This window comes from Bifidobacterium sp. UMB1197, assembly GCF_030217745.1.
Classification (GTDB): domain Bacteria; phylum Actinomycetota; class Actinomycetes; order Actinomycetales; family Bifidobacteriaceae; genus Bifidobacterium; species Bifidobacterium vaginale_B.
In genome coordinates, this window is record NZ_JASOOL010000003.1 from 1 (window position 1) to 55,961 (window position 55,961).

The following is a 55,961-nucleotide window of genomic DNA, read 5'->3' on the forward strand; positions in this document are numbered from 1 at the left end:
CAAATCACGTACAAAAAGCGGAAATAGTCGACGCATTTTGTACCATATTTGGCCTAAATCACGTACAAAGTCGGGAAAGATTGCGCAATCGCCATTAGCGCAATATACACAAAGCATGACACAATAGTGTGTAGTGTGTTTTTTGAAGGGAGCAGGTTCCGTGAGTGTTCAACAAACCTTGCAGCGCTGGATGATTACGGTAGGTGGAGTGGAGCAGGCACGCGTTGGCGCGGGTGAGTCTGTAGAAATTGGCAGGAAGCCTATACGCCCTTTGCGCGAAGACGGTTTTATGCGCGTAGACGTTGTAGACAATAAGCGCTCCATGTCTAAGAGGCATGCGCTTTTGATTGTGGACGCAAACGGCGCGGCTACAATTCGCGATTTAAACTCTACAAACGGAACTTACTTGGTTAACGAAAGCGGCGATTTGCTGCGACTAGACCCAGGCGTTGATTTCCACATGCCAGACAGCATTGTTCGCATGCAATTTGGCGACGTTCCAGTTGATTTTGTGCGCATTGAAGAAAAGGCGCCGCAGGGGGGCGATGCGGGTGCGCAGCCAGTGCGCGATTTGTTCTCTTATGCGCCAGACAATGCGATTAAGGAGCCAGATGCGGCGGATTTGTCGGTAGATGACATTCTTGACATTCGCGCAGGGGAGCCAACAGGCGTGTTCCATGCGCAGTCGGTTTCGCGGCCTGATTTGGTTTGGGATAGACAGAAGCGGCTTAATGATGCGGCGGCTGCGGATGATCTTGGCAGTACTTCGGCGGCGGATTCTGGTGCTGTTGCTGGTGCTGTTGCTGATGCTGCTGTTGCTGATGATGCTGCTGCTGGTGTTGCGGATGCTGCAACTGTTGCAGAAAGCGTTGCGGAGCAAATTAAGCCTGTTATTGCGGGTCAGGTTGTTTTGCCTGTTGTTCGAGATGAGTTTGAATCGCCTGTGGAACCGCGTAATTTGTTTGACGATGCTGCGAATAATGACGCTGTGAATGATGCGTCTGATAATAATGCGGCTAACGATGTATCTTATAACGATGCTGCAAATAGCGATGCTGCAAATAACTTGGATGCAAACAGCAACGCTGAAGCATCGCAGTTAGACACGCAGCTAGATGCCAAGTTAGACTCTCAAGAAGCGGCTCAAGATGCTGCCCAGATTGAGGTTGATAAAGCTTTGGAAGCGGCTCAAGAGGCGCAAAATCAGGTTAATCAGGCGCTGGAGGCAGTTCAGTCTGTTAATAACGCAAGCGATGCCAGCTCCATAATCGCCGATGATTCTGCACAATTTACACCAGCTTTTGAGCCAGGATCCGTGTTTGAAAAAGTTTCTAATGGCGAATTTAGCGCGCGCAAAGAAGTGGTTTCTGCTGGAGGATTTACATCGGAAGAAGCGCAGAAAACCGCCGATTTTGCCGAGCAATTTGAGATGGCAAAGTACCAGGAGTTGCTGCCATTCTTGGCAATGAACACAAATTTGTACGACGATTTGTACGCGTGGCTTTCGGCGCAGGGGAACGCAGACGTGGATCAAGCGTTGGCGCAAAATAGCGGATACAGCGCGTATCGCAATGCAATCGGCTTGTAAACAAGGGAGTTGAGTAGTATGAGCGATAATAAGAACGACTTTATGCAAAGTACGCAAAGCGCACAAAATCTTTCAGACCAGCTAAGTGCTGAGCCAATTGCTGAGCCAGCCCAATCAAACCAGCCAGCCCAGGCTGAATCGCGCCAATCTGCCGAAACTTTGCGCGCCGAAAAACTCGAGCGCATGAACAAATGGTATGAAAATTACAAGTCGCAGCTTGCTCCTTCGCCGTTGGAAGACATTACAAAGCTTTGTGCGCAACTGGAGTTGACTCACGCACATCCTTCGGGAATCGCCCAGCTTTTTGCCAGTGGAAAGGCTACTCTTCAAGCGCTTTTCCGCGATTCGGGAATGCTACGCGCGGCAGGTAGAAGGCTAGACAGAGTTTTTGAAGACAGAGACAACAAAGCGCACGAAAATGGCGTTTCGGAGCTTTCGCTTGTTGTTGGAGTTGCGTCTTGGAGCGGAAATCATGTGCCAGTTTTAACATACCCGGTACGCGTTTTGCGAGAAGCTGGAAAAGACGAGACGGCTGCAACGATTTACTTTTCGGGAAACGTTCGCCTAAACCACGCTCTTGTTATTAGATTGCAAGAAAGAGGCATAAACCTTAGCGAAGACGCGCTTTTTGATGGTGCAAACTACCAGAGCGGCACACCAGAAACATCCGCAGTTTTCGATGTGATTTGTGCTGCGGCTCAAAGAGTCTTCCCAGATTTTGACATTGAGCGAGATATTGTGCTCGGTTGCTTTACAGATTCGGGATCTAGATTCTTGGCAGAAAGCGGCCAGATTCTGCACGCGCTTAAGCTGGGGAATGTTGGAAATACAATGATTGACGCGATTGCGGGAAATAGCACTGCCGTTGAGGTGCTTGCTGCAAAAACCGCTCCCGACTACTCGCCGCTAGACGTTGACCCACACCATGAATACGAAGTTGGCGATGTTAATAACGCTGTGCGATATGCTGCAGGAATGGCGGCAAATGGCGCTTCTTTGGCTATAGATGCAGACGCTGGGTGTGACTCCGCGCTAATTGCGGCTGCAATTTCTTCGCGCTGCGTTCTTGCAGGAAAATCCGTTTTGTACGTTCCAAACGTTATGGAGCAGCAGCGCCGATTCCGTCACGCGCTCAGTGCAAACGAGATTTCTTCGCTTTCGCTAGACGTTTCGGATTCGCATCTTGCAAAGCATGTTGATTCGCAGCTTATAGCGGCCGTTGGCTCTCGCCAAAGCGTTGCTTCTAGCCGTTTTGAGCAGGTTTGCGACGAGCTTGTTGGCGTTAAAACGCGATTAAACCGCTACTTGGGTGATTTACATGGAGTAAACGAGCGCTGGGGTGTTTCTGCATACCAGACAATGCAAAATCTTGCAGGAATCGCCATGCTCCCTACGCATCCATGCACGCACGTGCGTCTTAGTGTAGACGCTGCGCGCTCGCTTTCTGGCCATTTAGACGAGTGGGCGCAAAAGCTGCACGAGGCAGATTCTCTTGGCGAATTTACCACCAATGCTGAAGATACGCCGTGGTTTGGCGCCTCGTTGTTTAGCGAAAACGAGGCCGTAGCTGTGTATCAGCGTATTGTAGACGTTCTTACAAAGCTTTTGCCAGCTGCTCGCGAACAGGTTAAGTCAACCGTGCAAAAATGCGGTTTCCCTATTCCTTCTACGGCGCGCGAATGGGGCAGGCAGGTTACGGTTTTAAAGAATCTTCGCCGCGTTTTAGACGTTTTCCAGCCAGACATTTTTGAGCGCGATCTTAGCGCAATGATTGAGGCAAGCAAACCGAAGGCCATTAGAAAGCGCGAAGGCTCGCCAATGGGCTTTTGGGAGCGCAGGCATCACATTAAAGAAGCGCGTAGTCTTTTGCGTGTTGGCGCAAAGGTAGACGACCTTCACGAAGCGTTAAAGATTGTTGCTGCGCAAGCGTCTCAATGGCGTACTTTCGTGCCTCATGGCGGTTGGCCAGTATTGCCTCCTAAACTAGACGAAATCGTTAGCACGCAGGAGCTTTTAGACCGTAATCTTGTAGCTCTTAACGCAGTTCTTTCCACAACGCGACTTGGTGCAGACCTTGAAAACATTGAGTTTGCTAAGCTGGACGAACGCTTGCAAGCCTTGCATGATAGTCGCGAATCCTTAGATACGCTTCCAGGAAGGTGCATTATTGAGCGTGATTTGCGTGGCATGGGCTTAGAAGACCTTGTTTGCGATTTGCGTAGGCGTAAAGTTACGGGTCAGGCCTTAGATGGCGAGCTTCATCTTGCTTGGTGGACTACCGTTTTTGAAGATATTGTTAATTCTTCCGAGATTATATCTAACCAAGACGGTTCTGCGTTGCAAGATGCTTCCGATCGTTTTGTTCAGGTAGACACAGAGCACGTGCGTTCCGTAGGGCCAATGGTTCAACAAGAAGCACTTAAAAAGCTTTGCGATTTGCTTTTTGCGCGTTCTCAAGAAGCAAACCAGCTTCACACTGCGCTTGCAAGCAATGGGTCGGGTGTTACTTTTGCTAAGTTGATGAACTCCTACCCAGATTTGCTGCTTGCTGCTAAGCCGATTCTGGTTGCAATGCCGTCTACCTTAACTATGATGACTGAGTTTAAGCCGATTGTAGACGTTGTAATTGTTGATTCGGCGGAGCATATTAACAACATTGAGCTGCTTAGCGTTCTTGCGCGCGCACGCCAAGTTGTTGTTATTGCGCACAAGCAAACGGTTAGCTCACAAAGCGTGGGCGACCTTATTAGCGTTTTGCCTACTGTTTGCGTTAAGTCGCGAGCAACCAGGCGGTCCACGTATCTTGCTGAATTCCTTGAAAATCACGGCTACGGCTTGCTTAGGCACGATGTTCCTGTAGAAAGAATGCAAGGCAGAGTTAAGCTCCATCAGGTGGAAGCCGCTGGGGTTCCTGTTATGGCAACGGGGCTTATTGAAAGCAGCCAGCGCGAGATTGACGAGGTTGTGTCTTTGATTAAGCAGCGCGCTAAAACATTTAGCGTTGTTCCTTCTAGCTACGTTCTTGCCGTTGTGACTCTTACAAGCGTGTTTAGAAACAGGCTTGGCGCGGAGCTTAAGGCTTTGGCTGTTAAAGACGAAAACATGGGTAGGTTCCTTAGACATGTTCGACTTGTAAGCGTAAACGAGGCCGTTGGAGCTGCTGCAACGGATGTTATTCTTTCGCTGTGCTACGCAAAGACTTCGCACGGCAGGCTTTTGCAGCAGTTTGGCGTTTTGGAAGAAGAAGGCGGAAAGTTTATGCTTCTTGATTCCTTGGCCTTGGCTCGCAGAAACTTGGATATTGTTTGCGCGTTTAAGTCTAGCGATATGGAAGATGATCGTTTGCATCAAGACGGGCCTAAGCTGCTTAAGGATTTGCTCACTTGGGCGGAGAATTTGGAGGATAATCCAGTGGATCCAGCAGATGCTGAGAATGCTGAAAATGCGGCAAATGCTGAAAATGCAGCAGTTGCTGGCGATTCCGCCGATTCCGCCGATTCTGCTGACGCGGGCGAAGCTAAACAATCGCAAGCGGCTGGCGATTTTTCCGCAAACGGCTTTAACAACGTTTTGTTTGCCGACTTGGCAGAGCGAATTCGCGCTCGCGGCCTTAAAGTGGCGGTAAATTACGGTTTTAACCCAGATCATAGTATTCCTCTTGTTGTTGGTTTACCAGATAAGCCGTTTGCTTTGGCTGTTCTAACCGACGACGTGCGTTTTATGAGCATTGAGTCCACTCGCGAACGAAATCGCATGTTTGCTCAAGATTTGGAGTATCTTGGTTGGTCGGTTATGAACGTTTGGAGTGTTGGAGCGTTTGTTAATCCCGAAAAAGAAGTTGAGCGCATTGTTTCTAGAATCGGCGAACTTTACGGGAGTGGCGAGCAGCAGTGAGCGGTTACAACGCTAATCGCAGATGTTCTAGGGGTCATTTTCGCGTGGTTCGTAAAGGCTCGGAGCTTTTTGACGCAGATGGCGTAAAACAAGAGCCAGGCGATGCTCAGACGATTGAACAGCGTGCAAAAGACGACGATAATCGCATTCTTGGCGAGCTTCCTCCACATTGGGCGGTTTTTAGCGAACGCGGAAGATAAGCAGGTATTGCTCACTAATTTTGCACAGCTATAACCGCAAGGTTTGGAATAATCGCCTGCGTGTTTATGATTTTCAACGCGTTTTGCGCTGGCATTGCAAGTAGTGTGTTTTGCGCCGAACTATTTACCTTAACAACAATCACGTTGTGAATAACCTCAACGTTTTTGTTGTTAAAATCCAGGTTATTTGGCTGCCCTGCATCGCTAGACGTTTCTAGCTGTGCTGCGGGGTTTGCGGAGTGACTGGCCGCGTTTGAATCGTTTGGAACTTTGCTAAACGCTATAGAAATAACGTCTCCCGAAGCAAGGCTTGTGCTACTGCTTGCAAGATTAACCGAAATGGTTGTAAAACCAGGAGGAATCTTTGTTTGCTTTGTGACTTGATTGCTAAAAATTGGCGTTCCGTATTTAATGTTGCATGCGGCAACATACGCGTTTTTAGCGGAATTGTTTACAGAATCGTAGTTAAGAACATTGTTAAAAACGCTGCTTTTAGGCACGCTAACATAATGCAGGTCACTTTGCTTAATAACGCTGCCTTTTGCTATGTTTCTAATGGCCACAGGCACACTTTGAGTAGCCGTAAACGCTGAAACCATGTGTATTGAAAACAGCGTTGCAACGCTTATAAAAAATATTGAAAGCAGGTTTAAGGTTTGCGCCTTTTGCCTGCGTTTTAAAAGCTCTACTGGCTCCTTGTTGCTGCCTTTGGAGCCAACTGTTTTTAGTAAAAATGATGTTTGCATATAAGCATCATTCATTAAGCAGAACTTTTGCGCAAGCTTTTTTATGCAATGTGGTTAAAGGCTAGTGAAAATGCGGATTTTGCGCACATATAAACATTCTTGATTAGTCTTAATTGCCATTTATGCACATAAGCACATAAATGGCGTCTTAAAACTTCGACTTATTCACATACACACATAAGTAACGTCATACTTTTTTACTTATGAACATATGCACAGATTTTAATTTTCTATTTGAACTCTATTTATCGGTGCGATAGAATCCACTACCCTTAAAGTTGATTGGTGGTGCGCTAAAAACCTTACGAACTTCTTGTTTTCCGCACTTTGGGCACACGGTAATTGGCTCATCTTCAAACGATTGATGCTGTGAAAAATCATATCCGCATTGCTTGCAACGGTAATGATAAGTAGGCAACGGTTCCTCCAATCTATAATTCCATCACATATCCTAGCTCATAATATCGCCGCATTAAAGCAGCTAAGTGTAAAGCCCGTATGCGCTTTTGTTTGTAAAATTCTGCGAAACAATTGCAAAAAATCCGACACGCCGACTTATTTTTTGGCCTTTACATCCTTAAGGCATTTTATATTTGTACGTATGGGTTATGAATCGGTGAGCGCGCTAATAGTATTAATCATCATCGTAGCCTTAATGTTTGGTTGGTTACCTAAGCGCACCGTTAACAGCATGAAGTCAATGTTGGAACATAGCGAAGATAGGTATTCACCTTCGTTGCACATTGTGGATTATCGCAGTGAATCACTGTTCCACGCGTGCAGCGGCACGATGGTGAAAGGGGTTGGCATGCAGCCGTCGAAGATGCAAGCGAATGCAAAGCCTAATAATGGCAAGGCCAGAAGTAATGGCGCAAAAGCAAATAACCGTAAGGGTGCCGCGCAGTCTAATGGCACTTTTAATGGCATTTTTACTCCTGAGCATGTTGCTCGTATTCGTGCGCTTCGCCGTGCAGCAATCCGCCGTCGCCGTATTTTAGTTCTTTCGCTGGCGGTTTTAACTCTTGTTGTGTTTGCGGCAGGTCTTGTGGGGATTTATAGTGCATGGTTTGCCGTTATTCCTTTTGCTGCGCTTTGCACGGTTCTTTACTTTGGATCCATGGCTGCTAAGCATGCTCGCCTTTGGGAAGCCAAGGTTGCAGTGTACAGAAAGCATTCTTCTGCGTTTAAAGATTCTGTTGTAGAGCCAATTTTTGACGCAACAGTAAACTCCGTTGTTGAAAGTGCCGAAAACGCCGAAGATGTTTGCGCAAATCCAGGCAGTAATCCAGACAATACTGAGACGTCTGTTATGCAGCAGCGCGATATAAGCATGGCTTTGTCTGAAGCAAATAGAAAAGATGTAGCCAATATTGCTGCCAGTGGCAATTCTAATCAAGATCTTATCTCGTTCTCGTTTGGCTCTGATTACCGCGATTCCAACGCAAATAGCAAGAATGCAGACCCACAAAGCTTAGAAATAAAGTCCACTAAGCAAGTTGCTAAGGCGATTCCTGCAAACGATTCGAGCAAAGTTGCTGAAGTCTCTGACGTGTCTAAAGTCTCTGAAGTTTCTAAAGTTGTTGTAGAGCCTCCAGTTAGCACCAAAGATTCGCTTGGTAAGGCCGATTTAAGGGACGTTTTGGCTCGTCGCGCAGCTTAAAGTTTGTAAAAATTTTCTAAAATTTTAGCACTCTAGTTGGTAGAGTGCTAAAAACGCGCTATTATAAGGTTCAGTGCTCGATAGTTTTGACGTGATCGTCAGCCTCGTCAACATTATTCGCGCAAAGGTTACATTTCTCTAGAAAGAGGTACCGAAGTGTCGATTAAGCTCACACCTTTGGAAGATAAGATTATTGTTAAGCAAGCTCAGGCAGAAACCCAAACCGCTTCTGGCTTGTACATTCCAGATAACGCTAAAGAAAAGCCACAGCAGGGCGAGGTTTTGGCTGTAGGCCCAGGCCGCCGAGACGATAAGGGCGAGCGTATTCCTATGGATGTTAAGCCTGGAGACAAGATTCTTTACTCCAAGTATGGTGGCACAGAAGTTCATTACGAAGGCGAGGATTACTTGATTGTTTCGTCTCGTGACGTTCTTGCAATCCTTGGCTGATTCTGATTAATCGTTAGGTTAATCGCTAGGTCAATCGCCTGATTAATCAAATCTATTTAGATTACTTAGATTTATTTAACGCTGAAAATGACGGCTTGCCGCTGTTTTCAGCGTTTTTGTTTAAGATGCGACTATTATAAAATCATGAGTTATAAACACCGCAGTATTCTAGATACTTTGCCAAATTACAAGCAGGGCAAACCAGCGCCCGCGCTAGACGGCGTTCGTGCATACAAAATCTCCAGCAACGAAAATCCATTCGAGCCGCTAGAAAGCGTAAAAAACACCATTTCTAGCCGCGCACTTGGGGTTATTAATCGTTACCCAAATATGCGCGGAACTGAGGTTGTGCAAGAGCTGGCTAAGAAGTTTAGCGTTACTCCAGACGAAGTTGTTCTTGGATGTGGCTCTACAGAGGTTATTACCCAGCTTGTAAACCTTGTTGCAGGTCCTGGAGACGAGGTTATATACCCGTGGAGAAGCTTTGAAGCGTACCCAATTATTGTTACGGGTGCTGGCGCTACAAGCGTTAAAATCCCTAATCGAGCAGACGGTTCGCACGATGTGGACGCAATGATTGCTGCGATTAATGAGCGCACGCGTCTTGTTATTTTAAACAATCCAAACAATCCAACGTCTGCAGCGCTTTCAAACGAAGAAGCTAGAAGAGTGTTGGATGCTGTTCCTAGCGACGTTTTGGTGCTTATTGACGAAGCCTATGTGCAGTTTAACAACGCAAAGGGTACGGCGGATGGCATTGAGCTTTACCGAGAATATCCAAACGTTGTTGTTGCACAAACCTTCTCTAAGGCCTACGGATTGGCTGGTTTGCGCATTGGCTACGCTATTGCAAATGCGCAAGTCGTAGAGGGTATGCGAAAAGTGGCTGTTCCATTTGGCGTAAGTCAAATCGCGCAAGTGGCGGCTCTTGCTTCTTTGGAGCCTCAAGCGATTGTAGAAATGCACAACCGTGTAGACGCTCTTGTTGAGGAGCGTAATCGCGTTGTAAGCGGTTTGCGCGCGCAGGGGTGGAATATTGCTGATCCATACGCAAACTTCTTCTGGATGCCATTTGGCGAAGATACCGAGAGCGCAAATCAGCGTTTTGTTGAGGCTGGTCTTTCTGTTCGCGCGTTTGCTGGCGAAGGAATTCGCATTACGATTGCGGAGACTGAGGCAAATGACCGCGTGCTTAAAGTGTGCGAGGCGTTAAAGAAAGACGGATTTTCGTTTAAATAGAAGATAAATAGAAGATAAATCGTTGATAAATCGTTGATAAATCGTTGTATTTTTGGCCGCATTTAGATGCGATTTTTACCTTCGGCGTGTCTTAAGCTTGCATTAGTCGCGCGTTCGTGGCAAAATAACAAAGTTGCCGTTTGGAGATATTCTTCTCCGCGCGGAAACGTTGGCGGGTTACCAGAGCGGCCAAATGGGACTGACTGTAAATCAGTTGCTTCGTGCTTCAGTGGTTCAAATCCACTACCCGCCACGCCTCGATAGCTCAGTGGTAGAGCACTTCCTTGGTAAGGAAGAGGTCGTGAGTCCAATTCTCACTCGAGGCTCTCTGGCGGGGTAGCTCAGCTGGCTAGAGCGTACGACTCATAATCGTAAGGTCAAGAGTTCGAGTCTCTTCCTCGCTACAATGGCCAGCAGGAGTTGGTCAACATACAATATTCTAGAGGTGAACAAAATGGCAAGTAAGAGCGCAGACATCCGTCCAGGCATTACGCTTGCATGCACGGAGTGCAAGGAGCGTAATTACATCACGACGAAGAATCGTCGTAATACGCCTGATCGCCTTGAGTTGAGCAAGTTCTGCCCACGCTGCGGCAAGCACACTCTCCATCGCGAGACTCGCTAAAAGCGTGAACTTTGGCGAAGTTTTGAGCTTTATTACCCCGCGTTTTGCGGGGTTTTTTGTTATTTAGTGCTGTTAGGATTAGCAGTATGAGTATGCAATCATCCTTATTGGAATCTGATAATCCAACTTTTGCAGATATTACAACAATTGGCGTTGGTGGTTCTATTGCGCGTTTTGTAGAGCCAAGCAGCAGAGTTGCTGTTATTGAGGCTGTAGAAGACGCTGATTGCGCTGGATTGCCGCTTTGCGTTGTTGGCGGCGGGTCTAACATGCTTGTGGGAGATGAGCCGTTTAACGGCGTTGTTGTACGCGATGCTCGGCGCGAGATTTGTGTTTTAGACGAGGCGGCTCCTGGCGAAGACGGTGTTGATAAAAACAGTGGAGATTTTTTAGTGCACGTTAGTGCGGAAGCTGGCTGCAATTGGGATGATTTTGTGTGCCACACCATTAATCTTGGTTTGCAAGGCGTAGAAGCGCTATCTGGCATTCCTGGAACGGTTGGTGCATCCGTGGTGCAAAACATTGGCGCATACGGTGCGGAAGTGGCGCAAAGCGTTGAATCTGTAGAGGTTTGGGATCGTAAAGATAAAACAACTTTTTATATGAATCTTGCAGATCTTAAATTTGGCTACCGCACGTCTGTTCTTAAACAAAGCATGTATAAAGCGCCTGGTGTTGCTGCGGATTGCTTCTTTCCAACGCCTCGCTATGTTGTTTTATCTGTCACTTTTTGCTTAAAGCATTCAAAAACAGGTGTTGTGGCTCATTCGCAGCTTGCTCACGCGCTTGGCGTGCAAGTTGGAGATAGCATGGAAACATCTAAGATTCGTCGCGAAGTTTTGCGCGTTAGAGCGTCTAAAGGCATGCTTGAAGATGCCATGCGCTACGCAAATAAGTGGATGTGCTACGCAAAAAGCGAAAACGGTGTTGAGTCTTCGATTAGGCTTCAAAACGAAGATTATGTTGCTGGAGATTTGCAAGAAGGCGATTCTAAGTATGCTGATCGCCATAGTTGCGGAAGTTTCTTTATGAATCCGATTTTGACTAAATCTCAGGCAGATTTGCTGCCAGAAGATGCTCCGCGATTTGACGCCACTTTGCCAGATGGCTCTAAAGGAGTTAAGACTTCTGCGGCTTGGCTTATTGACCATGCTGGATTCCACAAGGGATTTAGCCTTACGCAAGGTGATGGAGAAAAAAGTAAAGCTGGATTGTCTTCTTTGCACACTTTAGCGCTGACTAATCGTAGTTATGCAAAGTGCGCGGATATTGTTGATTTGGCGCGCAAAATCATAGATGGAGTTTACGATTCCTTTGGCGTAAAACTTATTCCAGAACCTGTTTTAATTGGCGTTAGTGTAAACCGTTAAGACAACTGTTAACAAAAATTTAGCATAATTTAACATAATAAATTGCGATTTGTGTTGTGATTTTCCGCTGCACACAGTACTATGCTCTTTTAATATCGTAAAAATTATTGTTTGATAGCACTTAATGTGTGTTGAACCGTATTTTTTGCGATTTATAACATATATACCCTTATATGGATTGTTTAGACGTACTTTTAGAGAAGGTTGGATTATGCAAATATGGAGAAAAAAGTCTGTTGAACAGACTATTGCAGAAACAATGGATGGTGATCGCCATCTTAAGCGCACGCTAAATGCTTGGGATCTTGCGGTTATGGGTGTAGCAGTTGCTGTTGGCGCTGGAATCTTCTCCGTTGGTGCTCAGGCTGCTGCATTCCATGCGGGACCAGCGGTTATTATTAGCTTTATTATTGCTGGAATCGTTTGTGGAACGGCTGCAATGTGCTATGCGGAGTTCGCTTCTATGATTCCTGTTGCAGGATCTGCATACACCTTTACGTACACAACAGTCGGCGAGCTTATTGCTTGGATTATTGGCTGGGATATGATTCTGGAAATGCTTATGGCAGGATCTGTTATAGCCAAATATTGGGGCGTTTATCTTAACGATTTAATGCACTTGTTTGGACTTAACGTATCTACTTCGGTAAATCTTGGCGGTTTTACTTTTGATCTTGCTCCAGTAGCTATTGTTGCGTTCTTTACGATTATGCTTGTTGTTGGAACAAAGCTTTCTGCACGTTTTGACGGTGCTTTAACAATCTTGAAGATTGGCATTGTTCTGTTCGTTGTTGTTGTTGGATTCTTCTACATTAAGGCTTCTAACTTCACTCCATTCGTTCCACCTGCAACAGATGTTGCTAGCGTTAAGGGAATCCACGTTTCTGGCACGATGAGCCAGCCGCTTTGGCAGTGGCTTACTGGTATGCAGCCAGCTGTTTACGGCGTTACGGGTATTCTTTCTGGCGCGGCTCTTGTGTTCTTTGCGTTTATTGGATTCGACGTTGTTGCAACTACAGCAGAAGAAACTAAAGACCCACACAAGAACATTCCTAAGGGTATTGGTCTTGGTCTTTTGATTGTGACCGTTCTTTACATTCTTGTGGCTGTTGTTACAACTGGTATGGTTTCTTACAAGGATTTGGCTAAGCAAGAGGCTCCTTCGCTTTCTACTAGCTTTGAGCTTGTAGGAGCAACTTGGGCTGCAAAGATTATTTCCCTTGGTATTGTAATCGGCTTAACAACTGTTGTTATGGTTCTTCTTTTGGGTCTTACACGTATTGTGTTTGCTGTTAGCCGCGATGGCTTGCTTCCACGCAGCTTCTCTAAGGTTAGCAAGCGAGGAATTCCTGCACGTATTCAGATTGTTTCTGGCATTGTTGTAGCAATAATCGCTTCTACATTAGATATTGGAATCCTTTCCGATATGGTGAATATTGGTACGCTTTCGGCGTTCTTGCTTGTTTCTGCAGGCGTTCCGATTATGCGTATGCGTAGGCCTGATTTGCATCGATCCTTTATGGTTCCATGGAATCCAATTTTGCCTATTTTCGCAGCGCTTTCTACGTTCTGGCTTATGCTAAACCTTTCTGTGCTTACATGGATTCGCTTTGCAATCTGGCTTGCAATTGGCTTTACCGTGTACTTTGGCTATTCCTACCGAAATTCCTTGCTTGGAAGGCAGTTGCATAAAGCTAAGAAGCTTGGTGTTCCAGTAGAAACCTTGTTTGCACAAGATGCTGCTGCAGCTGAAAAGGTTGCGGAAGGTGAGTCCGAAGACCAAGCGCGCGCTGAAGCAGCTCAAGAAGTAGCTCAAGAGACGGCTGCTGAGTCTGCTCAGTAGGCTGTTTGGTAGCTGCTCATTGGGCTTTTGCCCTACGTGCTATTAATTTAATATGTTGAGTCGGTATGCGGTTACGTATGCCGACTCAATGCGTTTTGCGCTCGTGGTGTGAACTATAATAGAAAAGTTAGTTGATTTTTGAGTGTGAAAGGGGGCGTTTGTTATGCCTTACGTTATTGCAGAACCATGCGTTGACGTTAAAGATAAAGCGTGTGTTGACGAGTGCCCTGTTGATTGTATTTACGAAGGCGATCGCACGCTTTACATAAATCCTAACGAATGCGTTGATTGCGGTGCGTGCGAGCCTGCATGCCCTGTAGAGGCCATTTTCTACGAAGACGACGTTCCAGAAGAGTGGGAATGGTATAAAGACGCTGCTGTAGAGTACTTTAACAAGCTTGGAGATTTAGGCGGAGCGCAAGAAGCTGGCCCATCTGGTTGGGATGAAGACCGCGTAGCAGCTCTTCCTAAAAAAGATGCTTAAATACCCATCTGAGCGGCATTGCTTCCATACTTTTTTCTTACTGCGTCTAATACGTGCTCTGCGTGACTTATTCTTGCAGACGTATTTTTTATGGCGTTTTGCGTAATTTCTGTTGAATTTTTACGCATAGCGTTTATAGTGTCTTCTCTTTCGCTTTCTTCTAAAATGTCGCTGATTGTAGGCTGAACAAGCGCTTTACTTTTATCTATAAGATTGCTTACGCTAACGCCAGCAAGCCTAATTGGACTTAGTAAACAAACGTTATTTCCGCCTAATTTGTGGTTGTGAACCGTTGGATTTGCGTCTTCTAGTAAATCGCAAGCGTGCCTGTATAGCTCTGGCGCGCAATCAGTTACGTTTTTTAAGGTTCTGCATCTTGTTACGTAATGTAAATCACTGAATCGCAATTTTAGCGTTACCGTTTTTGCCATTGTGTTTTTCTTGCGCAACTCTTGCGCCACTTCGTTGCAGCAGTGCCTGATCAGGTTTTTCACTGCTGCAATATCTGTGGTGTCTTTATTAAGAGTGCTTTCCGTGCCAATGGATTTTTCTGGAACGTGGGGCGTTACTTGCCGTGCGTCAATTCCGCGCGAAGTGTTGTAAAGCATTCGTGCAAGAACTTTAGAACCAGCAACTCGTTCCAGAGTGTTCTCGTCTACACTTCTAAGCATCTCAATGCTGTTTATACCCCACGTAGCTAGTTTTTTAGCAAGCGCGGGTCCAATTCCTGGTATTGCTCGTAATGGCATTATTGAAACGAAGTCAGCATTGCGATTTTGGGGGATAATCAGTATTCCGTCTGGCTTTGCGTTCGTTGACGCCATTTTTGCGATTAATTTATTTGATGCAATCCCCACGGAGCAAGTGATATGAAACTTACGCGCGACTTCGCTTCTTATCCACTCGCCTATGGCGATGGGCGTTTTCCATTGCAATAATGCGGAACTAACGTCCATGTAACACTCGTCTACAGAAACCTGTTCAACCTTATCTGTGATCTTTGAAAAGACCTCCTTAAAAATCCTAGATGAAATGGAAACGTAATATGGCATATCTACCGGTAAGAAAATGCCATTAGGGCACAAGCTGCGTGCTCGCGCTGTAGGCATGGCTGAATTCACGCCATACTTACGTGCTTCGTAGCTGGCTGCCGAAACTACGGAGCGCGAGCCTGTACCAATAATCACAGGTTTGCCAAGTAACCTAGGATTACGCGCCGCTTCGAGTGATGCATAAAATGCGTCCATATCGATGTGAAGTATTGTGCAGCCAGACGCATTGCGCCCCCAATCGCGTTTAGCTGCCGTAACTCGCGGTGCTGTGCTCATGAATTTATAATAGAACAAACGTTCGATTTTATGCAATAGTGTGTCGCAGTAAATTTTGCGAAAATCAAGTTTAAAATCTGCAAATATAACTACTGCCGTGTAGGGTATGCTATATGAAACAAATCATAGTAAACGCGCTAAATCGCATGCCTGTTTTGCTGATTGTTGTTGCAGAAGCCGCAATTGTTTATCTAGCAACTTCTATAGCAAAAGTCGCGTTTAGCCAGCTCGATCCGCTATATTCTGTGTGGTATCGCGTTGGGTTTATGTCTTTGTTTTTGCTTGCCTGGAGAAGGCCATTTTCGCGTAAAAAGCGCGCTCGCAACTCTCTTCCTAAAACGTTAAAAGAATGGTTAATTGTTGTTGCAGTAGGCATTTCCGTTGTTCTTATGAACACAATGTTTTATTTGGCTATTAGCTGCATGGCCGTTGGAGTGGCTGTAACTATTGAATTTGTAGGGCCTTTAATGGTTGCTGTTATAACGGGTAAAACTTGGCGAGAGCGCGTTGGAATTGTTATTGCGGCTTGCGGAATAGTGCTTCTTGCAAGCGCGTCGATGGGGTCTAACGAAAGCCCGCATTTTTTGGTTGGATTAGTGGCGATTCTTATTGGCGGATCAATGTGGGGAATGTACATTGTATCTGGGCGTATGCTTGCAAGAGGTTCTAATGCAATCGATAGAGTTAGCATTGCTATTTTGATTGGTTGGCTTTTGCAATCGAGCGTTCTTGGTGTTCCTGCAATTTTGAATGTGGTGCATCCTAAAGCTAGTGCAACTTGGGCCGCTAGGCCTTATGGATCTTTAAAACTTCTTGGATTAATGGTTGTTATTGCGATTTGTGCGTCTTTTATTCCAACACTTTTAGACCAGGTTTTACTAAAGCGAGTGTCTTCAGCAAGATATTCGGTTATGCAAGCACTTTATCCTGCTATTGCGGCCATTGTTGGCATGGGTTTTGGCGAGATGCCAACGTTGATTGATGTTTGCGGAATGGCTTTAGTAATGTTGGCTGTTGTGATTACATTTTCGGGAGACCATAATCCTGCATAATTCTTGCGTTATGCTGCGCTTGAGTTGTGTTGTGCTAGTCACTTTTGTGTGTTTGGTGTGTCGCTTAGGTGTTGTGCACGTCCTCAAGCGGTGATATAGTTTGAACCTGTTGCTATCTTAGATGGTAACAAAGTGGAGTCATGCCTGAGTGGCCGATAGGGGCACCCTGCTAAGGTGTTAGTCGCGTAAGCGGCTCGAGAGTTCGAATCTCTCTGACTCCGCGATTTAGCTCTAAACTGTTGAAAATCAATGGTTTGGAGCTTTTTTGTTTTCAATGTCAAGTAATCCTAAACGTTAAGCTTTTTGGGCTATAACCCCATAACTCCGCCGTCCAAATTGTGTGTAATTGTGCACAATTGTGTATAACTCTGTGGATAACTACCCCCTAAAATAGCCTTTAACCACATTGGAAGTTTTTTATTTACAGATTGAAATCCCTAAATCATAGTTAGAGCATGAGCGATTTTTCCGTTCATCGTGGCTAGCAAAACGTTTGTCACGCGAGAGAAACCAACGTTTTAAGGAGTTGATATGGGAAAACATGGATGTAAAAAGATTCCAATCTTTTTGCGCAATAATCGTATGCGAATGTTCTCTTTACTAACAGCGTTGCTGGCGACTATTGCAATCGTTGTTGGTAATGGTGCAATAAATGCTGCATTTGCTTTTGATAACCCAGAGTATAAAGGTGAACAAGACAGTTGCGCGCGGAATGAAACTGATGGAAAGTTATATGCTCCTGCCTATGGAGGCGGCTATATATTTTGTATTAATACGCCAGAGACTGCTAGTAGAAAAAATTATTATGGTGATGAAAAACCTAAAGAGGAGGAATGGGAAGATGCAGATCAGTATAATCATGATTATTTAATCGCTGCAAAGTTGATTAGCGATTCTATGAAAAGTAGTAATTCAGATCAATTAGCTGCTGCAGCATATGCGCTTCACGATAATCTTGATACAAATAGATCTGAGTGGGATACTGCTAAAAAAGGTGGATTTGGCTCTATTGAATTCATAGAGTCCAGATCCAAATCTGTATGGACTGATGCTAAAAACTCTACTATAACAAGAATATATATTAGCGATAGCTCTTCTACAGGAACTAAATCTGGCTATTTAAATATTTTTGGATATGGCATGACTTACGGTTCTGGTTTGGGAGAGGCAACTAAGTTTAAATTAAAATCCAACAATGAAAATTTAAAGTTTGTAGACAACAAAGGCAATAAAACTGCAGAACTTGAGGGTAGTTTAGGTAGTTTTTCTAATAATAGTACTACTGTTAGCTGGGTTGCCACAGGGGACGGAGAAGCGGAGATTAGCGGAGAATATTATCTGCCTAGATTGAGGTCCCAAAAGAGAAGTTCTGGAACAACCTTATTGTACTTAAAAAAAGAAGACGTTAAGTTTACTATGGATAATTTTAAGTTTAATGTTCATAGGCAGTTCCAGCCAATCGTATCTTCAAAAGTTGTTAATAAAAGTCTAAAAGTTGGCGATTCGGTTGATGTTGTTGTAAAAAGTAGTCTTAAAGATAGCAAAAACGATACTTGGATAGATAAAAAGAACGTTAGAGCTAGAGGGTATTACTTTGTTGGTTCGCATAAAGATATTTTGAAAAAAAGAGAAATAGCAAGTAACAAGAGTGTAAAAGATTACATAAAGGAGTTGCGAGCCGATAAGAATATTCGTCAAGTTGCTGCAAGTGATGTTGATTTTTCTGGGGAAGATAAAGAAGTTAAGGCAGTTGCTCACGTTACAAATGGCGATTTAGACCATGCAGATCTTGAAAACGCTGCAGAATATAAGGTTACGGATGCGGAGCAAGGATTATTCGGAACTTGGGTTTGGACTATTACGTCTGAAAATCAAGAAGAAGGTACTAAAAAGTTTATTGCTAGCGACTATGTTGAAGGATTTGGCATCGACGAATCTACTGTATCGAATAAGGCAAAGCCAAAGATTAATCACGTAAAAAATAAGGTAGATAATGTGGTGTCCGATACGATTGTGGTTAGCGGATTGCCAAAAGATTATGGGGAATTTAAGAGGAATAAGGAATATGACTTTACTGCCGATGCGGATATGAAAATTCGCTTGTGGTGGATTGGGTATGAAAATGGTGCTACCGATAAAGAATCTATGGCTAAGCTTGCTCCAAGATCGGCTAGGGAGCCTAATGAAGACGATAATCACAAAGAAATCAGCGAATGGAGTGTGCCGCTTAAAAATGGTACTTATACGATTGCAGATAGAAAGGTGATTATTAAACCAGATAATGAGGCTGGCGGAAAGAAGGAAGGTGCAGAGACTGGAAAGAAGGAAGATGCAGAGCCTGGAAAGAAGGAAGGCGCAGAGCCTGGTAAGAATGAAGATAAAGCCGCTGGTGGAAATGATTCTGCAAGTGCGGGTAATTCTGCCAGTGCGGATCCAAATACCATCAACATAAACTCTTGGAATGTTGGCCAAAATGGAATGTACGTTTTTATATATGAAATTCCTGGCTCGTCTAGAGTAGAGGCGCTTAAGACTGCGTACAACGATGCGGAAAGCAGAATTTTGTTTAGCAAAAATGCTGTGAATAATTCTCCGAATACGGGTGAAGGCGCTGGTGCTGGTGTGACTGGTACGCAGCCTGGTGGTAAGCCAGGTGCGCAGGGTGGTTCTGGTGCGCAACCTGGTACACAGGGCGGTGCTGGTACTCAAGGTGGCACTGGCTCGCAGAGCGGTTCGCAAAGCGGTGTGCAATCTGGTACGCAGCCTGGCAATAAGCCTGGTGAGTCGGGTGTGCAAGGCGGCTCTGGAACCGATGTGACACATGGTGGTAAGCCTGGCGGTAATCCTGGTTCGCAAGGTGGTTCTGGTACGCAAGGTGAATCTGGCGGTAATTCTGGTACGCAGGGCGGTAAGCCTGGTGAATCTGCTGGTAAGCCTGGTGAGTCTGGTACTCAAGGTAATCCTGGTACGCAAGGTGAATCTGGCGGTAATTCTGGTACGCAGGGCGGTAAACCTGGTGAATCTGCTGGTAAACCTGGTGAGTCGGGTTCGCAAGGTGGTGCTGGAACGCAGGGCGGTGCTGGTACTCAAGGTGGTGCACAGAGTGGTCAAAATGGCGAAAATAATGGGAATGTTACAAGTGCGGAAGTGGATCCAAAAACGTCTGCTGGCGGCGCTGTTGTAGATAACATTGTTTCTAATCAAGATGGGCAGAATCCAAAGTCTCCGCAAGGTTCTGAATCTGTAACGCATGGTACGCAGGGCGGTCAGTCTGGTGCAGGTACGCAGCCAGGTGTTAAGCCTGGTGAATCTGGTGGTAAGGGTGAGCCTGGTGCTGGTACTGCTGGTAAGCCTGGTGAATCTGGTGCGACTGGTACTGCTGGAATGCAAGGTGGTAAGCCTTGTGCTGGTAACGCTCAGGGCGGTGCTGGAACTGCTGGTTCTGGAGCTGCCAGTACACAAGGTGGCGCTGGAAAACAGGGTGGAGCACAGGCGGGCGGTAATACGCAGCTTGGAGCTGCTGGTTCTGGAGCTGCTGGAACGCAAGGTGAATCTGGCGGCAAATCTGGCGGCGTTCAGGGCGGTCAGTCTAGTGCAGGTACGCAGCCTGGTGGTAAGTCTGGCGAGTCTGCTTCGCAAGGCGGTGCTGGAACGCAAGGTGGTGCTGGCACTCAGAGTGGTTCGCAAAGTGGCCCACAAAGTGGCTCACAGGGTGGCTCTAATCAAGATGAAACTAAGATAGAAGGCGGCAAGAAGGAGTCTAAAGAAGGTTCTAAAGAGGGCACTTATAAGGCTGCTCAGCAAGGTTTGCGCGGTTCCCAAGATCCGCAAGATCCGCAAGGTTCGCACGGTAAGAAGAATCCGCAAGAATCCAAGAATCCTCAGGGTTCGCAGAATCCACGAGGCTCCCACGGTTCCCAAGACCTGCTGAATCCGCAAGGCTCCAAGAATCCGCAAGGTCCACAAGATCCGCAAGATCCGCAAACCCCGCAAGAACCGCAGAATCCTCAGGAAAGTGATCCGCATAGAAAGGGAGCAAGAAGCCAAAGACGCAGGCATTCTCGTTTAGGCGAGCGGTCTGGGTATTTAGTAACAACGGGTGTAAAAGTTGAGACAATGTTAATGTTCTCTTTGGCTGCACTTTTGATTTCGGGATCTGTAGTTTTAGCAAAACGTATATATTGCGCTATATATTGATAAGATATTAAATAGAGATAAAAATAGTTGCGTTGTATATTATGCATAATTTATTCTATAAACATAGCTATTTTTGGCGTTTGTAGTTTTTGCATACTATACAACGCATAATTAATGTAAACGCAATGTTTTGTACGAGGTTTTTATGAGTGACTACAACATAGATAAAGAGAAGATGTTGGTTCGCTTGCATAGAGTATGCGGACAAGTTCACGCTGTTGAAAATATGGTTGAAAAAGGTGAAGACTACAACAATATTCTTATGCAGCTTTCTGCTTCTACAGCAGCTCTTAGGGCAGTTGCGCTTATAGTTGCTCATCAAGAAATATCAAAAGCTTTAGATGAAGCTCAAAATGCCGCAGATAAAAGGGTTACCGATAAAAAGGTTGCTGAGCTTGTAGACGTTGTAGACCACTTAATGCGCTACGATAAGTCGTGATTTATAAAGCCGTGAGTTTTTAATCGTTACGTTTTAAAAAGTAGGCGTTTTAAGCAATATTTAGAGTATGCGAACTATAACCGATTTACCTAACAACCCTTCGCACTATTCGTTTGTAGAAAAGAAGTCCGAATTTATTTCGGATGCTTGCCATGTTTCTAGTCTCGAAGAAGCAATGGATTTTGTAGAATCCATTAGACTAAGCAATCCAAAAGCAAGGCACGTTGCGTATGCTGCGATTTGCGGAGATAACAATGGTAGATTGTGCGAGCGCATGAGCGATGACGGTGAGCCAGCTGGTACAGCTGGTAAGCCGATTTTAGATGTTATGCACGCATCTAGCCTTACAGACATTGTTGTAACAGTTACGCGCTATTTTGGTGGGATTTTGCTTGGCTCTGGCGGATTGATGCGTGCGTATTCGCGTGCTGCTGCTGGATCTGTGCAGAATAGCCAAATGGCAGACATTGTTTCGTGCAAATGTTTTTCTTGCAAAATTGAATACACGCAGTTAAGAATGTTTAAGCATTTATTGCTAAAGCACAATGCGGAAGTTGTAAACGAAGAATACGGCGTTTCTATTGAATTAAAAGCATGCGTGCCGTGTGAAGAGTCAGATAGATTCCTTGAAGCAGTAAAAAATACGTTTGCTGGTGCAATAATTCCTGATTTTTGTGGTGTTTGTAGTAGAATTTGCTGATTTGCGTTTTCTGTGATTTCTCAAATATAAGATTTGTGTTGCAAAGCTGATAGATTATAAGGTGACTAGGCAAAGGTTGGTGAGTGGCTTATGACTGATGTGCAAAATCAAAACAATGTTAAGCAAGACGGTGATTTGGACAACGATTTAGGCAATGATTTAGGCCAAAATTCAAATGATTCCTACAATCCATTAACAGCGGTTTATGAGCGCTTAAGGCATTCCACCAACTCTAAAGAGCTGCATGAATTTGCTATCAAAGAACTACCGGATAGGTCTGATCAGGCAGGATTTTCTAGGGCGACTGCACTTTTGGAAGCTGTAGCAGGTAATGCAAATACTCCAGAAGAAGATCGCGTGCATTTAGCAACGGTAATGCCATTCCCGAATATCTTGGTTAAGCTTTCTCAAGACGAGTCTAGTAAAGTCCGTTTAGCTGTTGCAAAGAACAAAAATGCTAAGAATTGGCTTGTTGGAAGGCTTACTAAAGATTCTTGCGCAGAAGTTAGAGATGCAGCGTTATGTAATCCGCGAACATCTTGGAAAATGCGATTAGAAGGCGCTCAAACAGATGGAATTGATGCAAAAACATTGGATTATTTAGCGTCGCTTGGCGCAAGTGAACAAGATGATGATTCTCCAGTGCTTTCCGCAATGGTTAGGCGAGCAGTGGCACTTAATCCTGGCGTGTCGCAGCCGACTTTAGTGGCTTTATCTAAAGACAAAGACTCGGACGTTTCGCTTGCAGCTCTAGGCGTTTTGAATAGTGGCAAATAAATAGAAATAAATAAATACCATTAAATCAGACTTAAGTCTTGAGGATAAACGTAAAATAAACAATAATTGCATACGTTTGCATACGTTTGCATAAACAACACGCGTATACACGTAAATACGTACACACGTACACACATATATTACTATGGAAAATATGAACACTAAAAATGAAGAAACCACTAAGCCAGCAAGCCCATTGAAGCGATTGGCTGAGCTGATGGGCGTTCGCTCTAAATTCGTTGGATCAGACGGAGTTGAGCATCAAATTGCCGACAGCGTGCTTGTAAAAGTATTGCGCTCGCTATGTGTAGAAGCGCAAACCGATGAACAAATCGAAGAATCCACGCAAAAAATCCTTAACGAGCGTCACACTCGCTTAGTTGCGCCAACAGTTTTGCATACCGTTGGAAAAGAAAGCGAAGTAAGCGTAAATACAGGGATTTTGGAGTATCCTACTGCAAAGCTTGTTTTGGAAGATGGCAGCGAATACAAGGGTGATTTGCAGATTTTGCCCTCTAAAAACGACGTTGCAATTCCAGTAGACGGCAAGTTTGTAGCAACATCTTTGCTTAAGATTCCTGCAGACGTTCCAATGGGTTACCACACTTTGCGCGTTAGCGTTGCGGATCGCGTAGAAGAGGCCACTCTTATTAGCGCGCCAGAAAGCATTGATACGATTGACAAGTTAGAAAAAGACGGCAAGCAGATTTGGGGTTGGATGGCTCAGCTCTATTCAATTCGTTCGTCTAAGTCTTGGGGTGTAGGAGATTACGCCGATTTGGCTGATTTGCTTGTTAAGGCTAAAGAAAAGTCGGGAGCAGATTTTGTTCTTATAAATCCGCTTCATGCAGGCGAACCAGTTGCCCCATTAACTCCGTCTCCATATTTGCCTGTTGCCAGGTCAATGGTAAACGTTACGTATATTCGCCCAGAAAGCATTCCAGAATATAATCTTCTTAGCGAACAAGACCGCAAAAGTGTTGACGATTTGCATAGTCAAGTAGAGCCTCTTAATAACGATGCTCAGATTATTGACCGCGACGCAATGTGGCGTGTAAAAATGCATGCTTTGTGGATTATTTTTAAGTCGGGCATGCAATCCGCTCGCGCACAAGAGTTTGAAGCGTTTAAAAAAGATATGGGAGATACGCTTGAATCTTATGCGACTTGGTGCCTTTGCTACGATAAGTGGGGCGCTCCTAACGGCAGCGATTGCTGGGAGAAGCATCTTACTAAGGATTCCGATGAGATTAGCGCTTTAGCAAAGCAGTTCCCAGATACGCTAGAGTTTTATCGCTGGCTTGAATGGATTGCGTTTGGTCAGTTGCACGACGCGCAAATGGCGGCTAAAAAAGCAGGCATGCGCATTGGAATTATGTCGGATATGGCCGTTGGTGTGCATCCAGCAGGTTCTGAAGTTTGGTGGAATCCAGAGCGATTTGCAAATGGTGCGTGCGTTGGCGCCCCACCTGATTACTTTAACCAGCAGGGTCAAAATTGGTCCCAGCCTCCGCTTAATCCGTTTGAGCTTGAGCGCACGGGCTTTAAGACCTACAGAGATATGGTTCATGGCATGTTTGCTTCTGCAGGAGCTGTACGAATTGACCATATTCTTGGACTTTTCCGCCTTTGGTGGATTCCAGAAGGATCCACTCCAGGCGACGGTGCCTATGTTTACTACGATGCAAACATTATGCTTGGCATTCTTGCGATTGAAGCAACGCGCGCTAATGGCGTTGTAGTTGGAGAAGATCTTGGCGTTGTGCCAGCTGAAACTCTAGAAGTTTTGGCTAAAAACAAGGTTCTTGGCTGTACAGTTGAGTGGTTTGAACAGAGTAACAACGTATTCCGCGAGCCTAAGAAGTGGCGCGAAATGACGCTTGCATCTGTAAATACTCACGATATGCCACCTGCCGCAGGGTACTTAAACTACGAGCATGTTAACATTCGTGAGCGTTTGAATCTTCTTACTGGATCTGTAGAAGAGTTCCGCGCTGACGCTGTTAAAGAGCATAATGCAATGCTTAAGATGCTTGTTTCTAGCGGATTCTTAAGCGAAAGCGCGCTAGAGGACGAATCGCAGCATGAGCAGGAGATTGTTGAAGCGTTGTATAAAGCGCTTAAAGCTGCACCTTCTAAGTTGCTTGCTGCATCTATTGTTGATGCAACTGGCGAGCACAGAGCGCAAAATCAGCCTGGAACAAACAACGAATATCCAAATTGGCGTATTCCTTTGGCAGATGCCGATTGCAATCCTGTTCTTTTGGACGATTTATTCGACTTGCCTAGAGTTAAGTCTTTAGCGCAAATCATGAATAAGTAGAGATAGATGCGTAAATAATTGCGGGCTGCAGCGTTTGTTTTTGACTTGCGAGCGTTGTAGTCCGCATTTGCATAACATTGTGGTCCGTGATGTAGTCCGCATTGTATGTAAAATAGAAATTTGCAAATAGTCGTCATATGGCGATATACTTGCAGATTGTTGTGTTTCCCTAAGGGGTCCTTCAAAGCGCTTTTCCCACTCGCCATCGAGGACTTTCAGGGAGCCCACGGATTATGAGTAGAGTATTTTCTATAAACCAAGAAGATATAAAGCTCGAAACACAATAGAGAAAAGGTACGATTGTGAAGACTTTCACACCGAAACCAGCAGATTTAACTCATGACTGGTACATTATCGACGCCACTGATGTGGTGCTTGGTCGCTTGGCTTCCCAGGTAGCTATTTTGCTTCGTGGTAAGAATAAGCCAACTTATGCTCCTCACGCTGATTCTGGCAATCACGTTATTATTATTAACGCAGATAAGATTGCTTTGACTGGCAATAAGTTGAGCAAGGAATTGTATTCCCACTCTGGCCGTCCAGGTGGACTTCGCCGCGATAGCTATGCTGAGCTTTTGGAGAAGAATCCAAAGCGCATCATCGTTTCCGCTGTTAAGGGAATGCTTCCAAAGAATCGTCTTGCTAAGGTTCAGCTTGATCGCCTTCGTGTGTTCACTGGCGCTGAGCATCCTCATATTTCGCAAAAGCCACAGGTCTTCGAGATCTCTCAGGTTAGCCAGCAGGCTAAGTGAATCGTAAGGAGAATATGATTATGGTAGATAACAACAACTCCGCGGTTCTTGAGAACGAAGAAGAACTGACTAGCTACACCACCGAAACCAACGCTGGCGCAGGCACTGGTACTTCCGCTATTGCTCCAGGCTATGGCACTGGTCGTCGTAAGGAAGCCGTTGCTCGTGTTCGCTTGGTTCCAGGTTCTGGTAAGTGGACTATTAATGGCCGCACTCTTGAGGAATACTTCCCATCTCGCTTATTGCAGCGCGAAGTTAATTCCCCAATCGTGCTTCTAAAGCTTGAAGGTAAGTTCGACGTTGTCGTTTTGGTAGACGGCGGCGGCACCACTGGTCAAGCAGGCGCAATTCGCTTGGGCGTTGCCCGCGCTTTGAATGCTATTGACCGCGATGCAAACCGTGCTTCCCTAAAGAAGGCTGGCTTCTTGACCCGCGACTCTCGCGTTGTGGAACGCAAGAAGGCTGGTTTGCACAAGGCACGTCGTGCACCTCAGTTCTCGAAGCGTTAAGCTGCGAAGAATTACAACTTCAATGGCTTCTGGCTTATGCTGGGAGCCATTTTTTATTTGTGTTTTTATTCGTGCGTAATCTAAATCAAGTTAAATGTTATTAATCGTTTGCAAGTTGTCTCTAAATCTAACATTCTAGAAAATTTTTCAGTAAATCGCACATAAATCATTACAAATAAGAACAAATAACGAACATTAGAGGATAAACCTCGCTCATAAATAGCGCAACTCGCTGCAAAGCCAAAATAGTACAGTAAATCAAGTAGATTGTGAACTGTATCACATACCAGCATTATGATGCGTCTTTCATAGAAGATTATGCATGTAAATGTTGATGTGCCAAAGCGTAGAAGTACGTAAGGAATCTAAAGATCGAGGAGGACCATATGGCGCAGGCGCAAACAACGGCGCAAGAAAATGTGCTCGATGAAAAAGAGCAAGCGGCATTAGCTGCAAAACAAGAAGTTGATGAGTTAGCTAAAAAAGCAAAAGTCGCTTTAGATGAATTTGAAAAGCTGAATCAGGCTCAGGTAGATAGAATCGTAGCAAAGGCCTCAATCGCAGCTTTAAACAAGCACTTAGTCTTGGCAAAAATGGCTGTTGAAGAAACAGGCCGAGGATTAGTGGAAGATAAGGCTACAAAAAACATCTTTGCATGCGAACATATTACGCATTATCTTGCAGGCCAGCGTACGGTTGGCATTATTAGAGAAGATGACGTTCTTGGAATCGACGAAATCGCTGAGCCAGTTGGCATTGTGGCGGGTGTTACACCAGTTACAAACCCAACTTCCACAGCCATTTTTAAGTCGTTAATCGCACTTAAAACTCGTTGCCCAATTATTTTTGGCTTCCATCCATTTGCTCAAAAGTGCTCTGCAGAAGCGGCTAGGATTGTGCGCGATGCAGCAATAGAAGCGGGCGCGCCAGAAAACTGCATTCAGTGGATTGAACACCCATCAATCGAAGCTACGGGAGCTTTGATGAAGCACCCAGACGTTGCAACAATTCTTGCAACGGGCGGCCCTGGAATGGTTAAGGCTGCTTATTCTTCGGGAAAGCCAGCATTGGGCGTTGGCGCAGGAAACGCTCCAGCATACGTTGATGCAGATGTAGATATTGAGCGCGCTGCAAACGATTTGGTACTTTCAAAGCATTTTGACTACGGCATGATTTGCGCAACCGAGCAGGCGATTATTGCGCATAAAGATGTGTACAATGCTTTGAAGTTAGAATTAAAGCGCCGTAAAGCTTACTTTGTAAACGAAGAAGAAAAGGCAAAGCTTGAGCAATACATGTTTGGTTGCACGTCTTACAGCGGCCAGACTCCAAAGCTTAATTCTGTTGTTCCTGGAAAGTCACCTCAATTTATTGCGCAGCAGGCTGGATTTGAGATTCCAGAAGATGCCGTGATTCTTATTGCCGAATGCAAAGAAGTTGGCGAGATGGAGCCGCTAACAATGGAAAAGTTGGCTCCTGTTCATGCTTTGCTTAAGGCAGATAGCAAAGAACAAGGCTTTGAAATGTGCGAGAAGATGCTTGTTCACGGAGCAGGCCACACTGCTGTAATTCACACCAATAATCAGCAGCTTGCTCGCGAATATGGCAGCCGCATGCACGCATGCCGAATCATTTGGAACTCCCCAGGATCTTTGGGCGGCGTTGGAGATATTTACAATGCAATCGCGCCTTCTTTAACTTTGGGATGCGGTTCTTATGGTGGAAACTCTGTTTCTGGAAACGTTCAAGCAGTCAATCTTATTAATATAAAGCGCATAGCGCGAAGGAATAACAATATGCAATGGTTCAAGATTCCGGCCAAAACGTATTTTGAGCCGAATGCTGTTCGTTATTTGCGTGACATGTATGGCATTGAGCGTGCCGTTATTGTGTGCGATAAAGTGATGGAACAGCTTGGAATTATAGACAAGGTGATTGATCAGCTTCGCGCTAGAGATAATCGCGTAACGTTTAGAATTATTGACTACGTTGAGCCAGAGCCAAGCGTTGAAACTGTTGAGCGCGGTGCGGAAATGATGCGTGAAGAGTTCCAGCCAGACACGATTATTGCTGTTGGCGGCGGTTCTCCAATGGACGCTGCAAAGATTATGTGGCTTCTTTACGAGCACCCAGAAATTTCCTTCGCAGATTTGCGCGAGAAGTTCTTTGATATTAGAAAGCGCGCGTTTAAGATTCCGCCTCTTGGTAAAAAGGCTTGCTTGATTTGCGTGCCAACGTCTTCTGGAACAGGATCGGAAGTTACTCCGTTTGCTGTTATTACAGACCATAAGACGGGTTACAAGTATCCGATTACGGATTACGCGATTACGCCTTCGGTTGCAATTGTGGATCCTGTTTTGGCGCGTACTCAGCCTAGAAAACTTGCTTGCGATTCTGGTTTTGACGCTTTGACGCACTCTATGGAAGCCTTTGCATCTGTTTATGCTAACGACTTTACGGACGCAATGGCTTTGCATGCAGCAAAGTTGATTTGGGATAATCTTAACGATTCTGTGAATGCCGAAGATTCTGAGCGCAAGATTCAAGCGCAAGAGAAGATGCATAACGCAGCTACTATGGCTGGAATGGCGTTTGGCTCTGCGTTCCTTGGAATGTGCCACGCAATGGCGCATACAATCGGAGCTTTGTGCCACGTTGTGCACGGTCACACGAATGCAATTTTGCTGCCTTATGTAATTCGCTACAATGGTCAAATTCCACAAGAGCCTACAAGCTGGCCAAAGTACAATCGCTACATTGCTCCAGAGCGCTACCAGCAGCTTGCTAAGAATCTTGGCGTAGATCCTGGTAAAACTCCTCAGGAGGGCGTAGAGAATTTGGCGCGTGCTGTTGAAAACTACAGGGACAATCTTCTTAGCATGGATGCCTCGTTTAAGGCGTGCGGTGTGGATGAAGAATACTATTGGTCTTTGTTGGATCAGATCGGTATGCGTGCTTACGAAGATCAGTGCGCTCCTGCAAATCCGCGTATTCCTCAAATCGAAGATATGAAGGATATTGCGATTGCAGCATATTATGGCGTTTCTCAAGAAGAAGGTCATCGTATGCGTTTAGAGCGTGAATCTAAGTGATTATTGAGTAATTTATTGCATATTTAGTTATAAATGGCAGAGGCTGCACTAGCTGTAGTTTCTGCCATTTTTCGTTGGAAAATAGCCGACACGCCCGATTTTTGTTAATCCAAGGTTGATGGTTTAATTACTTAGTTGCCTGTTTTTAAGGCTCGCATATTGTAATTCAAAAAAGCGAGCGCAGAAGCAGAAATCGCAGTTTTTTGTTGATTTTTGTAGGCTGCGCACTGATGTGGAATGGCCTTTAGTGTCTATTCTCCCGGTGCCCTTTAATACAGGTTGGTAAACAGTAAACGAATCGCTAGAAAGGGCGGACGGCAATGGCGGGACAGAAAATCCGCATCAGGCTTAAGTCCTATGACCATGAGGTCATCGACCAATCGGCGAAGAAAATCGTCGAGACGGTGACGAACGCGGGCGCCACAGTAGTGGGTCCGGTTCCTCTGCCGACCGAGAAGAACGTGTTTGTTGTTATCCGTTCTCCTCACAAATATAAGGATTCTCGCGAGCATTTCGAGATGCGCACTCATAAGCGCCTCATTGACATCGTTGATCCAACGCCAAAGGCTGTGGATTCTTTGATGCACATTGACCTGCCTGCGGATGTAAATATCGAGATTAAGCTGTAGGAAGGGGGGTAAATAATGTCGCAAAATAAGAATCGCACTGCTTTGCTCGGCCGTAAGCTGGGCATGAGCCAGGTTTGGGATGAAAACGGCCTTTTTGTCCCCGTAACTCTGGTTGAGGTTGCTACCAACGTAGTTACCGCTGTTAAGACCGAAGAAACTGACGGTTATTGCGCCGTACAGCTCGGTTATGGCCAGATTGATCCTACCAAGGTTACCAAGCCATTGGCTGGTCACTTTGCAAAGGCTGGCGTGACTCCTCGTCGTCACCTCGCTGAGGTGCGCACTGAAAATGCAGCAGATTACAAGCCAGGTCAGGAATTGACCGCTGAGGTATTTGCTGAAGGTGCAGAAGTCGACGTAACGGGTACTACAAAGGGTAAAGGCTTTGCTGGCACAATCAAGCGTTGGGGCTTCAAGTCTTACCGTCGTACTCACGGCTCGCACAAGAATGAACGTCGTCCAGGTTCTGTGGGCGCATGTGCAACTCCAAGCCGCATTTTGAAGGGCAAGCGTATGGCTGGTCGCATGGGTCATGTGACTTCTACTGCGCTCAACCTCACAATCGTTTCTTCGGATGTTGAGAACGGTATTTTAGCTATCAAGGGTGCTATTCCAGGACCTAAGGGTGCTATCGTTCTAGTCCGTTCGGCAGTGAAGGGAGCCTGATTTAAATGGCAAACGTAACTCTGAACGTAACTGACACCAAGGGCAAGGCAAACGGCACTGTTGAAGCTCCTGCCGAGATTTTCGGCATCTCCAACGAAGACGTTTTGGCTCACGGCCCATTGGTTCATCAGGTCGTTATTGCTCAGCTTGCTGCTGCTCGCCAGGGTACTCACGCGGTTAAGAATCGCGCTAACGTATCTGGTGGCGGTAAGAAGCCATGGAAGCAAAAGGGCACTGGTCGTGCTCGTCAAGGCTCCATTCGCGCTCCACAGTGGGTGCATGGTGGCGTTGTACACGGTCCAGTTCCTCGCAAGTACGATCAGCGTACTCCAAAGAAGATGAAGGCAGCTGCTCTTCGTTATGCTCTTTCGGATCGTGCAAATGCTGGTCGCATTGCAATTGTGGACTTTGGCATTAAGGATGTTCCATCCACCAAGGCAGCTGTTGCAGCACTTACACCAGTAACTAAGGATCAGTTCACCACCGTTGTTCTCTCTCGCGAGAACATCAACGAGTGGATGTCTGTTCGTAACATTCCTACGGTGCATGTGATCTTCGCTGATCAGCTCAACACCTACGATGTCATCACCGCTCAGTACGTCGTCTTCTCCAAGGAAGGTTTCGAAGCCTTCGTTGCAGCTAAGACCGAGCCTGAAGTTAAGGAGGCCTGATTTAAATGGTCGCAGTCCATAACCCAGCACATGACATCATTTTAAAGCCTGTTGTTTCCGAAAAAAGCTATGCAGCTTCCGATCGTGGCCAGTACACCTTCGTTGTAGCTCCAGATGCTAATAAGGTTCAGATTAAGCAGGCTATCGAAGAGATCTTCAAGGTCAAGGTAACGAATGTTAATACCTTGAACCGCGCTGGCAAGCTTAAGCGCTCCCGCACCGGCTTCGGTCGTCGTGTGAATCAAAAGCGCGCTATTGTCACCGTGGCACAAGGCCAGACAATCGATATCTTTGGTAACTGAAGGCTAGCCGAGAAAAGTAAAGGAATACTACATTATGGCTATCCGCGTTTATAAGCCTACGACTGCAGGACGTCGTAACGCTTCGGTTTCGGACTTCTCCGAGATTACGCGTTCCACTCCTGAAAAGTCGTTGGTACGCAAACTCAGCAAAACTGGCGGTCGTAACTCTTACGGTCGCATGACTTCCCGCCATCGCGGCGGCGGACACAAGCGTCAGTATCGTCTCATTGACTTTAAGCGTTGGGACAAGGATGGCGTGCCAGCAAAGGTTGCTCACATTGAGTATGACCCTAATCGTTCCGCTCGCATCGCATTGTTGCATTATGCAGATGGTGAGAAGCGCTACATTATCGCTCCTGAAGGCATTTCCCAGGGAGATGTTATTGAGACTGGCGCCAAGGCTGATATTAAGCCAGGCAACAACTTGCCTCTTAAGAACATCCCAACTGGTACCGTGGTTCACGCAATCGAGCTTCGTCCACTTGGTGGCGCAAAGATTGCACGCTCCGCAGGTGCTGCCGTTCAGCTCGTAGCTAAGGATGGCGCTTACGTTCAGTTGCGTATGCCATCTGGCGAAATTCGTAACGTGGACGCTCGTTGCCGCGCTACAATCGGCGAGGTTGGCAACTCCGACCACGCTAATATCGAGCTTGGTAAGGCAGGTCGTGCTCGTTGGCTTGGTCGCAGGCCAATCACCCGAGGCGAATCTATGAACCCTGTTGATCACCCTCATGGTGGTCGTACCCGTGGTGGTAAACCACCTGTTTCTCCATGGGGCAAGGGCGAGGTTCGTACCCGCCGTCCGAAGAAGGCTTCGAACAAGATGATTGTTCGTCGTCGTCCGAATGGTAAGAACCGCAAGTAAGGGAGTGTCGAACAGATGACTCGTAGCATCAAGAAGGGCCCTTTCGTCGACGCCCACTTACAGAAGAAAGTCGATGAGCAAAACGACAAGGGCACGCATAACGTCATCAAGACGTGGTCGCGTCGTTCGATGATCACTCCTGATTTCATTGGACACACCTTTGCCGTACACGATGGCCGCAAGCATGTGCCGGTATTCGTTACCGAAGCAATGGTTGGTCATAAGCTCGGTGAATTCGCCCCAACCAAGACCTTCAAGGGTCATGTGAAGGACGACAAGAAAGCACGCCGCTAAAGGAGAGTTAGGACACATGGAAGCTAAAGCAATCGCTCGTCACGTACGTGTGACGCCGCGCAAGGCTCGCCGCATGGTCGACCTCATCCGAGGCAAGCGTGCAAGCGAAGCTATTACCATTTTGAAGTTTGCTCCTCAAGACGCATCGTTGCCGGTGCGCAAGGTTCTTGAAAGCGCGATCGCTAATGCTCGCGTTAAGGCCGAAAAGGCTGGAGAACCATTCCGCGAGCAAGACTTGGTCATCAAGGAAACTTATGTGGATGAGGGCGTAACGCTTAAGCGTTTCCGTGCTCGTGCACAGGGTCGCGCTGCGCGCATTAACAAGCGCACAAGCCATATCACTGTTATCGTCTCGCTTAAGGAAGGGGATCGCTAAAGATGGGTCAGAAGATCAATCCTTTCGGCTATCGCCTGGGCATTACCGAGAATCATCGCTCTAGGTGGTTCTCCGATTCTACTAAAGCCGGCGAGCGTTACCGTGACTTCGTCCTTGAGGATGACAAGATTCGCAAGGAAATGAGCCATGACCTCGAACGTGCAGGCGTGTCCCGCATTGTTATCGAGCGTACCCGTGACCGCGTTCGTGTGGATATTCACACCGCTCGTCCAGGTATTATCATCGGTCGTCGTGGCGCAGAAGCCGAGCGTGTTCGTGCAAAGCTTGAGAAGCTCACTGGTAAGCAAGTACAGCTCAACATCTTTGAAGTAAAGAACGCTGCACTTGACGCTCAATTAGTTGCTCAGGGAATTGCGGAACAGTTGACTAACCGCGTTACATTCCGTCGCGCTATGCGTAAGGCACAGCAAGACGCAATGCGCGCAGGTGCCAAGGGTATCCGTATTAAGCTCTCTGGTCGCCTTGGTGGCGCCGAAATGAGCCGTTCTGAGTTCTACCGCGAAGGTCGCGTTCCACTGCAGACCTTGCGCGCCCTTATTGATTACGGCTTCTTTGAAGCTAAGACCACTTACGGCCGTATTGGCGTAAAGGTTTGGATTTACAAGGGCGATATGACTGAGCGTGAGTTCGAAGAGCAGCAGGCTCAGCAGGGTAAGCGTGAAGGTCGCCGTGGCGATCGTCGTCCACGTCGTGGCGCACGCTCTGCCAATCAGCAGAAGGCTACCGAGGCACAGGCCGAAAAGCCAGCCGAGGCTGTAGCTGCTGAAGCTCCTGCCGCAACGGAAACGAAGGAGTGAGCAGATGCTTATCCCAAAAAGGACTAAATATCGCAAGCAGCACCGTCCTACCCGTAGCGGCATGTCTAAGGGTGGAACCGCTATCGCTTTCGGCGATTTCGGTATTCAGGCGCTGGCTCCGGCGTACATCACTAACCGTCAGATCGAGGCAGCCCGTATCGCAATGACCCGCTATATTAAGCGTGGTGGTCGCGTGTGGATTACGGTTTTCCCTGATCGTCCATTAACCAAGCACCCGCTTGGTGCACGAATGGGTTCTGGTAAGGGCGCTCCAGAATTCTGGATTGCCAACATTCACCCAGGTCGTGTAATGTTCGAGATCGGTGGTGTTTCTGAGGACGTCGCTCGCGAGGCTTTGCGCCGCGCTATCGACAAGCTCCCAATGAAATGCCGTGTTATTGCGCGTGAAGGCGGTGACATCTGATGCCAGTCGGAACTGCAGACTACACCATCAAGAATTTAAACGAGAAGACTAATGCTGAAATTGAAGGCTTCTTAAAGAAGTCTAAGGAAGAGCTTTTTAACTTGCGCTTCCAGGCAGCAACTGGTCAACTTGAAAACAGCGCTCGCCTCAAGGCGGTCAAGCACGGCATAGCCAGGATGTATACTGTCCTGCGTGAGCGTGAACTCGGCATCAGCCAAGAGCCTGGCGCCACTGAGGTCAAGGAGAAGTAAGCATGGCTGAGAACCAAGAGCGCAACTTCCGCAAGGTTCGTCGCGGCTACGTCGTGTCCGAGGCCATGGACAAGACGATTGCCGTGGAGTTGGAGCAGCGTTCGACACACCCACTTTACGGTAAAGTCGTCCGCTCCACCCGCAAGGTCAAGGCCCATGATGAACACAATGAGGCGCATATTGGCGACCTCGTGAGTATTATGGAAACTCGTCCTTTGAGCAAGACCAAGCGTTGGCGTCTCGACTCGATTATCGAGCGCGCCAAGTAAACAAGTTCAGCAAGGCTCCGCGCTTCACCTGTGCTGCTTATTTGAGCGGTACGGGTGAGCGGGGAGAACCAGCTCGACTAAGGAGAATCAATGATTCAGCAGGAAACGCGGCTTCATGTCGCCGACAACACGGGTGCTAAGGAATTGCTTGCCATCCGCGTGCTCGGTGGATCGAAGCGACGCTATGCCGGCATCGGCGACATTATCGTCGCCTCCGTTAAGGATGCTATTCCTGGCGGGTCGGTCAAGAAAGGCGACGTAGTTAAGGCTGTCGTCGTCCGTACTGTCAAGGAACATCGTCGTGTTGATGGTTCCTATATTAAGTTCGACGAGAACGCCGCTGTTATTCTCGGCTCTGGCCGTGAACCAAAGGGCACTCGTATCTTTGGACCAGTCGGTCGTGAATTGCGCGATAAGCGCTTCATGAAGATTGTGTCCCTCGCCCCGGAGGTGATCTGAGATGGTAGCCAAGATTAAGTCCGGCGACCAGGTAAAGGTTATCCGCGGCAAGGATCGCGGTAAGGAAGGCAAAGTACTTCGTGTACTCGCCGAAGACCGTTTGATCGTCGAGGGTGTTCAGGTTGTTAAGAAGCATGTGCGTGCTACCCAGCAGGGTCAGCAGGCAGGCATCGTCTCTGTTGAGGCTCCAATTCACCGTTCTAACGTTATGGTGATTGACCCAGAGACCAAGCAGCCAACCCGCGTGGGCGTGATTGTTAAGCAAGAAGCTCGCGACGGCAAGGTAAAGACCGTGCGCGTGCGTGTAGCTAAGAAGTCCGGAAAGGAGCTGGCATGACCGATACTACAGTTGAGGCGCCGGCAACTCCGCGCTTAAAGCAGCAATACAATGATCAAATCGTTCCAGCTTTGGAAAAGGAATTTGGCCACACTAATCCTATGCAGGTGGCTCGTTTGCAGAAGGTCGTCGTCTCTATGGGCGTTGGCGCTGCAGCTCGTGATTCCAAGCTCATCGAAGGTGCGATTAAGGATCTCACTTTGATTACTGGTCAGAAGCCAAAGGTTACCAAGGCTAAGAAGTCTGTTGCGCAGTTCCATTTGCGCGAAGGTCAGGCTATTGGCGCTTACGTAACTCTTCGCGGTGATCGTATGTGGGAGTTCTTGGATCGTTTGCTCACTCTGGCTCTGCCACGTATCCGCGATTTCCGTGGTATTAATGGCAACCAGTTCGACGGTCAGGGTAACTACAACTTCGGTCTTACGGAGCAGTCAATGTTCCACGAGATTGATCCTGATTCGATTGATCATCAGCGTGGTATGGACATCACCGTGGTGACCACCACCAAGGACGATGTGGAAGCGAAGTCGCTACTTAAGCACCTCGGTTTCCCATTCAAGGAGAACTGATATGGCAAAAACCGCTCTGAAAAACAAGGCGGCCGCTAAGCCGAAGTTCAAGGTGCGCGCTTATACGCGTTGCCAGGTTTGTGGTCGTCCTCACTCCGTGTATCGCAAGTTCGGTCTGTGCCGTGTATGCCTTCGTGAAAAGGCACATCGCGGTGAACTGCCGGGTGTTACGAAGTCCAGTTGGTAAATATCGACGCTGAAGGTCCACTGCTTTATTAATTAAAACAAACAGGCGGTGGAAACCACGGCGAGAAAGGGCGTTAGCCCAACATGACAATGACAGATCCTATCGCAGACATGTTGACACGTCTGCGTAATGCGAGCGCGGCAAAGCACGATATCGTGGAAATGCCGTACTCCAAGTTCAAGGCGAATATCGCCGAGATTCTTAAGCGCGAAGGCTATATTAAAGACTTCGCTGCTAAAGAAGCTAAGGTTGGACAGACTTTGGAAGTCACTTTAAAGTATGGCTCCAATGGTCAGCGTTCCATCCAGGGCATTAAGCGCATTTCTAAGCCAGGCTTGCGTCGTTACGCAAAGTCTGATTCTTTGCCTATGCCTCTTGGCGGTCTCGGTATCGCTATTATCTCGACCAGCTCGGGATTGTTGACTCAGAAGGAATGCCTCGATCGAGGCATTGGCGGCGAGATTGTCGCCTACGTATGGTGAGAAAGGAGAGCTGAAAATGGCATCGCATATTGGTAAGCTCCCCGTCGACATTCCTGCAGGCGTGGAAGTTAAGATTGAAGGTCAGTCCTTTAGCGCTAAGGGTGCTAAGGGCTCTGATTCCTATGTAATTCCAGAAGGTATTACCGCTGAAGTTGCTGATGGCAAGATTGTTTTGACCCCAGTTGACGATTTGCGTCCAACTCGTGCAAAGCACGGTTTGGCTCGCGCAATCGTGGCGTCTATGGTTAAGGGTGTGCACGAAGGCTACACCAAGACTCTAGACATTGTTGGAACTGGTTATCGTGCTGTAATGAAGGGCAAGGGCATTGAGTTCTCGCTCGGTTATTCGCACACCATTACCGTTCAGCCACCTGAGGGCATTGAGTTTGAATTGCCAAACGCAAATCAGGTAATCGTCAAGGGTACTGACAAGCAGGCCGTTGGTCAGGCTGCCGCTAACATTCGCAAGCTTCGTGCTCCAGAACCTTATAAGGGCAAGGGCATTAAGTACAGCGATGAGCGTATTTTGCGCAAGGCTGGAAAGGCTGGTAAGTGATATGAGCGTTAAGATTTTCGGTAAGGGTACCAAAGTCGCACGTTTGCGTCGTCACGCCCGTCTTCGTAAGCGCATTTCTGGTACTCCAGAGCGCCCACGTTTGGTAGTTTCTCGTTCTAACCGTCACATGGTTGCTCAGATTGTGGATGACACCAAGGGTCTTACCCTTGTAAGCGCTTCCACCTTGACTTCTGACTTCGCTGGTTTTACTGGTACGAAGACTGAAGCTGCTACCAAGGTTGGCGAGTTAATCGCAGCCAAGGCGAAGGAAGCGGGAATCACCGCTGTTATCTTCGATCGTGGCGGTAATAAGTATCATGGTCGCGTCGCAGCCGTAGCTGAAGGCGCCCGTCAGGGAGGTCTAGCACTGTGAGCGATAACGAAAAGGAAACCCAAGTGGCTGAAGAAACTCAGAACACTCAGGCATCCGCTGAGGAGCGTACCGACGATCGTCGTTCCCGTCGTTCTAAGGGCGAAGGTAAGCGTAGCGAGCGTCGTAACCGTCGTGAAGAAAACCGCGGCGAAGAGCTTTTGGATCGCGTAGTTACTATTAACCGTGTTTCCAAGACCCACAAGGGTGGTCGTACCTTTAGCTTTGCAGCACTTGTTGTTGTTGGCGACGGTAAGGGCACTGTTGGTGTTGGTTACGGTAAGTCTCGCGAAGTTCCAGCAGCTATCGCTAAGGGTCAGCTTGACGCTAAGAAGCACATGTTTACTGTTCCACGCATTCGTGGCACCGTTACCCACCCTGTGTTGGGTCACGATGCTGCTGGTACAGTTTTGCTTCGTCCAGCTGCTCCAGGTACTGGTGTAATCGCAGGTGGCGCTGTGCGTGCTGTTATGGAGTGCGCTGGCATTACCGATATCCTCACCAAGTCCATGGGCTCCGCAACCGCTGTTAACGTGGTTCGCGCTACTGTGGATGCTTTGAAGAAGCTTGAAGAGCCAGAAGAAATTTGCGCTCGTCGTGGACTTTCCCTCGAGGAAGTTGCACCAGACGCATTGCTTCGTGAGCGCGCTGCTGGTATTGCCGAAGCTCGCAAGGCTCGTGAAGAAGCTCAGGCTGCTAAGGCTGCCCAGGCAAAGGATGGTGAGTGATGGCTAACTTAAAGATCACTCTGGTGCACGGTTTGGTTCATTCCACCGAGCGTCAGCGCGCGAACGTTAAGACTCTTGGCCTTCACAAGATTGGCCAGAGCGTTGTTCGCGAGGACAATCCAGTCAATCGTGGCTTGGTTATGGCCGTTCGCCACTTGCTAAGCGTTGAGGAGGTTGACTGATTATGGCTAATGAAGAACCAATGTTGCACATGCACACGTTGCGTCCAGCTCCAGGAGCTAAGAAGGATCGCATCCGCGTGGGTCGTGGTGAAGGCTCTAAGGGTAAGACTTCGGGTCGTGGAGACAAAGGTACGAAGAAGCGTTACCAAGTTCGTCCAGGCTTTGAAGGCGGCCAGCTTCCACTTTACATGCGCTTGCCTAAGCTTCGTGGCTTTAAGAGCCCATTCAAGAAGGAGTTCCAGGTTGTTAATGTTGCAGCCCTTGCAGAACTCTTCCCAAAGGGTGGCGAAGTCACTGTTGCTGATTTGGTAGTTAAGGGCGCTGTGCGTGATGGTTACCCAGTTAAGGTTTTGGGCGATGGCGATCTTAAGGTTGCTCTAACTCTTAAGGGAGTTAAGGCTTCTGCATCTGCTAAGGCCAAGATTGAAGCTGCTGGCGGCTCTGTTAGCGAAGAGTAGTAATACTCAGCTAATTAGTCGATTAGCTAATACGCAGTGATTTAACTGTTCAATAATCCCTCTAGCTTTAGGCTAGGGGGATTATTTATTACACAACTCACGGAACCATTGTTTCGGTATGTACCGTGATATAAACTATTGCCTCAGAGTTTGTTTTTTTACTGATGCGCCTAGATTGTAGCGCAAAAAAGGGAGGAAGACCCAGGTGAAAACGTTAATCCAGGCCTTCAAAACGAAGGAGCTGAGGAACAAGATCCTCTTCGTCTTCGCAATGATTATCATCTACAGGATTGGTTCTTTTATTCCAATTCCTGGAGTTGACTACAAAGTTATTCGAGCTTGTACTGCTAAGTTGGCTTCTTCTAGCGAGAACTTTATTGGTTTGGTGAACCTGTTCTCTGGCGGTTCTCTTTTGCAGCTTTCGATTTTTGCATTGGGCGTTATGCCATACATTACTGCGTCCATTGTTATTCAGCTGCTTAGAGTTGTAATTCCTCGATTTGAGGCTCTTCATAAAGAGGGTCAGTCTGGAGAAACAAAGCTTACTCAGTATACGCGTTATTTGACCATTGGCTTGGCTATTTTACAGTCCACCACCATTTTGGTTACAGCTCGTTCTGGTGCGTTATTCAACTATCAGTGTGGTCAGGTTATTCCAGACGGTTCTATGTGGAGCCTTATTGTAATGGTCTTAATCATGACTGGTGGCACTGGCCTCATAATGTGGATGGCAGAGCTTATTACCGATAAGGGTATTGGCCAAGGCATGTCTGTATTAATCTTTATGTCCATCTGCTCTGGATTCCTTCCAAAGTTGTGGGAAATTGGTTGGGGTACTAATGGTCTTAATGGAGATTGGACTAAGTTCTCCATTGTTGCTGGCGTTTTTCTTGTTATTCTTATCTTCGTTGACTTTGTGGAACTTGCACAGCGTAGAATCCCTGTTCAGTACACACGTCGAATGATTGGTAGAAAGATGTATGGTGGCTCTTCCACCTACTTGCCATTAAAGGTAAATATGAGTGGTGTTATTCCACCAATCTTTGCATCTTCTATTCTTGCTATTCCAACTCTTCTTGCTCAATTTGGAGACAGCAGCAAGGGCTGGGTGCGCTGGATTAATGCTAATTTAGCTAATTCCACTTCTGCTTGGTACATTGTTCTGTACACTGTTATGATTGTGTTCTTCTGCTTCTTCTACACCGAGATTACTTTTAATCCAGATGAAACTGCAGACAACATGAAGGAATACGGCGGCTTTATTCCTGGCATTCGTGCTGGTAGCGCTACAAGCCATTATCTTAGCTACGTTATGAACAGACTTAACACAGTTGGTGCTATCTACTTACTGTTTGTTGCTTTGATTCCAACAGTTTTGATTATGTCTTTGCACCTTAATATGAAGCTTCCATTTGGTGGTACAACAATTCTTATTATTGCAGGCGTTGGCTTGGATACTTTGCGCCAAGCTAAGGCTCAAACGGAGCAATTCCAGTATGCTGGATTCCTGTTTGATCACGGCAAAAATAAGCAGTCTGCTGTTGCTGCCAGCAAATAGGATTGTTACAAATAAGATTGTTAAGGTTTTGCAAGATTGCAATGGAGCATAAAACAAGGAGATTAATATGCGATTGCTAATTATGGGACCGCAAGGAGTAGGTAAGGGTACTCAGGCTGCTTTGCTTGCCGAGCATTACAATATTCCTGCTATTTCCACTGGCGACATTTTCCGTTACAACCTAAAGAATCAAACGGAGCTTGGAAAAAAGGTTCAAGGTTATCTCGATAAAGGTGAGCTTGTTCCAGATGAATTAACCAATAGCATTGTTAAGGATCGTCTTGCTCAAGATGATGCAAAGAATGGTTGGATTCTGGATGGCTATCCACGTAATGCTTCTCAGGTTAAGGCTCTTGATCTTATGCTTGAAGAGCTTGGAACTCCTTTGGATCATGTTGTTGCTCTTGAGGCGGAGCGTGAGGTTTTGCTTGAGCGCATGCAAAAGCGTGCTATTGAGCAGGGTCGTTCCGACGACACTCCAGAAGTGATTGCTAAGCGTTTGGAAACCTACGAGAAGGAAACAGCTCCATTGCTGGATATTTATGAAAGCCGTGGTCAGCTTGTTGAGGTTGATGGCGTTGGAGACATTGCCGAAATCAACAATCGCATAGTTGAATCTTTGGTATAAGAAAAATCTTTGTACTATAAATGCGTCCTTGCGACACGCCGAGTGTTGTATTGGGCGCATTTACTGTATCATAGAAGATTGGCGTGTCTTCGGATGCGCGAAGTAGTATGTCCAAGGAACGGAACGAGGCTCATGGCAAAAGACGGTGTGATTGAAGTCGAAGGCACGGTAGTGGAAGCACTGCCTAACGCGATGTTTCGCGTTCAGCTTGAGAACGAGCACATTGTACTAGCTACGATTTCGGGGAAAATGCGCAAGAATTACATTCGTATTCTTCCGCAAGATCGTGTTGTGCTGGAGATGAGTCCTTACGATTTGAACCGCGGACGTATTACGTACCGTTATAAGTAAAGGTACAAGCAAAGGAAAACCATGAAGGTCAGCCCTAGCGTGAAGAGGATCTGCGAAAACTGCCGCGTGATCCGCCGTCACGGTCGCGTCATGGTGATTTGCATCAACCCACGTCATAAGCAGCGTCAGGGCTGAGTGGATCTCCACCGCGAAGATAAAGGAATAAGGCGCTAAGTCGCAGCTTAAGCTGAACCCTGGGTGCGCAGGCCCAGGCCGCAATCAATTGCTATTATTGCGGGAGACTTGGTGCACGACCTGCGTAATAGTAAAGGAATTACAATGGCACGTCTTGCCGGAGTAGATATTCCCAATGAGAAGCGCATTGAGATTGCCCTCACCTATATTTTTGGTGTAGGTCGCACTCGCGCTAAGGAAACGCTTGCCGCGACCGGTGTTAATCCGGATACCCGCGTCAAGGATCTTACGGATGAACAGTTAATCACTTTGCGTGATTATCTTGAGGCCAACTACAAGATTGAAGGCGATTTGCGTCGTGAAATCGACGCCGACATCCGTCGTAAGATTCAGATCAACTGCTATCAAGGCCAGCGTCATCGCAAGGGTCTTCCTGTGCGTGGTCAGCGTACTAAGACTAATGCTCGTACCCGCAAGGGTCCAAAGCGTACTGTCGCCGGGAAGAAGAAGGCCACCCGATAGTCGGTGGTCGGCTCTAGGCCACGAGTTAATTCTCATCGCCTAGACATACCAACTAATTCGTCATAGGAAACGAGGGTCAATGGCAGCTGCAAAGCAAGCCTCGCGCAAGCCGCGTCGCCGGGACCGCAAGTCGGTACCGGTTGGGCAGGCGCATATTAAATCAACATTCAATAACACGATTATTTCCATCACCGATCCATCGGGTGCAGTCCTCTCTTGGGCTTCTGGTGGCGATGTCGGCTTTAAGGGTTCCCGTAAGTCGACTCCTTACGCTGCAGGTATGGCCGCTGAGTCTGCCGCTCGTAAGGCAATGGAACATGGCCTTAAAAAGGTCGACGTGTTTGTTAAGGGTCCAGGTTCCGGTCGCGAAACCGCAATCCGTTCCCTTCAGTCCGCGGGTCTTGAAGTCGGTTCTATTACCGACGTCACCCCACAAGCGCATAACGGCGTTCGCCCACCAAAGCGTCGCCGCGTCTGAGCACTCTTACGAATCCATCCATCCAACCCGCTTATGGGCGGCGAGTGCACCACCGACCAGAAGCTGAAAGGATACAAAAGTGCTTATCGCACAGCGTCCAACACTTACCGAGGAATCACTGAATCCCCAGCGTTCTCGCTTTACTATTGAGCCGTTGGAACCAGGTTTCGGATACACGCTCGGCAATTCGCTGCGTCGTACCCTGTTGAGCTCCATTCCAGGTGCGGCCGTTACTTCGGTACGCATCTCTGGCGCTCTTCATGAGTTCACGACTCTGCCAGGTGTTGAAGAGGATGTCACTGAAATCCTGCTGAACATCAAGGGCATCGTGCTTACAAGTGAGTACGACGAGCCTGTAGTGATGTATCTACGCAAGAGCGGTAAAGGTGAAGCAACAGCTGGAGATATTACTCCTCCTGCTGGCGTTACTATTGCCAATCCACAGATGCATATCGCTACACTTGCTGAAGATGGCGAGCTCGAAATTGAGTTCACTGTGGAGCGTGGTCGTGGCTACGTGCCTGCTCAGATGAATAAGCAGGAAAACAGCGAAATCGGTCGCATTCCAGTGGATTCGATCTACTCGCCAGTTTTGAAGGTGAGCTATAAGGTCGAAGCTACCCGCGTGGAACAGCGCACGGACTTCGATAAGCTAATCCTGGATGTGGAAACCAAGCCAGCTATTACACCACGCGACGCAGTTGCGTCCGCAGGTTCGACTTTGGTTGAGCTTTTCGGTCTTTGCCGTGAGCTTAACGTCGATGCTGAGGGTGTTGAAGTTGGTCCAGCACCAGTCATGGAGGAAGCTGATTCCCAGATGGCTACTCCGATTGAGGATTTGAACCTTACGCAGCGCAGCTACAACTGCTTGAAGCGTGAGGGAATCCACACAGTCGGCGAGCTGGTAGTCCACACTGAGCAGGATTTGCTCGATATTCGTAATTTCGGCATGAAATCCATCGATGAGGTTAAAGAAAAGTTGCAATCCATGGGATTGTCTCTTAAGCCTTCACCGCTTGGCTTTGACGCCAATAATCTCGAAGGTGGCACGTTCTTCTCGCCAGAAGACGAGTAAACAACCACCGCAAATCGTCGCGGTTTTTGGATGTTCGGGTTTTTGCCCACCTGAATTCCGCGGCAATAAGGAGTAATAATGCCTACACCGAAACAAGGGCCTCGTCTGGCTTCTAGCCCAGCGCATGAGCGCCTGATGCTGGCCAATATGGCTACAAGCCTCTTCCAGCACGGTCGTATTGTGACTACTTTGCCAAAGGCAAAGCGTCTTCGTCCACTCGCTGAGCGTTTGGTAACATTCGCTAAGCGTGGCGATTTGCATTCGCGCCGCCGCGTGTTGCGCGTAATTCGCAATAAGTCCGTTGTTCACATGCTTTTCACTCAGATTGCTGAGCAGATGAAGCAGCGTGAAGGTGGCTATACTCGCATCGTTAAGATGGCCCCTCGTCGTGGTGACACTGCTCCACAGGCTATTATCGAGCTTGTTGTTGAGCCAGTAAGCCCAAAGAAGGCTGTTGTTAAGGAAGCTGAGTCCGCTACTAAGGTTGCAGCTAAAGAAGAAGCAGCTGAGTAGTTGAGATTAGCATCTTGATGCATCGGTAAGTAAATCTTTGGCGATTAATCGCCAGCATAAAGGTTTATTAAACGGGTTGGAGATTTCTCCAGCCCGTTTTTTCTATATCTGACATATCTTTTCTATATCTGGTATCAACTACTATTGAACTATGTCAAATATTCTCGATTTAATGAATACCGATTTTACTAACTTTAAAGATCGAAAATTCAATGCCGTAGATTCGCTTATTTTATGCGAGTTGGCGTATGTTTGCATGCCTGAATCGATTCCAAAATATAATGACGATTCTAACGCAGTAGCAACCGTTCCTATAAGCGATTTGCTACGCGGCGAGGATTTTTCGGCAATGTTTAGCTCTGGTTCTACTAAGGTAGATGAGTTTCGCAAGAATCTACTTTTGGCGGTTGCAGCAAGCCCAAGGTATCGCGGTATGCGCGTTGGTGAGGTTCTTGAACGTTTTGACGAGTCGAATATTGATGACTCTTGCGAACAGCAATTTGCGGCTGTTACTTTTGATTTGACAGATTGCGTTGGCTCTAGCTGCTTTGTTGTTGCTTTTAGGGGAACAGACAACACGCTTGTTGGCTGGAAGGAAGACTTTAACATGGCGTTTCGCTGCCCAGTGCCCGCGCAGGAGTCGGCGGCGGAGTATTTGCACTCTATATCTAGGCGAGTGTGCAAGGATTCTTGCAAAAGTGGCGGTATTCGTAGGATTTTTAACAGTGTTGCGGATTATTTTGCGAATTTGTTTAATAAGAAGAACAATAGTGAAGACAGTGATTTAGATAAGAGTGATTTTAAGAATAGTGATTTAGATAAGAGCAATCTAGAAAATAGCAGTGATTGCGATTTAAGTGATAATCCTCAAATATTTGTTGTGGGCCATTCAAAAGGCGGGAATATGGCTGCATATGCGGCAATGAGATTGGATGCGCAAGATCGAAGCCTTGGAAACCACATTAGTAAAATCTACTCAATGGACGGCCCTAGTTTTGGCTCGGACGTTGTTGATCCAAAGGTTTTTTCTCGCGTTGTTTCCAGAATCGAAAAAGTTGTGCCGCAATCTGCTTTTATTGGATTGATTATGGATACGGGAGTGCCGTATAAGGTTACAGTTGCCGATTCAATTGGATTAATGCAACATTTTGGTATGTATTGGCAAGTTAAAGATGGCGATTTTGACTACTGCGATTGTGTAACTCCGCGCGCTCTGGCCGTTTCTAAGGCGGCAAACGAGTGGATGATGAATTTGCCGTTTGAAGAGCGAAAGCGCAGAATCGACAGCGTTTACAGCATGTTTAGCAGTTTGGGGTACTCGACTTTCGACGAGATGTCTTCGCATTGGTCGGAGGTTGTTCCTAAATTATTGAAGATTGCAATGCATATGGATTCAAAAACACATGAGTTGATTCGTAGCGTTATGAGTGCTTTTGCGCTCGCTGGCGGTTCAGATAAGAAAAACTAGTGGAAGTCTGTTTGGAAGTCTGTTTGGAAAGGTTTTGAATGCGTCTTCGTTTAGATTTAGCGTATGATGGCGGCGATTTTTATGGTTGGGCAAAGCAGCCTACTTTGCGCACTGTTCAAGGTGTTTTGGAAGACGCGTTGCATAAGGTTTTGCGCGTAAATAAAGATGATGCTAGCGAACCTTTGCGCCTTATCGTTGCTGGCCGCACAGATACGGGCGTTCACGCATCTTACCAGGTTTGCCATTTAGACGTTTCGGAATTCGTTTTGCAAAATTGCGTTGGTCACACAAATCTTACGCCAGTAAAAGCCTTGGAATATAGGCTCTGTGGCGTTTTGCCTAAAGACATTTCAATTCACAGCGTAAGCATTGCGCCAAGCGGTTTTGATGCTCGTTTTTCTGCGCTGGATCGCACGTACGTGTATAGGATTAGCGATGCGGCGAATCGCGCTAATTTGGATCCGCGCATGCGTGGCTTTGTGTTGCAGCTTGACTACGATTTAAACGTTGATGCCATGAATCAGGCGGCGTCTTTGATTGTTGGTTTGCATGATTTTGGCTCTTTTGCGCGGCCAAATCCTGGTGGAACTACGATTCGCTGCGTTAAAAAGGCTGTTTGGAATCGTGTTTTCCAGGGGAGCTGTTTATCTAAATCAACTGGAAAAATTCCTAGCATTGAAAACGGTTTGCTTGAATTTACTATTGTTGCAGACGCGTTTGCGCATAATATGGTTCGTTCGCTTGTTGGAGCGTGCGTGCAAGTTGGGTGCGCAAAGCGCTCAGTTGATTGGTTTAAAAATAAGATTGAAAATCCGATTAGAGAGGGCTCTACAGGGCCGATTGCAGCAAACGGTTTGACTTTGGAATATGTTGAATACCCTAAAGACGAGGAGCTTGCGGCGCGCGCAAACGCGATTCGCGCTAAGCGCACGATTGAGGAGCTTGGATGAGCTCAACGCGCCATGCGCTTGTATATTCTAGGGTTGTTTTACAATTGAAAAGTTGCGTTTCTTTTTGCATTTGCGTTTTGAGCATTTGCGTGTTGCGCAAAGGATGAATGTCCGAGCGGTCTAAGGAGCACGCCTCGAAAGCGTGTGAGGGCTACACCCTCCGCGAGTTCAAATCTCGCTTCATCCGCGATTAGGGTTTCTGGCGATTAGCTAGAAGCCCTTTTTACTTGCGCGAGTGATATTTCCGCTTTATGTTGTTGATTTTGTGGTTTTGAGCTACATTCTCGGGAAAATCTTCCCGATTTTGTTGTTGATTTTGGCGTGTTGAGCAACATTTTCGGGAATATTGTGGCGTAAACGCGCTATATAAATCGTAGTGTGCTATTGTTCAAAAATCGCGGAAGAATCGCTAGGGTATCCATAAGAGTACGCGCTTATAATGTGCGAAATAGCAATGTCTGCAAGAATATCAATAAAATCTTGATTCGTTTTGCTAAAAATCTGATTATGATCCACATTCCCGTTTTTATCTGCTGGGAAAATCACCTGATTTAGCGCGTCTAGTTCGCCTCGTGCGCAATCCATGTATGCTATTGCGACTATTGGAAGATCTTTTTCGCTAGCTTCGTCTTTTGCAACACCAGAGTCCAGATTTTTTTGCGGTATTTCGTACACTTTTTGTCGCAGGTCTTTGCCGTTTGAAGCAAAGTGCATGAGTGTGTTTGCAATCGTAGCTGTAATATCGCTTTGGCGTAGTGAAACGTTATCAACATCTTTTGCTGCTAAAGTCTGCAGCATAAAAGCGAGTTTATCTTGTTCTAATGCCGCTTGTGCAAGTGGGTCGTGATTCCAATATAAATGCAAGTCTTTTGTGTTATTTGAAAAGTCGTACAATTTTTTGTAAACGTTTGATTCCATTTGATTTGCGATTTTAATCGCGTTGGCACTTGATTCTGCACTTTGACTTAAATTAACCAACTTCCAAGTATTTTGCGCGCTAAAAACAACTCCTTGTGCAAATCTACTATTGCATTGCGTTGCAACGTTTTTCCAAGAGTGAGCAGCATTTTGCAAGTCTTTGCTAGTTGCAGTTTTGCCCTTTTTATCTACGATTTTTTGATTAGTTTTTGCGCTTTGCAGAACTTTGTAGCAAGCATTGTTATTTTTAGCAGAATGAACAGCAGTGTTATTGAATTGCCTAGATCCAGAACATGCGCTAAAAATCAGCGTAGTAGCAATAAGCATTGCAGCTGTTAAAAAGTACTTTTTTCCGCGCATTTATAACACCTTTTGCCATGTGTTTGATAATGTTTTGTGCGCCAATCAAGGCTTTGTAACAAAACAAAATGTGTCTGCATAATCTACTAAAATAATCCGTGACTGTGACCAATGTTGGATTGCTTTTTGTTCAGCATTTTATGTCTAACATTTTTAATCATAGTCATAAAATTTTGCGCTTTGCAGACCTGTTAAACTTAGATTTTAGCGTGTTTGTTATGTGTGAAAAAACATAAAAGAAGAATAAATTAATTTTATAAGTGAATTTATAAATGAATCAACAGGAGGACATGCACGATGGAATTGGATTTGGCGGGAATGCATCAGCTTGCGGCTCAGCAGGGGATTAATGCCGATGAGCTGGACGAAGCACTCGCCGAGGCTTTGCGTCTTGCATACATGAAGACTTCCCACCCAGCCAGGCATGCTCGCGTTGAGTTAGATGAGCGCGCTGGCTGCTTTACTGTATGGGCACGAGATGAAATCCCAGGTGTTCCTACAGAAGATAATCCTCACCCGCCTTATACTCTTGGCGAAGAGTACGACGATACTCCTAGAGATTTTGGTCGTCTTGCTGCTGCTACGGCTCGTCAGGTTATTACTCAGCTTTTCCGCAAGGTGGAAGACGATCGCGTATTTGGAGCTTTTTCTGGTCAAAAAGGAAAGTTGATTAACGGAATTGTTCAGCAGGATTCTAAAGATCCTTCTAACATTCACGTTGCTGTTGGAGATGTTGAGGCCATTTTGCCTCGCAGAGAGCAGGTTCCTGGAGAAAGATACCGCCACGGCGAACGCATTCGAGTTTATGTTGTTAATGTTGCACGCGGTTTGCGTGGCCCAGAAATAGTTGTTTCTAGGTCTCACCCAGATCTTGTGCGTAGACTTTTTGAGCGAGAGGTTCCAGAACTTGTTTCGGGAGCTGTGTCTATTATGGCGATTGCTCGAGAAGCTGGCGCTCGCACTAAGATTGCTGTGCGCGCTAATGCAGAAGGCGTTAATCCAAAGGGTGCTTTGATTGGCCCTGGTGGTTCCCGTGTTCGTGCTGTATTGGAAAATCTTGGTCAAGAAAAAATCGATATTGTTGATTGGTCGGAAGATCCAGCTCAGTTTGTTTCCGCAGCTTTGTCGCCAGCAACCGTAACCGAAGTTCGTGTTGTTAGCGAAAAAAGTCAGACTGCTGTTGCTTTTATTCACGATTCTCAGCTTTCGCTTGCTATTGGCAAGGAAGGTCAGAATGCGCGACTTGCAGCAAAGCTCACTGGCTGGAAGATTGGAATTGAGTCTGCAGAAGAACATGCTAAAAAGCAAGAAGAAATGAACGCCGATTCTAATTCGGCGAAATAGATTTTTGCTAGCATTTAACAAACTTGCGACACTCCCGAGAATCCAACGTTTCGAGTAAGCTAAGAGCTGCAATCTGGGCTTATAAACAGCTTTTTGCCTAGGGAACGAGGTACAAAATCATGGTTGAAATCATGGTTACACGATGAGATATCGCGCTATGAGATATCTAAATAAAAAGCATAAGAGTAAGAATCTTATAACAATATAAAGTGGCTGCGTTCGTATGCGCTGCCGCAGACTGAGGAGAACACTGAGTGGTAAAAAAGCGTGTATACGAATTGGCCAAGGAATTTGGCGTAGATAGCAAAACCGTATTAGAGCGTTTGAAGAGCATGGGTGAATTTGTAAAATCCGCATCTTCAACCGTTGAGGCCCCTGTTGTGCGCCGCTTAAAGACGGAATTTGGGTCTTCGGCTCCTGCAGCAAAGAACGAGTCGAAGGCTTCTGCGCCTAAGAGTGCTGAGCACGCGTCCAATAAAGTTGCAGGTTCTGCATCTAGCGTAAAGTCGCAAGCGCATGATCAAAATGCCGAAAATAAGACCAATCAAAAGTCTGAGCAAAAAAAGTCTGAACAAAAGTCTTCTGTAAATCAGAATTCTGCGCAAAAATCGCGTGATAATCATGATGTAAATAAGGCTTCTAATGGGTCTTCCACTTCGACTTCTGTAGCTCCTAAGCCTTCGGCTGGTGGCGCAAAACCTAATAATTCTTCAAAGGCTGGCGATTCAAAGCGCGGTGCAGAAAAGCGCGGAGGCGCAGAATCTCGTGCTGCTAAGCAAGATCGTTCCGCACAAATGCCTCCTCGTCCTCGTCCACACCAAGGCGCTGGCGCAGGGTCTGCTCCTCGCCCAGGAAACAATCCGTTTAGCCGAAAGCAAGGTATGCGTGCGCCTACACCAGGAGACATACCTCGTCCACACCCAATGTCGCGCCCAGGTGCGGCTGCAGAGAATGCTCGCGGAGCAAAGCCAGGTGCTGGTGGCGCTAATGGCGGCAATGGAAATGGCGGCGGTCGCGGTCGCGGTCGTGGTGGAAATCGCCAGGGCGGCGCAAATGGCAGCGCAAATCGTTCTTCGCAGTGGCAAGGTTCGCATCGTTCAGGCGGCGCAAATGGCGGCGGAGCAAATTCTCGCCCATCTGCAGAGTCGCGCTTTAACGCAAATCAAGCGGCAAGCTTCCAGGCTGCAGCCGCAGGCGCTCCAAATGCTGGCCCATCTAGAGGTGGTCGCGGTCGCGCAGGAGCTGCAGGTGCGTTTGGTCGCCAGGGCGGAAAGTCCTCTAAGGCTCGTAAGAATCGTCTTGCAAAGCGCAGGGAATACGAAGAGCTTAAAGCACCAGTTATTGGTGGCGTGCGTATTCCTTCTGGTAATGGCGCTACAATCCGCCTTCGCCAGGGAGCAACGCTTTCTGATTTGGCAGAAAAGATTGATGTAAATCCAGCAGCTTTGGTTACTGTTTTGTTCCACCTTGGAGAAATGGCCACAGCTACGCAGTCTTTGGATGAAACAACATTCCAGATTCTTGGCGAAGAAATCGGCTGGAATATTAACCTTGTTTCTGCAGAAGAGGAAGATAAAGAGCTTCTTCAGCAGTTTGACATTGACTTAGACGAAGAAGAGCTCCAAGAAGACGATAATCTTGTAACGCGTCCTCCAGTTGTTACTGTTATGGGCCACGTTGATCACGGTAAAACTCGTTTGCTCGATACAATTCGCAAGTCCAATGTTATAGCGCGTGAGGCTGGCGGTATTACGCAGCGCATCGGCGCTTACCAGGTTACAGTTACTTTGGACGGCGACAAGCGCAAGATTACGTTCTTGGATACTCCAGGCCACGAAGCATTTACAGCTATGCGTGCTCGAGGCGCAGAGCTTACAGACGTTGCAATTCTTGTTGTTGCAGCAGACGACGGCGTTATGCCTCAAACTGTTGAGGCAATTAACCACGCGCAGGCTGCTCACGTGCCGATTGTTGTGGCAGTAAACAAAATTGATGTTGCTGGAGCAAACCCAGATAAGGTGCGCGGCCAGCTTACAGAGTACGGTCTTGTGCCAGAAGAATACGGCGGCGACACAATGTTTGTGGATATTTCCGCAAAGCAAGGAACCAACGTAGATAAGCTTCTTGAGGCTGTTCTTTTGACTACCGATGCAGAGCTTGATCCTAAGGCAAATCCAAACATGGATGCTCGCGGCGCAACCGTTGAAGCTCGTTTGGATAAAGGCCGCGGTGCTGTTGCTACGGTTCTTGTTCAGCAGGGAACTCTTAAAGTTGGAGATTCCATTGTTGCAGGCACGTCTTATGGCCGCGTTCGAGCAATGCTCGACGAAAATGGCAATCACTTGCAAGATGCAGGTCCTTCCACTCCAGTTCAGGTGCTTGGTTTGACTTCTGTTCCAACTGCAGGAGATTTGTTCTTGGTTACTTCCGACGATCGTTCTGCTCGCCAGATTGCAGAAAAGCGTCAGGCTACGGAGCGTGCGGCTCAGCTTGCAAAGCGCCGCAAGGTTGTTTCTCTTGAAAGCCTTAAGGAACAGTTTGCTAAGTCCGAAGTGGATATGCTTAACATTGTTATTAAGGGTGATTCTTCTGGCTCCGTTGAGGCTTTGGAAGACTCCTTAATGAAGATTGAGGTTTCCGACGAAGTTGGAATTCAGGTTATTCACCGTGGTGTTGGCGCGATTACGCAAAACGATGTTAACCTTGCAACAGTCGATAAGGCCGTTATTATTGGCTTTAACGTGCGTCCTAATCGCCAGGTTGCAGACTTGGCAGATCGCGAAGGCGTTGAAGTTAAGTACTACTCGGTTATTTACAAGGCAATCGAAGATATTGAAGCTGCTTTGAAGGGTATGCTTAAGCCAGAGTTTGAAGAGGTTGTTACATCTCATTCCGAGATTCGCGAAATCTTCCGCTCGTCCAAGTTTGGCAATATTGCTGGCGTTATGGTTCAAGATGGCGAAGTTAAGCGTGGTACAAAGTGCCGTATTTTGCGAAACGGCGTTGCAACCGTTAACGATCTTGAAATCTCCACTTTGCGCAGGTTTAAGGATGACGTTCAGTCCGTTAGCGAAGGCTATGAGGCAGGCATCAACCTTGGTAGCTTTAACGACATTGAGCTTGGCGATATAATCGAAACCTTTGAGATGAAGCAGATTGAGCGCAAGTAGTATGGCTGGAACAAACCCTAGAGCCGCGCGAATTGCGGCTTTGATTCACAGAGTTATTGCGTCCAATATGGAATCGCATTTGCATGATAAGCGACTTGCTAACGTTACTATTACAGAAGTAAGGGTTACTAACGATTTGCAAATCGCCAAAGTGTATTGGACGCAGCTTGGCACTGCTGGAAAAGAGCAGGGTGAGCGCATGCGCGCAAATCAGGCTTTGCAGCAAGCTAAGGGTCGTTTGCGCACTTTAGTTGGAGCTAAAGCAGGCTTGCGATTAACGCCTCAAATCCAATTTGTTTACGATGAGGTTCCTAACGAAGCTCACGAGATTGAAGACATTTTGGTTGCGGCGCGTAAGCGCGATGAGGAGTTAGCTAAAGCGCGAGAAACAGCTAAATACGCTGGAGAAGCAGATCCATACAAAAAGCCGCGTGAAGACGAGGAATTTGACGACGACTTTGAAGACGGCGACTCTGATGAAGATAACGACTTTGAAGACGGCGACTTTAACAGCGACTTTAACGAGGGCAATGAGTAATTCTAAATTGCCATCTTCTGGCATTTTGCTAGTAGATAAGCCAAAAGGCGTTACCAGCCACGATGTTGTATCTTGTGCGCGTGGCCTGCTGCACACTAAGCGCGTGGGTCACGCTGGAACTCTCGATCCAATGGCCACTGGTCTTTTAATCATTGGATTTGGTAACGCCACTCGTTTGCTAAACTATTTGCTTGGTCATAATAAAACATACGAGGCTGTGATTCGTCTTGGTGAATCAACTAATACGGATGATGCAGACGGAGATGTTGTAGAAAGCGCAAAGAATGAGAGTGGCATTCTAAGCTCAAACCACGCAAATATTGATGAAGTTCTTAAAGAATTGCGCTGCACGGTTGCCAAGAATTTTACTGGCTCGATTATGCAAGCGCCAACGGCTTTTTCGGCTATAAAAATAAATGGTGTTCGCGCCTACGATTTAGCGCGCGCAGGCAAGGACGTGCATTTAGAGCCTCGAGAGGTTGTTATTCACGATTTTTCGCTGCTTGATGCGCATTTTGGCGTGGGTGTAAGCGGCGCAAAGGTTATTGACGTGCGTGCAAGCGTTTCTTGCTCTAGCGGAACCTATATTCGTGCGTTGGCTCGCGATTTAGGGCGTGTTCTTGGCGTTGGAGGCCATTTGGTGAGCCTTAGGCGAACGCAGATTGGCGATTTTTCGGTAGAAGATAGTCGCGTGCTTAAGCTTAAGACTACAGTTCGCACGTTTACAGACAAAAATGGCGTTACGCAAACGCGCACAAAGGCTATTGTTGATTTGGCTACACTTGGCGAACATGCTGGCGAGTCCAATAGCGAGTCTAATGGCGATAAAAACTACGATTTGCAAACCAATTTGCTCAGCATGTTTGAAGCAGCAAAATCAACAATGCAAGTGGTAGAAGTAAGCGAAAATCAAGCTAAAGACTTGCGATTTGGTAGAAAGATTGCAATTCCTGCTATTAGCGCAAGCAATGCGATTGCGTATGTAAAAGCCGCAAAAGATGAGCAAAACGACGTTGTTGCTGTTTTGCAGACCGCCCAAAAATCGCAAGCAACCGAAGATTTAAGCAGAACGGTTTCTATATCTCAAGCCAAAATTCCAACAGAAATCGAAAAAATCGAAAAAATCGAAAAAAATTCCAATCTTATAGAAGCTAAACCAATTGTAGTATTTGTGCAAAGCTAGTTTGCTGGTAAAATAGTAAATAGTGTGAAAATAGGGGCTCAAGCAAAGCGGCATCTAAAAATAAAGCGATACCAGTATTTGCAGCTCTTGCGAACAGTAAGGATATGATGAAGGTCATCGACATTCGACCAGATGCCAACGGCATGATTAATTGGCCAACATTAAGCGCTCAGCGCAAGGCAGTCGTTACAATAGGCGTATTTGACGGAATGCATCTTGGGCATCGTAAGGTTATTGCGCGAACAGTGGAGATTGCGCGAAAAAACAACGCATTTTCAGTTGTTATAATGTTTGATCCGCGTCCAAGTGTTGTACACGAGAATCCAGATTTATTTGATGACTTTGGCGATAATGCGCAAATTCCAGTAGACTCTCAGGCGTTAACAAGCGTTCGTCAACGTCTTAGGGTTTTGCAGCAGATGGATGTTGATCACGTTATTATTGTTAGATACAGCCTGGCTTTTGCGGCAAAATCGTATAGGTTCTTCCTTGGTCAGCTGGTTGGAAAGCTTGGCATGCGCGCGCTTGTTTTAGGCTCGGATGCAGCTCTTGGTGCTAGAAGGGCTGGCAATGTTCACGCAATTAAAGAGCTTGCGCAAGCTACAGGCGTTTTTAATCTTGTTGTTGTAGAAGATTTTGGTCCAGGAGACGTTCGTGTTCCAGACCCAATTGTTCCAGAAGTTCCCGAAGAAAGTGGGGAGCCAAAGAATCCAGCAGAAGGCATGAATAAGGCGGAATATCGCGCTTGGAGCAAAGGCATTCCAAATAAAAAGGTTCGTGCTTGGAGCTCTACAAATGTGCGCTGGATGCTTGCAAATGGAAGAGTTCGAGACGCTGGAGATATTCTTGGCCAGCCGCATAGGGTAGAAGGCATTGTTGTTCACGGAGCTGGGCGAGGCCACCAAATTGGGTTCCCAACTGTAAATCTTGGCGAGCGCATTGATGGCTATGTTCCAGTTGATGGCGTTTACGCTGGCTGGATTGTTGATTTAGATGCAGACGAGCAAAATGGCACTTCTTCTTGCAGCAACATTCCTAGCGTGGGTGTTTTGCGTAAAGATGAGCTTCATCTTGGAGTGCATTCGCCTTGGCGCTGGCCAGCTGCGATTTCCGTTGGCACTAATCCTACTTTTAAAGATGACGCAGCAAATAGCGCGGATGCTTACGATTACACTCTAGAAGAGCAAGAGTCTAATCGCGCTGCCCAAAATCGCACTGTTGAAGCATATGCTCTAACAGATAAGATTCAAGATTTATACGGGCACAGAGTTTGCATTGAATTTGCGCGCTTCTTGCGCCCCCAGCAGGCTTTTGAATCGCAAGAGCAGCTTAAAGACGCTATTAGCAAAGACGTTGAGCAAACACGCGCTCTAGTGTCGGAATGATTTAAAGAAGCTTTGCGTTTCTGGGTCGCTGCAGGCATCCATAACCTCGTATGGTGTGCCGTTTTCTGCAACAACTCCATTTCTAAGCAAAACCACCCTGTCGGCAGCTTCGTGCGCAAAATGCATCTCGTGAGTGGCCATTAAAATGGTTGTTCCTTGCTGCTTTAGCTCCGCAACCATGTCTAGAACTTCGCCAACTAGCATTGGGTCTAGCGCAGACGTAA

At 46.8% G+C, this 55,961-nt stretch carries 60 protein-coding genes and 5 tRNA genes (1 of these 65 running past the window's edge); 60 read left to right on the forward strand and 5 right to left on the reverse strand.

Annotation, left to right across the window (positions count from 1 at the left end):
• Nucleotides 1-160: 160 nt before the first annotated feature.
• The 3 genes from QP420_RS02515 to QP420_RS02525 are packed head-to-tail and all read left to right on the forward strand — an operon-like array spanning nt 161 to nt 5,682.
• Nucleotides 161-1,588, forward strand: coding sequence for an FHA domain-containing protein (locus QP420_RS02515; protein ID WP_481616466.1), 1,428 nt, complete (start codon nt 161-163; stop codon nt 1,586-1,588).
• Nucleotides 1,589-1,606: 18 nt separating this feature from the next.
• A complete protein-coding gene (locus QP420_RS02520) occupies nt 1,607-5,482 on the forward strand; it encodes a helicase (protein ID WP_481616467.1) in 3,876 nt (1,291 codons plus the stop codon).
• Entirely contained in the window at nt 5,479-5,682 is a 204-nt protein-coding gene (locus QP420_RS02525; protein WP_060786818.1) for a hypothetical protein, read from the forward strand. Before QP420_RS02520 ends, QP420_RS02525 begins: the two co-directional genes overlap by 4 nt.
• Nucleotides 5,683-5,696: 14 nt before the next feature.
• Here QP420_RS02525 and QP420_RS02530 read toward each other — a convergent pair whose 3' ends face one another.
• Together QP420_RS02530 and QP420_RS02535 are read right to left on the reverse strand one after the other, a co-directional pair.
• Nucleotides 5,697-6,428, reverse strand: coding sequence for a hypothetical protein (locus QP420_RS02530; RefSeq protein WP_481616468.1), 732 nt, complete (start codon nt 6,426-6,428; stop codon nt 5,697-5,699).
• Nucleotides 6,429-6,669: 241 nt separating this feature from the next.
• Nucleotides 6,670-6,846, reverse strand: coding sequence for an FmdB family zinc ribbon protein (locus QP420_RS02535; protein WP_016636054.1), 177 nt, complete (start codon nt 6,844-6,846; stop codon nt 6,670-6,672).
• A 237-nt stretch (nt 6,847-7,083) separates the two neighbouring features.
• On the opposite strand from QP420_RS02535, the gene QP420_RS02540 reads away from it, so the two are divergent.
• From QP420_RS02540 to fdxA, 10 genes are all read left to right on the forward strand, one after another.
• On the forward strand, nt 7,084-8,088 hold the full coding sequence (locus tag QP420_RS02540) for a hypothetical protein (RefSeq protein WP_481616469.1): 1,005 nt from the start codon (nt 7,084-7,086) through the stop codon (nt 8,086-8,088).
• Between the two features lie 156 nt (nt 8,089-8,244).
• Nucleotides 8,245-8,538 (forward strand): co-chaperone GroES, encoded by a 294-nt coding sequence (gene groES, locus QP420_RS02545; RefSeq protein WP_004131681.1) that lies wholly within the window; start codon nt 8,245-8,247, stop codon nt 8,536-8,538.
• Nucleotides 8,539-8,682: 144 nt separating this feature from the next.
• The gene (gene hisC / locus QP420_RS02550) at nt 8,683-9,777 is read left to right on the forward strand and encodes a histidinol-phosphate transaminase (protein ID WP_481616470.1); all 1,095 of its coding nucleotides are present in this window, start codon (nt 8,683-8,685) and stop codon (nt 9,775-9,777) included.
• 171 nt (nt 9,778-9,948) lie between these two features.
• Nucleotides 9,949-10,030, forward strand: a tRNA-Tyr gene (locus tag QP420_RS02555).
• A 1-nt stretch (nt 10,031) separates the two neighbouring features.
• A tRNA-Thr gene (locus QP420_RS02560) sits at nt 10,032-10,103 on the forward strand.
• A 4-nt stretch (nt 10,104-10,107) separates the two neighbouring features.
• Nucleotides 10,108-10,181, forward strand: a tRNA-Met gene (locus QP420_RS02565).
• 50 nt (nt 10,182-10,231) lie between these two features.
• Nucleotides 10,232-10,402 (forward strand): 50S ribosomal protein L33, encoded by a 171-nt coding sequence (rpmG, locus tag QP420_RS02570; protein WP_004114322.1) that lies wholly within the window; start codon nt 10,232-10,234, stop codon nt 10,400-10,402.
• Between the two features lie 86 nt (nt 10,403-10,488).
• Complete coding sequence (locus QP420_RS02575) at nt 10,489-11,772, forward strand: FAD-binding protein (protein ID WP_481616471.1); 1,284 nt, start codon at nt 10,489-10,491, stop codon at nt 11,770-11,772.
• 211 nt (nt 11,773-11,983) lie between these two features.
• On the forward strand, nt 11,984-13,615 hold the full coding sequence (locus QP420_RS02580) for an APC family permease (RefSeq protein WP_481616472.1): 1,632 nt from the start codon (nt 11,984-11,986) through the stop codon (nt 13,613-13,615).
• Nucleotides 13,616-13,778: 163 nt separating this feature from the next.
• On the forward strand, nt 13,779-14,099 hold the full coding sequence (fdxA, locus tag QP420_RS02585) for a ferredoxin (RefSeq protein ID WP_004131685.1): 321 nt from the start codon (nt 13,779-13,781) through the stop codon (nt 14,097-14,099).
• Here the strand turns inward: fdxA and dinB are convergent.
• Nucleotides 14,096-15,427: a DNA polymerase IV gene (gene dinB, locus QP420_RS02590; protein WP_481616473.1), complete on the reverse strand. Its 1,332-nt coding sequence runs from the start codon at nt 15,425-15,427 to the stop codon at nt 14,096-14,098. The genes fdxA and dinB overlap by 4 nt on opposite strands.
• A gap of 113 nt (nt 15,428-15,540) precedes the next feature.
• Between dinB and QP420_RS02595 the strand changes: the two genes are divergently transcribed.
• From QP420_RS02595 to QP420_RS02800, 42 genes are all read left to right on the forward strand, one after another.
• Entirely contained in the window at nt 15,541-16,479 is a 939-nt protein-coding gene (locus tag QP420_RS02595) for an EamA family transporter (protein WP_481616474.1), read from the forward strand.
• Nucleotides 16,480-16,613: 134 nt separating this feature from the next.
• A tRNA-Ser gene (locus QP420_RS02600) sits at nt 16,614-16,700 on the forward strand.
• 310 nt (nt 16,701-17,010) lie between these two features.
• Nucleotides 17,011-20,676: a hypothetical protein gene (locus QP420_RS02605; protein WP_481616475.1), complete on the forward strand. Its 3,666-nt coding sequence runs from the start codon at nt 17,011-17,013 to the stop codon at nt 20,674-20,676.
• Nucleotides 20,677-20,821: 145 nt separating this feature from the next.
• Nucleotides 20,822-21,115, forward strand: a complete 294-nt coding sequence (locus QP420_RS02610) for a metal-sensitive transcriptional regulator (protein WP_415688960.1) — start codon at nt 20,822-20,824, stop codon at nt 21,113-21,115.
• Nucleotides 21,116-21,182: 67 nt separating this feature from the next.
• Nucleotides 21,183-21,815 (forward strand): IMPACT family protein, encoded by a 633-nt coding sequence (locus tag QP420_RS02615; protein WP_481616476.1) that lies wholly within the window; start codon nt 21,183-21,185, stop codon nt 21,813-21,815.
• Nucleotides 21,816-21,905: 90 nt separating this feature from the next.
• Nucleotides 21,906-22,592 carry an AbrB family transcriptional regulator gene (locus QP420_RS02620; RefSeq protein ID WP_481616477.1) on the forward strand — a complete coding sequence of 229 codons (687 nt, stop codon included), beginning with the start codon at nt 21,906-21,908 and terminating at the stop codon, nt 22,590-22,592.
• Between the two features lie 154 nt (nt 22,593-22,746).
• Nucleotides 22,747-24,915: a 4-alpha-glucanotransferase gene (gene malQ, locus QP420_RS02625; protein ID WP_481616537.1), complete on the forward strand. Its 2,169-nt coding sequence runs from the start codon at nt 22,747-22,749 to the stop codon at nt 24,913-24,915.
• Between the two features lie 302 nt (nt 24,916-25,217).
• Entirely contained in the window at nt 25,218-25,667 is a 450-nt protein-coding gene (rplM, locus tag QP420_RS02630; protein ID WP_060786830.1) for a 50S ribosomal protein L13, read from the forward strand.
• Between the two features lie 20 nt (nt 25,668-25,687).
• On the forward strand, nt 25,688-26,176 hold the full coding sequence (gene rpsI / locus QP420_RS02635) for a 30S ribosomal protein S9 (protein ID WP_060786867.1): 489 nt from the start codon (nt 25,688-25,690) through the stop codon (nt 26,174-26,176).
• Nucleotides 26,177-26,562: 386 nt separating this feature from the next.
• Nucleotides 26,563-29,268, forward strand: coding sequence for a bifunctional acetaldehyde-CoA/alcohol dehydrogenase (gene adhE, locus QP420_RS02640; protein WP_481616478.1), 2,706 nt, complete (start codon nt 26,563-26,565; stop codon nt 29,266-29,268).
• 320 nt (nt 29,269-29,588) lie between these two features.
• Entirely contained in the window at nt 29,589-29,897 is a 309-nt protein-coding gene (gene rpsJ / locus QP420_RS02645; RefSeq protein ID WP_003808013.1) for a 30S ribosomal protein S10, read from the forward strand.
• A gap of 15 nt (nt 29,898-29,912) precedes the next feature.
• Nucleotides 29,913-30,563: a 50S ribosomal protein L3 gene (rplC, locus tag QP420_RS02650; protein WP_004116043.1), complete on the forward strand. Its 651-nt coding sequence runs from the start codon at nt 29,913-29,915 to the stop codon at nt 30,561-30,563.
• Nucleotides 30,564-30,568: 5 nt separating this feature from the next.
• Nucleotides 30,569-31,234 (forward strand): 50S ribosomal protein L4, encoded by a 666-nt coding sequence (rplD, locus tag QP420_RS02655; RefSeq protein ID WP_060786832.1) that lies wholly within the window; start codon nt 30,569-30,571, stop codon nt 31,232-31,234.
• Between the two features lie 5 nt (nt 31,235-31,239).
• The gene (rplW, locus tag QP420_RS02660; protein WP_415688968.1) at nt 31,240-31,536 is read left to right on the forward strand and encodes a 50S ribosomal protein L23; all 297 of its coding nucleotides are present in this window, start codon (nt 31,240-31,242) and stop codon (nt 31,534-31,536) included.
• Between the two features lie 34 nt (nt 31,537-31,570).
• Nucleotides 31,571-32,401, forward strand: a complete 831-nt coding sequence (rplB, locus tag QP420_RS02665) for a 50S ribosomal protein L2 (protein WP_060786834.1) — start codon at nt 31,571-31,573, stop codon at nt 32,399-32,401.
• Between the two features lie 15 nt (nt 32,402-32,416).
• Entirely contained in the window at nt 32,417-32,695 is a 279-nt protein-coding gene (gene rpsS, locus QP420_RS02670; RefSeq protein WP_004114357.1) for a 30S ribosomal protein S19, read from the forward strand.
• 16 nt (nt 32,696-32,711) lie between these two features.
• The gene (gene rplV / locus QP420_RS02675) at nt 32,712-33,071 is read left to right on the forward strand and encodes a 50S ribosomal protein L22 (RefSeq protein ID WP_004114358.1); all 360 of its coding nucleotides are present in this window, start codon (nt 32,712-32,714) and stop codon (nt 33,069-33,071) included.
• 2 nt (nt 33,072-33,073) lie between these two features.
• Nucleotides 33,074-33,889: a 30S ribosomal protein S3 gene (rpsC, locus tag QP420_RS02680; protein ID WP_004131698.1), complete on the forward strand. Its 816-nt coding sequence runs from the start codon at nt 33,074-33,076 to the stop codon at nt 33,887-33,889.
• A 4-nt stretch (nt 33,890-33,893) separates the two neighbouring features.
• Nucleotides 33,894-34,313, forward strand: coding sequence for a 50S ribosomal protein L16 (gene rplP / locus QP420_RS02685; protein ID WP_004114362.1), 420 nt, complete (start codon nt 33,894-33,896; stop codon nt 34,311-34,313).
• A complete protein-coding gene (rpmC, locus tag QP420_RS02690) occupies nt 34,313-34,564 on the forward strand; it encodes a 50S ribosomal protein L29 (RefSeq protein WP_481616479.1) in 252 nt (83 codons plus the stop codon). Before rplP ends, rpmC begins: the two co-directional genes overlap by 1 nt.
• 2 nt (nt 34,565-34,566) lie before the next feature.
• Nucleotides 34,567-34,833: a 30S ribosomal protein S17 gene (gene rpsQ, locus QP420_RS02695; RefSeq protein WP_004114365.1), complete on the forward strand. Its 267-nt coding sequence runs from the start codon at nt 34,567-34,569 to the stop codon at nt 34,831-34,833.
• 90 nt (nt 34,834-34,923) lie between these two features.
• Entirely contained in the window at nt 34,924-35,292 is a 369-nt protein-coding gene (gene rplN / locus QP420_RS02700) for a 50S ribosomal protein L14 (RefSeq protein WP_004114366.1), read from the forward strand.
• A gap of 1 nt (nt 35,293) precedes the next feature.
• Complete coding sequence (gene rplX / locus QP420_RS02705; protein WP_004114367.1) at nt 35,294-35,629, forward strand: 50S ribosomal protein L24; 336 nt, start codon at nt 35,294-35,296, stop codon at nt 35,627-35,629.
• Nucleotides 35,626-36,198: a 50S ribosomal protein L5 gene (rplE, locus tag QP420_RS02710; RefSeq protein WP_004114368.1), complete on the forward strand. Its 573-nt coding sequence runs from the start codon at nt 35,626-35,628 to the stop codon at nt 36,196-36,198. Before rplX ends, rplE begins: the two co-directional genes overlap by 4 nt.
• A 1-nt stretch (nt 36,199) precedes the next feature.
• On the forward strand, nt 36,200-36,385 hold the full coding sequence (locus QP420_RS02715; protein WP_004114370.1) for a type Z 30S ribosomal protein S14: 186 nt from the start codon (nt 36,200-36,202) through the stop codon (nt 36,383-36,385).
• Between the two features lie 83 nt (nt 36,386-36,468).
• Nucleotides 36,469-36,867 carry a 30S ribosomal protein S8 gene (gene rpsH, locus QP420_RS02720; protein WP_004131699.1) on the forward strand — a complete coding sequence of 133 codons (399 nt, stop codon included), beginning with the start codon at nt 36,469-36,471 and terminating at the stop codon, nt 36,865-36,867.
• 16 nt (nt 36,868-36,883) lie between these two features.
• Complete coding sequence (gene rplF / locus QP420_RS02725) at nt 36,884-37,423, forward strand: 50S ribosomal protein L6 (protein WP_060786835.1); 540 nt, start codon at nt 36,884-36,886, stop codon at nt 37,421-37,423.
• Nucleotide 37,424: 1 nt separating this feature from the next.
• On the forward strand, nt 37,425-37,796 hold the full coding sequence (gene rplR, locus QP420_RS02730) for a 50S ribosomal protein L18 (protein WP_004114376.1): 372 nt from the start codon (nt 37,425-37,427) through the stop codon (nt 37,794-37,796).
• Complete coding sequence (gene rpsE, locus QP420_RS02735) at nt 37,793-38,521, forward strand: 30S ribosomal protein S5 (protein WP_060786836.1); 729 nt, start codon at nt 37,793-37,795, stop codon at nt 38,519-38,521. Before rplR ends, rpsE begins: the two co-directional genes overlap by 4 nt.
• On the forward strand, nt 38,521-38,703 hold the full coding sequence (rpmD, locus tag QP420_RS02740) for a 50S ribosomal protein L30 (protein WP_060786837.1): 183 nt from the start codon (nt 38,521-38,523) through the stop codon (nt 38,701-38,703). The genes rpsE and rpmD overlap by 1 nt, the downstream gene beginning before the upstream one ends.
• A 2-nt stretch (nt 38,704-38,705) precedes the next feature.
• Nucleotides 38,706-39,161, forward strand: a complete 456-nt coding sequence (rplO, locus tag QP420_RS02745; protein WP_004131703.1) for a 50S ribosomal protein L15 — start codon at nt 38,706-38,708, stop codon at nt 39,159-39,161.
• Nucleotides 39,162-39,366: 205 nt separating this feature from the next.
• Nucleotides 39,367-40,719 (forward strand): preprotein translocase subunit SecY, encoded by a 1,353-nt coding sequence (gene secY / locus QP420_RS02750; RefSeq protein ID WP_060786838.1) that lies wholly within the window; start codon nt 39,367-39,369, stop codon nt 40,717-40,719.
• A gap of 67 nt (nt 40,720-40,786) precedes the next feature.
• Nucleotides 40,787-41,347, forward strand: coding sequence for an adenylate kinase (locus QP420_RS02755; RefSeq protein WP_060786839.1), 561 nt, complete (start codon nt 40,787-40,789; stop codon nt 41,345-41,347).
• A 132-nt stretch (nt 41,348-41,479) separates the two neighbouring features.
• Nucleotides 41,480-41,698, forward strand: coding sequence for a translation initiation factor IF-1 (gene infA, locus QP420_RS02760; RefSeq protein WP_004105485.1), 219 nt, complete (start codon nt 41,480-41,482; stop codon nt 41,696-41,698).
• 21 nt (nt 41,699-41,719) lie between these two features.
• Nucleotides 41,720-41,833 (forward strand): 50S ribosomal protein L36, encoded by a 114-nt coding sequence (rpmJ, locus tag QP420_RS02765; RefSeq protein WP_003842636.1) that lies wholly within the window; start codon nt 41,720-41,722, stop codon nt 41,831-41,833.
• A 144-nt stretch (nt 41,834-41,977) separates the two neighbouring features.
• Nucleotides 41,978-42,355: a 30S ribosomal protein S13 gene (rpsM, locus tag QP420_RS02770; protein WP_004105472.1), complete on the forward strand. Its 378-nt coding sequence runs from the start codon at nt 41,978-41,980 to the stop codon at nt 42,353-42,355.
• Between the two features lie 79 nt (nt 42,356-42,434).
• Nucleotides 42,435-42,833 (forward strand): 30S ribosomal protein S11, encoded by a 399-nt coding sequence (gene rpsK, locus QP420_RS02775; protein WP_004105468.1) that lies wholly within the window; start codon nt 42,435-42,437, stop codon nt 42,831-42,833.
• Nucleotides 42,834-42,912: 79 nt separating this feature from the next.
• Nucleotides 42,913-43,908, forward strand: a complete 996-nt coding sequence (locus QP420_RS02780) for a DNA-directed RNA polymerase subunit alpha (RefSeq protein WP_060786840.1) — start codon at nt 42,913-42,915, stop codon at nt 43,906-43,908.
• 78 nt (nt 43,909-43,986) lie between these two features.
• Nucleotides 43,987-44,421 (forward strand): 50S ribosomal protein L17, encoded by a 435-nt coding sequence (rplQ, locus tag QP420_RS02785; RefSeq protein WP_004131707.1) that lies wholly within the window; start codon nt 43,987-43,989, stop codon nt 44,419-44,421.
• Between the two features lie 151 nt (nt 44,422-44,572).
• Nucleotides 44,573-45,889: an Mbeg1-like protein gene (locus QP420_RS02790; protein ID WP_481616480.1), complete on the forward strand. Its 1,317-nt coding sequence runs from the start codon at nt 44,573-44,575 to the stop codon at nt 45,887-45,889.
• Between the two features lie 38 nt (nt 45,890-45,927).
• Nucleotides 45,928-46,839, forward strand: coding sequence for a tRNA pseudouridine(38-40) synthase TruA (truA, locus tag QP420_RS02795; RefSeq protein WP_481616481.1), 912 nt, complete (start codon nt 45,928-45,930; stop codon nt 46,837-46,839).
• 101 nt (nt 46,840-46,940) lie between these two features.
• Nucleotides 46,941-47,026: transfer RNA gene (locus QP420_RS02800), tRNA-Ser, on the forward strand.
• A gap of 194 nt (nt 47,027-47,220) precedes the next feature.
• Here the strand turns inward: QP420_RS02800 and QP420_RS02805 are convergent.
• The gene (locus QP420_RS02805) at nt 47,221-48,117 is read right to left on the reverse strand and encodes a hypothetical protein (RefSeq protein ID WP_481616482.1); all 897 of its coding nucleotides are present in this window, start codon (nt 48,115-48,117) and stop codon (nt 47,221-47,223) included.
• A gap of 297 nt (nt 48,118-48,414) precedes the next feature.
• Between QP420_RS02805 and nusA the strand changes: the two genes are divergently transcribed.
• From nusA to ribF, 5 genes are all read left to right on the forward strand, one after another.
• Entirely contained in the window at nt 48,415-49,461 is a 1,047-nt protein-coding gene (gene nusA, locus QP420_RS02810) for a transcription termination factor NusA (RefSeq protein ID WP_060786843.1), read from the forward strand.
• A gap of 254 nt (nt 49,462-49,715) precedes the next feature.
• Nucleotides 49,716-52,631 (forward strand): translation initiation factor IF-2, encoded by a 2,916-nt coding sequence (infB, locus tag QP420_RS02815; protein WP_481616483.1) that lies wholly within the window; start codon nt 49,716-49,718, stop codon nt 52,629-52,631.
• Between the two features lies 1 nt (nt 52,632).
• On the forward strand, nt 52,633-53,169 hold the full coding sequence (gene rbfA, locus QP420_RS02820) for a 30S ribosome-binding factor RbfA (protein ID WP_481616484.1): 537 nt from the start codon (nt 52,633-52,635) through the stop codon (nt 53,167-53,169).
• Nucleotides 53,162-54,352 carry a tRNA pseudouridine(55) synthase TruB gene (gene truB, locus QP420_RS02825; RefSeq protein WP_481616485.1) on the forward strand — a complete coding sequence of 397 codons (1,191 nt, stop codon included), beginning with the start codon at nt 53,162-53,164 and terminating at the stop codon, nt 54,350-54,352. Before rbfA ends, truB begins: the two co-directional genes overlap by 8 nt.
• A gap of 107 nt (nt 54,353-54,459) precedes the next feature.
• On the forward strand, nt 54,460-55,737 hold the full coding sequence (ribF, locus tag QP420_RS02830; protein ID WP_481616538.1) for a bifunctional riboflavin kinase/FMN adenylyltransferase: 1,278 nt from the start codon (nt 54,460-54,462) through the stop codon (nt 55,735-55,737).
• Here ribF and QP420_RS02835 read toward each other — a convergent pair.
• Nucleotides 55,723-55,961: the final stretch of an amino acid ABC transporter ATP-binding protein gene (locus tag QP420_RS02835; RefSeq protein ID WP_081090937.1), read on the reverse strand. 568 nt of this gene lie beyond the right edge of the window; the window shows 239 of its 807 coding nt (coding positions 569-807); the start codon falls outside the window, past its right edge; the stop codon is at nt 55,723-55,725. The genes ribF and QP420_RS02835 overlap by 15 nt on opposite strands.

Excerpts from the sequence above, each read along its gene's own strand:
- QP420_RS02580 (WP_481616472.1), top strand. The coding sequence starts at position 11,984 with ATGCAAATATGGAGAAAAAAGTCTGTTGAACAGACTATTGCAGAAACA.
- QP420_RS02575 (WP_481616471.1), top strand. The coding sequence starts at position 10,489 with ATGAGTATGCAATCATCCTTATTGGAATCTGATAATCCAACTTTTGCA.
- rpmG (WP_004114322.1), top strand. The coding sequence starts at position 10,232 with ATGGCAAGTAAGAGCGCAGACATCCGTCCAGGCATTACGCTTGCATGC.
- truA (WP_481616481.1), top strand. The coding sequence starts at position 45,928 with ATGCGTCTTCGTTTAGATTTAGCGTATGATGGCGGCGATTTTTATGGT.
- malQ (WP_481616537.1), top strand. The coding sequence starts at position 22,747 with ATGAACACTAAAAATGAAGAAACCACTAAGCCAGCAAGCCCATTGAAG.
- rpsC (WP_004131698.1), top strand. The coding sequence starts at position 33,074 with ATGGGTCAGAAGATCAATCCTTTCGGCTATCGCCTGGGCATTACCGAG.
- rpsJ (WP_003808013.1), top strand. The coding sequence starts at position 29,589 with ATGGCGGGACAGAAAATCCGCATCAGGCTTAAGTCCTATGACCATGAG.
- rplR (WP_004114376.1), top strand. The coding sequence starts at position 37,425 with ATGAGCGTTAAGATTTTCGGTAAGGGTACCAAAGTCGCACGTTTGCGT.
- QP420_RS02540 (WP_481616469.1), top strand. The coding sequence starts at position 7,084 with ATGTTTGGTTGGTTACCTAAGCGCACCGTTAACAGCATGAAGTCAATG.
- QP420_RS02595 (WP_481616474.1), top strand. The coding sequence starts at position 15,541 with ATGAAACAAATCATAGTAAACGCGCTAAATCGCATGCCTGTTTTGCTG.
- fdxA (WP_004131685.1), top strand. The coding sequence starts at position 13,779 with ATGCCTTACGTTATTGCAGAACCATGCGTTGACGTTAAAGATAAAGCG.
- rplD (WP_060786832.1), top strand. The coding sequence starts at position 30,569 with ATGGCAAACGTAACTCTGAACGTAACTGACACCAAGGGCAAGGCAAAC.
- rplP (WP_004114362.1), top strand. The coding sequence starts at position 33,894 with ATGCTTATCCCAAAAAGGACTAAATATCGCAAGCAGCACCGTCCTACC.
- rplC (WP_004116043.1), top strand. The coding sequence starts at position 29,913 with ATGTCGCAAAATAAGAATCGCACTGCTTTGCTCGGCCGTAAGCTGGGC.
- ribF (WP_481616538.1), top strand. The coding sequence starts at position 54,460 with ATGAAGGTCATCGACATTCGACCAGATGCCAACGGCATGATTAATTGG.
- rplQ (WP_004131707.1), top strand. The coding sequence starts at position 43,987 with ATGCCTACACCGAAACAAGGGCCTCGTCTGGCTTCTAGCCCAGCGCAT.
- QP420_RS02805 (WP_481616482.1), bottom strand. The coding sequence starts at position 48,117 with ATGCGCGGAAAAAAGTACTTTTTAACAGCTGCAATGCTTATTGCTACT.
- QP420_RS02520 (WP_481616467.1), top strand. The coding sequence starts at position 1,607 with ATGAGCGATAATAAGAACGACTTTATGCAAAGTACGCAAAGCGCACAA.
- QP420_RS02790 (WP_481616480.1), top strand. The coding sequence starts at position 44,573 with ATGTCAAATATTCTCGATTTAATGAATACCGATTTTACTAACTTTAAA.
- rplO (WP_004131703.1), top strand. The coding sequence starts at position 38,706 with ATGGCTAATGAAGAACCAATGTTGCACATGCACACGTTGCGTCCAGCT.
- rplV (WP_004114358.1), top strand. The coding sequence starts at position 32,712 with ATGGAAGCTAAAGCAATCGCTCGTCACGTACGTGTGACGCCGCGCAAG.
- rpsQ (WP_004114365.1), top strand. The coding sequence starts at position 34,567 with ATGGCTGAGAACCAAGAGCGCAACTTCCGCAAGGTTCGTCGCGGCTAC.
- rpmC (WP_481616479.1), top strand. The coding sequence starts at position 34,313 with ATGCCAGTCGGAACTGCAGACTACACCATCAAGAATTTAAACGAGAAG.
- rplX (WP_004114367.1), top strand. The coding sequence starts at position 35,294 with ATGGTAGCCAAGATTAAGTCCGGCGACCAGGTAAAGGTTATCCGCGGC.
- rpmJ (WP_003842636.1), top strand. The coding sequence starts at position 41,720 with ATGAAGGTCAGCCCTAGCGTGAAGAGGATCTGCGAAAACTGCCGCGTG.
- dinB (WP_481616473.1), bottom strand. The coding sequence starts at position 15,427 with ATGAGCACAGCACCGCGAGTTACGGCAGCTAAACGCGATTGGGGGCGC.
- QP420_RS02605 (WP_481616475.1), top strand. The coding sequence starts at position 17,011 with ATGGGAAAACATGGATGTAAAAAGATTCCAATCTTTTTGCGCAATAAT.
- rplN (WP_004114366.1), top strand. The coding sequence starts at position 34,924 with ATGATTCAGCAGGAAACGCGGCTTCATGTCGCCGACAACACGGGTGCT.
- hisC (WP_481616470.1), top strand. The coding sequence starts at position 8,683 with ATGAGTTATAAACACCGCAGTATTCTAGATACTTTGCCAAATTACAAG.
- QP420_RS02620 (WP_481616477.1), top strand. The coding sequence starts at position 21,906 with ATGACTGATGTGCAAAATCAAAACAATGTTAAGCAAGACGGTGATTTG.
- truB (WP_481616485.1), top strand. The coding sequence starts at position 53,162 with ATGAGTAATTCTAAATTGCCATCTTCTGGCATTTTGCTAGTAGATAAG.
- infA (WP_004105485.1), top strand. The coding sequence starts at position 41,480 with ATGGCAAAAGACGGTGTGATTGAAGTCGAAGGCACGGTAGTGGAAGCA.
- QP420_RS02530 (WP_481616468.1), bottom strand. The coding sequence starts at position 6,428 with ATGCAAACATCATTTTTACTAAAAACAGTTGGCTCCAAAGGCAGCAAC.
- rplF (WP_060786835.1), top strand. The coding sequence starts at position 36,884 with ATGGCATCGCATATTGGTAAGCTCCCCGTCGACATTCCTGCAGGCGTG.
- rbfA (WP_481616484.1), top strand. The coding sequence starts at position 52,633 with ATGGCTGGAACAAACCCTAGAGCCGCGCGAATTGCGGCTTTGATTCAC.
- QP420_RS02715 (WP_004114370.1), top strand. The coding sequence starts at position 36,200 with ATGGCAAAAACCGCTCTGAAAAACAAGGCGGCCGCTAAGCCGAAGTTC.
- rpsH (WP_004131699.1), top strand. The coding sequence starts at position 36,469 with ATGACAATGACAGATCCTATCGCAGACATGTTGACACGTCTGCGTAAT.
- QP420_RS02615 (WP_481616476.1), top strand. The coding sequence starts at position 21,183 with ATGCGAACTATAACCGATTTACCTAACAACCCTTCGCACTATTCGTTT.
- rplE (WP_004114368.1), top strand. The coding sequence starts at position 35,626 with ATGACCGATACTACAGTTGAGGCGCCGGCAACTCCGCGCTTAAAGCAG.
- rpsI (WP_060786867.1), top strand. The coding sequence starts at position 25,688 with ATGGTAGATAACAACAACTCCGCGGTTCTTGAGAACGAAGAAGAACTG.
- rplB (WP_060786834.1), top strand. The coding sequence starts at position 31,571 with ATGGCTATCCGCGTTTATAAGCCTACGACTGCAGGACGTCGTAACGCT.
- adhE (WP_481616478.1), top strand. The coding sequence starts at position 26,563 with ATGGCGCAGGCGCAAACAACGGCGCAAGAAAATGTGCTCGATGAAAAA.
- rpsM (WP_004105472.1), top strand. The coding sequence starts at position 41,978 with ATGGCACGTCTTGCCGGAGTAGATATTCCCAATGAGAAGCGCATTGAG.
- QP420_RS02610 (WP_415688960.1), top strand. The coding sequence starts at position 20,822 with ATGAGTGACTACAACATAGATAAAGAGAAGATGTTGGTTCGCTTGCAT.
- nusA (WP_060786843.1), top strand. The coding sequence starts at position 48,415 with ATGGAATTGGATTTGGCGGGAATGCATCAGCTTGCGGCTCAGCAGGGG.
- rplW (WP_415688968.1), top strand. The coding sequence starts at position 31,240 with ATGGTCGCAGTCCATAACCCAGCACATGACATCATTTTAAAGCCTGTT.
- rpsK (WP_004105468.1), top strand. The coding sequence starts at position 42,435 with ATGGCAGCTGCAAAGCAAGCCTCGCGCAAGCCGCGTCGCCGGGACCGC.
- QP420_RS02755 (WP_060786839.1), top strand. The coding sequence starts at position 40,787 with ATGCGATTGCTAATTATGGGACCGCAAGGAGTAGGTAAGGGTACTCAG.
- rpsS (WP_004114357.1), top strand. The coding sequence starts at position 32,417 with ATGACTCGTAGCATCAAGAAGGGCCCTTTCGTCGACGCCCACTTACAG.
- rpmD (WP_060786837.1), top strand. The coding sequence starts at position 38,521 with ATGGCTAACTTAAAGATCACTCTGGTGCACGGTTTGGTTCATTCCACC.